Here is a 56,733-nt window from a genome sequence, read left to right as displayed (position 1 = left end):
TGTGGCGGCTGGCGGAGGACGAGGAGGCCCCCTGCTCGGCGATCGAGCTGGCGGTCACCAAGTCGACCACCACCCACCACTTCCGGGTGCTGCGCGAGGCCGGTGTGATCAACCAGGCCTACCGGGGCACGGCCAAGATGAACGCGCTGCGCCGGCGCGACCTCGACACGCTCTTCCCCGGGCTGCTCGGCGCCGTCCTGGCCGCCGACGCGGTCCAGTGCGAGCGCGACGGCTCATCTCCGGCGTGATCCGGGGGGCGGGCCCGGTGGTTCCGGCAGGGCGCGGAACGCGACGCCGGGCGGTTCCGGCGTGACCGATCGGATCGGGCGGGCCGGCAGGCCCCGGGACGGAGTACCGTCCTGTCATGTGCCGGAGTATCAAGACCCTTCGTGAGCCCTACGCCAGCGATGTGACCGACGACGACGTACGAGCCGCCGCGCTCCAGTACGTCCGCAAGGTGTCGGGCTTCCGCTCCCCGTCGACGCGCAACGCCGAGGCCTTCGAACGGGCCGTCGAGGCCGTGGCCGCCGCGACCCGGACCCTGCTCGACGATCTCGAGCTGAAGCACGTCTCCCGGGACTGACCGCGGGCCGTCAGGGGCGGCGGAAGACCACCGGAGACGGCCCGCGACGGCGACCGGGGGCGGCGGAGGGCGACCGGAGACGGCCCGCGACGGCGGCGGTCTCGCCGGGCGCCGGAACCGTCTCCGGCCGGGTGGGTCAGTCGCGCGTGTTCGAGGAGCGGAAGAGCCTGCTCACGAACATGACCACCACGCCCACCAGTCCGATGATCAGAGCCCACTTGAGGACCGTGAAGAGGAGGCCCAGAACCGAGCCCAGCAGCAGGAAGCCGATCACCACGGCCGCCACGATCAGAAGAATTCGTCCCATGCACCCCACGCTAGGCCCCCGCCGGGCGCGGCGGCAGGCCGGAGCCCCCATGTCAGGGACAAGCCAGGGTTCTCCCTCATGCCTCCCCTGCCGCCCGGGGGCCGGAGGGCCGTGGTTCTCCGTGGTCGCGCGAGATCCCCGAGATCATGACGAGTCCGCCCCGTTCGCCCCGGCCCGCCCTCGGCGGCCGGCCCGTGCGGGCCCCCGTCTCCCGGACGGTGTTCTGTCGGTCCCCGGTGCCAAGATCTTCCCCATCTGCCCGCCGAAGAGAATCGGACCCCCGTGAGCGACTACGACTGGATCGACGACGACGCGTTCTGCGTGACCTTCGTCCGCGGCCTCACCCCGCACGAGGCCCTCGCCCGTTTCCGCGTCGAGGTGTTCGACGGCGACGACGAGGAGGGGGACTACGAGGAGGGCCTCGTCTCCGCCCGTCCCGCCCAGGGCGGGACCATCCTCGGCGAGTCGCTCGGCTTCGCGGGGACGCTGCCGGAGGTCCTGTCCCGGCTCTCCTCGGGGACGGTGACGGCGAGCGTCTTCCGCAACGTCAACATGGTCGCGAGCTTCGTCCACTACGCCGACGGGAAGGAGGTCCTCAGCTTCGACTGGCTGTTCCCCGGCGACGACGATGACGCCTCCGGCCCGTACCTCGCCGAGCGGACCGAGCTCGGACTGGTGGGCGAGGACGCCGAGGGGGACCTCCCGGGCGCCCTGAGGCTGGCCGAGCGAATCACCGGCGTGCGGGCGGACGGTTCGAGCGAGACCGTGGCGGCCCACTGCGTGTACGAGCACTACTAGTCCCGCGAGACGCCTGGCGCCACGGCACGCGCCCCCGGCCCCGAGGAGGGCCGGGGGCGCGCTTTTTCGGAAAACCGCGTTCCCGGACGGGCCGGGAGCCTTGGGCGTCAGCGCAGGGCGGAGCGCCCGCCGACGAGCGGGAGGATGAGCGAGCTCGACTCCGGGTCGACCGAGACGCCGGTGCCCGCGGGCAGGCGCAGGGTGAAGTCGCGGTCGGTGGAGATGAGCACGACGCCGATCCGGTGGCCGGCCTTGACGACGTAGTCGCTCGGCTGGAGGTCGAAGTCGAAGTCGTAGAAGCGGCCCTCGCGCAGGAGCTCGGTCTTGGAGGCGGAGTGGCGGTTGCGGACGTCGAGCCAGCCCCTTGTGATGATCTTGTAGGGGGCGGTCTCCGTGACGTGCTCGGCCAGCCGGGCGCAGCCGGTGTCGCCGGGCACGCCCTGGCCGTAGCAGACCTGGGTGTTGTTGTAGACGACCTCGCCGTACGCGCGGGCGTCGGTGCCGTAGTCGACGAGCAGCGCCGTCAGGTACGGCGAGCGCCCCTTCTCGAACGCGGCGTTCACCGAGACCTCCGGGGTGCCCGACAGGCGCGCGTCGCGGGCCAGCGGGGCCGACAGGTAGGCCAGGCGGTTGGGGTCGGTGGCCTCGGCGTTCTCGGCGAGCTGCTCGGCGGTGCGGGCGCTCTGGTCGACGAAGGACTCGACGGTGTGGGGGCCCTTGGGGCGGTCGACGCCCAGGGTGCCGTTGCGGCCGTCCTTGCCGGCGTTCAGGCGCAGCCGCGTGTCCTGGGTGCCGGGCAGCGGCCAGGAGGCGTGCTGCGCCCACTGTCCCGGGCCCGACTCCACGTCGGCCTGCGGCTCGTCCATGATGCCGTTGCGCAGGCCGTACAGGTGGAAGTCGAACCAGCGGTGGAGCTGGCGCAGCCACTCGGCGTTGCGCCCGGCGAAGGAGAACGGGTTGAAGTGCGCGCCCTGGTGCAGCCAGATCTTGCGGGGCACGTCGCGCTCGGCGAGGGCGTCCCACCACTGGACGGCCTGCTTGGTCTTGACGTTCCAGTCGTTGAGGCCGTGCACCAGGAAGACGGCGGCGCGGACCTTGCGCACGTCGTTGAGGTAGTTGCGCTGGTCCCAGAACTTGGAGTAGTCGCCGGTGACCCGGTCCTGGTCCTGCTCTATCTGATCCATGAGCGCGCCGCAGGTCTGCTCGGCGTTCTCGCGGGTCAGGACGTAGCGGGCGAGCACGTCGGCGTCCTCGCCCTGGTAGCCGCCGGGCGCCAGCACGCCGCCGTTGGCGCGGTAGTAGTCGTACCAGGAGGAGATGGCGGCGATCGGCACGATCGCCTTGAGCCCCTCGACCCCGGTCGCGGCGACGGCGTTGGGCAGCGTGCCGTTGTAGGAGACGCCGATCATGCCGACGTTGCCGGTGGACCAGCCGGCCTTGATCTCGTTACCGGCCGCGTCGAACCCGCGGGCGCGGCCGTTGAGCCAGTCGATCGCGGCCTTGGGGCCCGCGGTCTCGTTGTCCAGGCCGGTCGTGGGACAGCCGGTCGCCCGTCCCGAGCCGAGGTTCTCCACCAGCGCGATCGCGTAGCCGCGCGGCACGAAGTAATTGTCGTAGTAGCCCCGGAAGGGGGGCGCGGCCGAGCGGTTCACGTCGAGGCCGTCGACGCCGAACATCTCGTCGCGCAGGTCGTTGAACTTGTTGCGCCGGTACTCCATGCCCGCCGGGTCGGAGCCGTCGAGGTCGACGACGTGGTTGGCCACGTCGTTGCCGCCCGCGTAGTAGGGGCTGGCCTCCATGATGACCGGGACCTTCAGCCCCGAGGCGGTCTCCTTGGGGCGCATGATGTCGACGGCGACCCGGTCGGGGCGGCCGTCGGCGTCGCTGTCGACCCCGGCGACCTCGACGAACACGGTCTCGGTGAGCGCGTCGGCGCGGGAGTGGACCGGCTGGGTCTCGCCGTTCTCGATCGGGGGGGCCGCGGATCGCGCGGCGGCCGCGGCGGGCAAGGCGCCGGCGGGCAGCACGCCGCCCGGCAGGGTGACCGCCAGCGCGACGATGACCGTCTTCCATCTGTTCATCGAGGAAAGCTCCCAGAGGGTCGCTGAAAAACTGACAACTCCGGTCAATCTCCGCGAAGCAATCTTGACCTGCAAGATCGAAGATATAACGAATAAGCGGCTATCTCGCGTTACGCGCGAGTTCCAGCGCGTATTCGGGGAACCAGTCGCCGGCGCGGGGCTCTCCCCGGTGGCACTCGCCGTCCGACTCGCCGGGCCGTTTGATCCACAGGAAGGCGTCGATCCGCTCGTCGCCGGTCTCGGTGGTCGGCTCCGTGCCGAGCGCGCGGCCCTTGGGGTTGCACCACGCGTCGTCGCCCTGGGCGTCGCGGACGGGGCCGTTGCCGTTGCGGGAGGTGTCGAGGACGTAGTGGGCCCCGTCGACCGCGTCCGAGAGCCGTTTCGCGACGGCGACGCTCTCCTCGACGGTGAAGAAGTTGCTGACGTTGAAGGCGAAGCCGTCGGCCTGGGGCACCCCGGCCCTGCGCATGGGCTCGGCCCACTCGCCCGGGTCCTTGATCCAGCCCGCGTTCCCCGCGTCGACGTAGACCTTGGCGGCGGGCTGCCTCTTCAGCGTCTCCACCGCGTCGCGCAGCAGGTCGAGGCGCTCGCCCGCCTGGCCGCCCTGGGTGCAGTTGTCCAGGATGTGGGCCAGCGCGTCGGGCTCGACGACGACCAGGGCGGGCCGGTCGCCGATGCCCTCGGCGAACCGGCCGATCCAGGAGCGGTACTCCCGCGCGTCGGCCGCGCCGCCCGCGGAGAACTGCCCGCAGTCGCGGTTGGGGATGTGGTACGCCACCAGGACCGGGGTCCGGCCCGCCTGCTTGGCCTTGGTGGTGATGGCGGCGACCCTGTCCTTCGGGTCCTGGTCGCCGATCCAGATCGCGTTGGGCCGGTCGGCGATCCTGCGGATCAGCCCGGCCTCCTCGGTCCTGCCCTCCCCTTCGAGCCTGCGGACCTCCTGGGCGGCGGCGCCGTCGGGGTCGACGTAGAAACCGCTCGCGTCCCCGGCCGCGGTCTTCCCGGAGGCGGCGCTCCCGGAGCCGGACGGCGGCGCGGGGTCGCCGGCGCAGGCCGCCGTCGCGAGAGCGAGAGCCAGCGCGGCTGCGAGGCCGTACCTGTTCATCGAATACCTCCGGCGTGGGGACCCCGGGCCTGGCCCTGGGGAGCAGAAGTGGGAGGGCTGGGGGTGGGACTGGAAGGGCGGCGTACGCCGCGAGAGGCCGAGGGGAGCGTGTCGGCCTCTCCTCGGATGTGGACCCAGCGGGCCGGGGACGGCGTTCCTCTCTCGGTGAGCCCGAACAGCATGTACCACCCCGGGGGCACCAGGGCCGGATTGGAGGGTATCTCCGCGATGATCCCGGTCTTCACCCGGGTGAAGTCCAGCCTGATCGAGCGCTGCTCCACGTCGGTGACGTGGGTGACGGCGCTCGGGCGCATCAGCCGCACCTGGTGGACGCGCGCGGCGTCGGGGGTCTGGAAACCGGCCCTGCGGCCCAGGAACACGCTCTCGCGCCCGCCGGTGAACACCGGCGCCTTCTCGCCGTTGTGCAGGTAGGTCGGCGTGTAGATCTCGATGCGCTGGTCGAAGGTGCCGGGAAGCGAGCCCGCCTTGTCGCCGAAGAGCGGGTCGGAGCCCATGCCGAGCACCCGGCCGTCGGGCAGCAGGAGGCCCTCGGCGTGGTAGTTGCGGCCGACGGCGGGCGCCGCGGCCTCGTGGAAGCTGTTGCTCTCCGGGCGGTAGACCTCCGCGCGCAGGACGTCGCTGGCGCCGCGTCCCCGGTAGTCGCCGGAGCCGTTGAAGGAGAACACGGTGTCGTCGGGCAGCAGCACGGCGTTCGGGTAGCGCACCGGGTCGGACAGGTCGGGGCCCCTGACGTAGCGCGGGCTGGCCTCGGTGAGGTCGACGATGGCGGTCCTGGCGGTGGCGTTGGGCAGGCCCGGCTGGCGCTCGCCGACCGGTCCGCCGCCCATCACCATGACCCGCTGGTCCTGCGCGGGCGGCAGCAGCACCGAGGCGCCGGTCTCGTTCAGCTCCGGCTCGGGCAGCCCGGGTACGGGGGTGAACGCCTCCATCTCGTCGGGCGCCACGCCGCCGACGCCGCCCGGGGTCCTCACCGGCCGGTCGGTGTCGCGGCGGTAGTCCCAGATGCCGGGAGGACGCAGCGCGAGCTGGCCGGGGCCGTACCCGGCGCTCATGCCGGAGAAGAAGAGGGTGCCGTCCTCCAGCAGGAACAGCGCGGGGTAGGTGGGGAAGAAGCGCTTGGGACCGGGCCGCCAGGTCTTGGTCCGAGGGTTGTAGATCTCGTTGTCCCTGGTGATCTGCCCCACGACGTCGAGACCGGAGACGGTCATCACACTGCCGTCGGGCAGGCCGGTCATGGTCGGGTACCAGCGTCCCTCGGCCATGTCCTGGACCTTCTCGTAGCGCTCGGTGACGGGGTCGAACTCGTAGGCGTCCCTGATGCCCTGGAAGTCCTGCTTGTCGAGCGTCATGCTGCCGCCCATGGCGTACAGGTCGCGCTTCTCCCGGCCCCTGAGCCCCTGGATCTCGTACTTGACGGAACCGGCCGGCGCGGTGAGCAGGCCCGCCGCGCCCTCGGTGACGGCCTCGGCGAACACCTTGGTCTGGCTGGGCCGGATCCGCACCTTGCCCGGCACGCCGGTCTCGGCCTTGCGCGCGGGGGGCACGCTGACATGGGCGAGGGTGCGGTAGACCTGCCCGCCGGGGGCGGTCAGCAGCGTGCCGGGGTGAAACTCCCTGGGCTTGGCGTCGGGGTCCTCGTTCTTGATGGTCAGGGCGCCCGCGGCCCGCTTGACCTTGGCCTTCAGCACCTCGAAGCGGCCCGTGCCGCCCGCGATGAGCAGCTTGCCGTCGGGCAGCATCACGTGCCCGGCGCAGAAGAAGTCGACGGGGGTGTCGATCAGCTTGAACTCGTCCGGCCCGCCCGGCCGCGCCGGGTCCCACAGCACGGTCTTGAAGGTGCCCTTGCCGAAGTTGGCGGCGTTGTTGCCGGAGCCCGCGACGATGAGCACCTTGCCGGTGTGCAGCAGCGCGGCGTGGATGGCGTTGACCTTGAACCTCTCGGGGACGTCGAGGAAGGTCCAGTGACCGTGGGTGGCCTTGTAGTCGTCGCCGTTGATGCGGTAGTCGTGCCACGTCTCGGTGGCGAAGCCCGCGACGGCGGGCAGGTTGATCGCGAGGATCGCGGTCACCACCGCCAGCCCGACCAGGTGCTTGCGCAGGCGGCTCACGACTCACCACCGGCCGCTCGCGGGGCCGCCTTGAGCGCCCGCAGGTTCCAGGCCCAGGTGGTGAGCGGTCCCAGGCAGATGACCAGGGCGAGGATCCCCCACAGGGTCATGACCAGGTGGACGTGCCCGGTCCACAGGACGGTGAGCAGCAGGCCCCCGCCGAAGATCGCCGCCCACCACAGGTGGATGCGGAACGTGGCGACCTGGTCGGGGCTGGCCGAGTCGCCCTTGGGGGTGACCACGAACTTGCTGGGCCTGCGCAGCGCGGCGCCGATCAGCGAGGTGACGTAGATGGGCGCCGACAGCGCCGACATGACCATCCCGGCCACCCCCGAGGAGCCCTCGGGCTCGTGCGGGCTGACGTTGTGCCGCCGGTTCCAGGTGTAGAGCATGACCTGCAGCAGCGCCGCGTCGCCGTACAGCATGAGCCACACGTCCATCGGCACGGTCACGCCGGAGCCGCCGACGGCCATGAACAGGGTGGCGCTGAGCCCGGCCAGCAGCCAGTTGAGCGCGGACATCGGGTAGAAGGTCACCATCAGGGTGTAGTTGAAGAACCGGCCGGGCGAGAGCTTCGGCGCGGCCCTCCAGAACTGGGTGAGCAGCGTCTCGTAGGTGCCCCGGCTCCAGCGCAGCTGCTGGGTGAAGAAGTCGGTCCACGACGACGGCCCCTCCCCCACGGCCAGCACGTCGGGGGTGTAGACCGACATCCAGCGCTGCCCGGTCTCGGGGTCGCGGGAGCGGTGGAACTCGATGCCGGTGGCCATGTCCTCGGTGATCGAGTCGTACAGGCCGCCGATCTGCTTGAGCGCGCGGATGCGCACGGCGTTGTTGGTGCCGACGAACATCGGCGCGCCGTACAGGTTGCCCGCGCGCTGGATCAGCGAGTGGAACAGGAACTGCTGGCTCTCGGCGGCCTTGGTGACCCCGGCGTCGTAGTTGCCGTACACCTGGGGGCCGACGACGAAGGCCACCCGCGGGTCGCGGAAGTAGCCGAGCATGCGCTCGCAGAACTCCGGGAGCGGTACGTGGTCGGTGTCGACCGAGACGAAGAAGTCGTAGTCGTCGCCGTGCGCGTCCAGCCAGCTGTTGTAGTTGCCGTGCTTGGTCTTGGCGCGGAAGCTGCCTTTCGGCCGGTTCCACTCGGGCACGCCCTTGCGGGTGAAGTGGCGGGCGCCCAGCCAGTCGCAGAGCTCGTGGATGTCGGGGTCGTCGCCCTCGTCCAGCAGCCAGACGTCGAGCACGCCGTCGTGGCGGATCTTCAGCGCGGCGGCCAGGGTCTCCCTGACCATCTCCAGCGGCTCCTTGCCGGGTACGCAGGTGGTGATGAAGGCCACCCGGGTGCCGGGCTCGGGCGCGACCGGGACCGGGTCCCTGGCCGCCAGCATGGCGTGCACGTTGGAGACCACGCTGACCAGCCGGAAGACCTCGATGAGGGCGATCGCGACGAGCATGATCCGGTCGGCCACCGGCAGGTACCACGGGATCGTGCCGTAGGGGTCGGGCCGGACGGTCCAGTGCTCGGGCAGCAGCAGCCAGGCCATCAGGGTGAACTCCACGAGAAGCGCCGCGACCATCAGCAGCACCGCCCGCACCCGGTGCGGCTCGGTGGCCAGCAGGGAGCGGTAGCTCACGCGGTAGGGCACCCCGGGGTCCGGCTCTGTCACCGGCCCGGCGAGCCTGCTGAACCTCTCGTAGTCGTAGGGAGCGGTCTTCGCGGCGTCGGCGGGGGCGCTCATCGTTCCGGCGACCTCGGAGCACGCGAAAACAAGCCCTGCACGGTGTTCCCCCCGATAGATCGCATAGGCCGCCCCTCGTCGAAGCGAGGTCACTGCAGCCCGCGTAGTGATAAATCGTCACACATCCTATTGGGATCGGTGAGCAAGATCTCCCCGACTCGGGGATGTGCGGAACATTTCACACAACTTGTTAGTTTAACTTTCAACAACAGAGGCGAGAGGACCACCAGGCATGAACGTCGACATCCGCAGGTCGGGCGAACGTCCGGGCACCAGGATCCAGTGGCTGGACTCCAAGCACTCCTTCTCCTTCGGCCGCCATCAGGACCCGGGCAACACCCACCACGGCGTGCTGCTCGTCAACAACGACGACATCGTCAAGCCCGGCACCGGTTTCGACACCCACCCCCACCAGGACATGGAGATCGTCACCTGGGTGCTGCGCGGATCCCTCGTCCACCAGGACTCCGAGGGCCACGCCGGGGTGATCTATCCGGGACTGGCCCAGCGGATGAGCGCGGGGACGGGCATCCTCCACTCGGAGAAGAACGACTCCTGGCGGCTCCAGGGTGAGCAGCACACCGATCCGGTGCACTTCGTCCAGATGTGGGTGGTGCCCGACGAGGGCGGGCTCGCCCCCGGCTACGAGCAGCTGGAGATCGACGCCGACCTGCTCGGCGGCGCCCTGGTCCCGGTCGCCTCGGGCATGGACAGGGACAGGGGCCGCAGCGCCATCCGGATCAACAACAGGTACGCCGCGCTGCACGTGGCCAGGCTCCAGCCGGGCCAGAGCGTGGAACTGCCCGAGGCGCCGTTCCTGCACCTGTTCGTCCCCCGGGGCTCCGTCGACCTGGAGGGTGCCGGGCACCTCTCCGAGGGCGACGCCGTCCGCTTCACCGCCACCGGCGGCCAGCGCGTGACTGCGATCGCCCCGGCCGAGATCCTGCTCTGGGAGATGCACGCCACCCTCGCCGCCTGACGCCCCCGTCCCCCGCGGCGCGCGAAAACCCGTACCCGCGCCGCGCACGGTCCTGGCAGGCTGGGCGGATGGAAGTACGGTACGTCCCGGACCACTCGATACTGTCGGTGGTGGTCGGTTCGCGGGCATACGGGCTGGAGACCGAGGGGTCGGACGTCGACCGGCGCGGGGTCTTCGTGGCGCCGACCCGGCTGTTCTGGCGGCTGGCCAAGCCGCCCACGCACGTCGACGGGCCGCTGCCCGAGCAGTTCTCGTGGGAGGTCGAGCGGTTCTGCGGCCTCGCGCTGGAGGCCAACCCGACGGTCCTGGAGTGCCTGTGGTCGCCGATCGTCGAGCACGCCACCGCGGCGGGCGAGGAACTGCTCGCCGTCCGGGACGCCTTCGTGTCCGAACGGGCCAACCAGACCTTCGCCGGATACGCCGACGCCCAGTTCCGCCGCCTGGACCCCGCGCGCCCCAAGTGGAAGCAGGCCATGCACATGATCCGCCTGCTGCTCAGCGGCCTGCACCTGGCCCGCCACGGCGAGCCCCTGGTCCGGATGGACGCCCACCGCGAACGGCTGCTCGCCGTACGGCGCGGCGAGCTCTCCTGGGACGAGGTCGACCGCTGGCGCTCCGAGCTGGTGGCGAGGTTCGGCGCCACGGGCGTGCTGCCCGCCGAGCCCGACCGGCGGCGCGTGGAGGAGTACCTGGCGCGCACCAGGGAGGCGGCGCTGTGACCGTCACCCTGCCCTCCTGGCTCGCCGAGATCCCCGCCGGGCAGGCGCACCCCGCCGCCTTCGCCACGGTCAGCGGGGCGCACCTGTACGGCTTCCCCTCGGCCGACTCCGACGTCGACCTGCGCGGCGCGCACCTGCTGCCGCTGGAGGAGGTGGTCGGCCTGCGGACGGGCGAGGAGACCCTCACCCGGTCCTGGGTCCGCGACGGCGTCGAGGTGGACCTGGTCACCCACGACCTGGCCAAGTTCTGCCGCCTGCTGCTGCGCCGCAACGGCTACGTGCTGGAGCAGCTGCTCTCCCCGCTGGTGGTGTCGACCTCGCCGGTCCACCGGGAGATGGTCGCCGTCGCCCCCGGCTGCCTCACCCGCCACCACGCCCACCACTATCTGGGCTTCGCCCGCACCCAGTGGCGGCTGTTCGAACGCTCCGGCGAGCTCAAGCCGCTGCTCTACACCTTCCGCGTGCTGCTCACCGGCATTCACCTGATGCGCACCGGGGAGCTGGAGGCCGACCTCACCCGGCTCTCCGGCGGCCCGCCGTATCTCGGTGAGCTGGTGGCCGCCAAGCGCTCCGCCGAGCACGGCCCGCCGCCGGCGGGCGCGCCGGGGCCGGAGCGGCTGGCGGGCGACGTCGCCCGGCTGACCGGGCTGCTGGAGGAGGCCCGGGACTCCTCCCGGCTTCCCGACACCGCGCCGTCGGCGGACGCGGTGCACGACCTCGTCGTCCGCGCCCGCCTGTCGACGAGGGCGGCCGGGACCTGAGACGCCGTACGGTCGTCGTGCGGTCGTCGTGCGGTCGTCGTGCGGTCAGAGCCTGGGGTCGGAGCCCAGGGGCGGGGAGGCGGGAACCGGTGCCGGAGGCCGCCGGGGCGAGAGGGACGCCTCGCCGCCGGGCAGCGTCTCCCACCAGCTCTCCAGCATGGGCACGTCGGCGGTGTCGACGCGCTCGCCCGGCCGGGGAACGGCGATGCGGACGTCGCGGGCCTTGGCCTCGCGCCACAGGCGGTCGACCGGCTCGGCCCACGGGTGGGTGGAGAGGGCGAAGGTCGCCCAGTGCACCGGGAGGAGCAGCCTGCCGCCCAGGTCGAGGTGGGCGTTGACCGCCTCCTCGGGGTCCATGTGGATGTCGGGCCAGGCCGCGTTGTAGGCGCCGATCGGCATGAGCGTGAGGTCGAACGGGCCGTGCGCGGCGCCGATCCCCGCGTAACCGTCGAAGTATCCGGAGTCGCCCGCGTAGAAGACCTTCTTCTCTCCGGCCGCGATCACCCAGGAGCCCCACAGGGTGACGTTCCGGTCGAAGGTGCGGCCGGAGAAGTGGCGGGCGGCGGTGGCGACGAACCGCAGGCCCGCGACGTCCGCCTCCTCGTCCCAGTCGAGCTCGATGATCCGCGAGGCGGGCACGCCCCACCGCTCCAGGTGGGCGCCGATGCCCAGCGGCACCAGGAACGGGGCGGCCTGCAGCGCGGTGAGCCCGCGGACCGTCGCGCGGTCGAGGTGGTCGTAGTGATCGTGCGAGATCACGATCGCGTCCAGCGGCGGAAGGCCCGCCAGCGGCCCCGGCACCGGGTGCAGCCGCCGGGGGCCGACCAGCTGGGAGGGCGAGGCGCGCCTGCTCCATATCGGGTCGACGAGCACGCGACGGCCCTCGATCTCCAGCAACGCGGTGGCGTGGCCGTACCAGATGACGCTCAGCCCCGCCGGGGACGGGCCGCCGGACGGTGAGGTCACCACGGGGATCGGCGCGGCCGGGCGGCGCTCCTCGCGGTTGTTGAGCATGTGCCAGGCGAGCTCCCGCGCGCTCTGCGGGGAGGGCACGAAGGCGCCGGGCGTGGAGTTGTGGAAGACGCCGTCCCGGAAGCGCGGCGAGCGGCGCATCCGCTCCAGCCGCTCCCCGCCGGCCTTGCCCCCGAGTTCCGCGGGGATGTCCTTCAACGCCCAACCGGCGGCGGCCAGCGCCAGCCCGCCCGCGAGGAGACGCCCGATCGACCTGCTGCCCGCCATGCGGCTCACGCTCCTGTTGTCGCCTGTGCCTGCAGAACGACCTCGTCCCCATCGGTGTTCCCGTTACGCTCTGGGCGAGACCGGTCACCCAGCGACGAGCCACTCGAAGACGACACACCGGGACACAGGACCTCCGGGTGAGAACGGTCCCTCACGACCGCGAAGGACCGGACACGGGACGCCGAGGAGCATCGAACAGGCACGCGCGGGCCGCGTGTCCGGTCGCGGGAGGCGCTACGGGGCGAGGTGCCGTTCGACGGTGGCGACCTTGGTCTCCAGACGGCCGCCCGCCCCCTCGCGGATGTCCGCCTTCAGGACGAGGCTGACCCGCCCGGCACGCGCCTCGACCGCCGCGACGGCGTCCTTGACGACGGTCATGACCTCGTCCCAGGTCTCGCCCTCGACCGTGGTGAACATGGCGTCGGTCCTGTTGGGCAGGCCGGAGGCGCGGACGACGCGCACGGCCTCGGAGACGAGCTCGCCGACGTCCTCCCCCGCTCCGATCGGGGTCACGCTGAACGCCACGAGCACCGACATGTCTCACCCTTTCCCCGGCTTGCGGCGCCTCCCGGCGCCTTCCCTCACGCACCATAGTTTCCGGCCGGACCGGCGGGCAATCCGGCCGGGGGGCAGTGGCGGGGTCGGCGGGGAGAGTGTCAGCGGGGGCCGGGGGTGGCGGTGGCGTGGTCTCCGAGACGGGCGGTGCCGGTGCGGGTGACCCGCATGATCACGCCGAACTTGTTCGCGTGCTCGCCGATCAGCCACTTCTGCAGCTCGGGCCAGCGCTCGCGTCCCTCGGGGTCCCAGCTGGGTACGACGCATCTGATGCAGGGGCCCGCGTGGGCTCCGGTGACGGTGAGTTCCACCTCGCCCGCGGTGACCGTGGTGCCGGGCGCCCAGCCCTCCTCGTCGAACGCGGGCGCGTCGGTCTCCAGGTGCAGGTTGGGCCGGAACCTGAGCAGGTCCACCGGCCTGCCGAGCTCGTCGCCCAGGGCAGCCAGGGAAGCCTCGAAGGTGACCAGCACGGTCGGGCCCCGGTCCTGCTGGCCGTCGGCGGCGCGCAGGCTCAGCGGCGTACCCAGCGACTCTGCCAGCGCGTCCGGCAGGCCGGGGTCGTGCCAGTCCCAGGTGGCGCCGTCCGGTCCGATCAGCGTCGGCGTCGATGTCGATGTCGATGTCAGCGTGTCGTGGTTCTCCCGCTCGTGGTCCTCCCGCTCACGGTTCTCCCGCGAGCCGTTCCCGGAGGAGCCTTCTTCGGGGAGACCGTAGGCGGCGCGCCAGTGCAGCATCTCCGCCCGCCGCCGTACGGTCAGCACCGTGCCCGCGTGGTTCTCCCGTTCGTCGAAGAGCGCGTAGGCCCGGTCGCCGGCCAGTCCCCGATCGTCGAAACGCGCCTCCCGGAGCTCCTCGCCCCGCAGCGACTTCACCGGCCACCGAAGAATCCGATGAACCGTACCGAAATATGACGTCATACTATAAAAGTAGCGATCATGGAGTCATGAAGGTACAAATGCCGCGCACTGTCACGGAGGCCGAGGCCGTCCAGGACGAGCTCAGAGCACTGCTCGACCTGACCGGTCCCGGACCCCGCCGTCCCTCCAGGATCGCGGGAGTGGACGTCGCCTACGACAGGGACCGGCTGGCAGCGGCGGTGACCGTCCTGGACGGGACGACGCTGGAGATCGTCGAAGAGGTCGCCGTGGCCGGGAGGGTGACCTTCGACTACGTTCCCGGGCTGCTCGCCTTCCGCGAGGTCCCCGCGCTGCTGGACGCCCTCGGGCGCCTGTCCGCGGCCCCCGACCTGGTCGTCTGCGACGGGTACGGCCTGGCGCACCCGCGCCGCTTCGGCCTGGCCTGCCACCTCGGCGTGCTCACGGGACTGCCCACGATCGGGGTCGGCAAGACGGCCTTCGTCGGCACCTACCCCGAGCCCGCGCCCGAGCGGGGCGCGTGGACCGACCTGACGCTGGACGGCGACGTCGTCGGCCGCGTGCTGCGCACTCAGGACGGGGTCAAACCCGTCTTCGTCTCCACCGGCCACCGCGTCGACCTCGACACCGCCTGTCACAACGTGCTGAACCTGACGCCCCGCTACCGCCTCCCCGAGACCACCCGCACCGCCGACCGCCTCTCGCGACGGTCCCTGGCCGAGAACTGTCGTACGGACCTGGTTGGATCCGCTCAGCACGACAAGATTGGATAGAAGTGGGCGAAGACGAGTGGGCCGAGGACGCCGACGCGTGGCGCGACACCAATCTGGCGCAGATCCGCCACCGGCTGGCGAACGGGTTCGACCCTGACCGGCGGCTGCCGTGGCTGCGCACGACCCCTCTGCACCAGGCCGCCCAGGAGGGCGCCACCCAGGTGATCGAGCTGCTGCTCGCCTCGGGCGCGGAGGTCGATCCCGTCGACGCCGACGGCGCCACCCCCCTGTGGGAGGCCGTCCGCCACGGCTGGGACGACGCCGTACGCACCCTGCTCGCCGCGGGCGCCGACCCCTGGCGTCCCTGCATCGCGGGCCGCTCCCCCGGCGCCCAGGCCCTCTTCACCGAGATGGCCGGCCTGTTCGCCCACCTGCCGGGAGCTCCCAGCGTGAGCCCCAGGTTCCGCGAGCTCCAGGAGACCGTCGACGCGATGATGTTCTCGTACGAGGACTACAGCGAGGAGCTGTGCGTGGCCTTCGTCGGCGACGTGGCCGAGGACGAGGTCATCCGCCGCCTGGGCGCCGCGCCGGAGGCGTGCCCGCCGATGGGGACCGGTGAGCTGTGGGGCGCGGAGCAGGCCTCCCCGGTGGAGGTGCTGCGCGTGGCCAGCCCGCCGGGGGGCGGGGTGGTGCTCTTCCAGTCCGGCGGCATCCTGCCGGTGCGCGACGGGGTCGGCAGGGCCGTCACCTCGGGCGGCGGGGTGCTGGCCGGGGCGTTCCCGTCCACCAGCCCGTCGGTCGACATCTGGCGGGACGGGCTCCCCGCGGGGCGGCCCTCGGTCCACGAGCAGCTCTCCGACGACAGCATGGTCGAGCTGTGGATGTGCCGCTTCGGCGACTGCGGCGCCCACCCCTCCACCGCGACCGAGCGCACCCTGGGCCTGATGACGCTGCTCACCTCCACCTACATCACCGAGGAGTGGCTGTGGAGCGCTCCGATGAGGCTGGTCCCGGTCATGCTGCCGTGACCGGGCCTGACCGGGCCTGACGGGGGCCGCGGAGTCCGTGTCAGATCCGCGGTGAGCCCGTCGCGGGTCCGGAGTGGGTAGAGTCGCACGACGATGAGAAAGCACACGATCACCGCCCTGTGGGAAGAGGTCCCGGACGACGCCGACGACCTCGTCGTGGTGCGCGGCGGGTTCAGGGTCTATCTGTGCGTGTGCGGCAGGCAGCTGCCCGACCGGGCGTCGGCGGAGCTGCACGCGTCGGAGACCAACCAGTGCACGACCTGCCTGGGCACCGCCGTCGAGGACATCGTGCCCGGCTTCTCCCAGCCCTGCACCGCCTGCGCCGGAACCGGCCGGCGCAGGGCCCAGCTGACCTGGCAGCTCGCCTACGTCGAGGCCGAGTCCGTGGTCACCGTCGAGATCGTCCGCGGGCTGATCGCGGGTCTCACCGAGCCGTTCCGGCTCTCGGAGGTGGCCGACCTGGTCCGCGAGACCCTCCACCTGCCGGTGGGCCGCCTGCCGGTCGGCCCGCGCGTCCGCGACATCCTGCGGAGCCTGGAGGCCCGGGGCGAGCTCGTGCTGATCTCCGCCCCCGACGAGCTGCTCCACGGCACCTCGGTCGTGCTCTACCGCGACCCCTACTGGGAACACGCCACCGGCTGAGCGTCCAGTTGGGGCGCTTGCCGGAGAGCTCGCGCGATGGCTCGCCTTCCGCTTCGAACCCCTGCTTGACGCTGCGTGATTGACTGAAATCCCTTCGTGACCATTTACGTTGGGAGCATGAGTGGACCGGCGGACGCGTCCGACGCGGCGGCAATCGACTACGAGGCTGTCCGGCGACGTTTTCCCTGGGTCGGCTGCTTCGAGAGCGGCGAAGACGATCTTTCTTCTCGCTACCGGGACATGATGGCCGAAGCGCTTCATGACAGAGAGATCGTTGAGGCGATCGACGCCGTCCGGCACCGTCCGTGAAGAAGCTCCTCTGCGATTCGGGCCCGTTGATCGCGACCAGCGATCGGAGCGACACACACCACAGCCGATGTGTTCGAATGCTCGTCTCCTGGCCGGGAAGCCTTGTGATCCCCGAACCGGTTCTCGGAGAGACCTGCGACTTCCTGCGAAACAACGTACGGCGTGGCGCCTTTCTCGAGGCGACGCTGCTCGAACAGCTGACCACCGGCGACTACGAGATCGTGAACCCCACCCCGGAGGATCGGCGGCGGGCCACCGATCTCGTCCGGCACATGGCCGCGGCACCTCTGGGGCTACGTCGACGCCAGGGTGATCGCGATGGCCGAGCGCCTTCACATCACGGATGTGGCGACAACCGACCTGAAATTCGTCGGCATGGCCCAGGGCATCACGAAGATCAGACCACTCGCCTGGCCCTTCCACGAGTTGCGCTGAGCGCTCAAGCACACTCGCCGAGGCCGGTCTCGCCTTTCGGCCGGAGAACGTCTGGGCCGAAGAACGGCCCCGCCTTCGTGTCCTGCCCGTAGCACGGCTTCCCGCGGAAGACCCGCGTCGCCCGCTCGGGGTGCCGGGCGGATCGGGCCGTCGTGGTCCCCGGGCGGGCGGGTTCGTACCGTACGGTCGGCGGCCGTCCGGCTGACCGGTGAAGGTTTCAGAAGGTGAACATGCTCACGATCGCCAGCAGGGGATGCTCCGCCCCGCTGCCGAAGCAGGTGGCGAGCGCGTAGCCGATGGCGGCCTCCTCGGGCTCCGGCGGGGCGACCCACTCGGCCCTGACCTCGCCGTCGGTGATGGTGGTGAAGTTTCCCAGGTGCCGCTCGCCGCGGAAGAGGGAGCTGGACTCCTCGGAGGTGGGTATCAGGGTGTAGACGACCCCCTCGCGGTCCACCTCGGCCCGGTAGGAGTGGCGTGTGACGCGACCGGGCCCGGGACGCAGCGGGACGGGGGTGCCGTCGAGGGTCATGGTCAGCTGGTCGGGGCCGCGGGTGCCGATGGGGACGTGCCGCTGCGCGACGGCCTCGGCGGATCGGCGCACGACGACGGTGGGGATCGCGTCGCCCTCGACTCGCACGGTGCCGCCGTCCCGATCCAGCGTGAGCGTCAGCTCTCCCACGATCTCGTCGGTGACGTGTGTCTCCATGCCCGTAAGTATGCAAGCCCTCCACGCGCCCTGCCATCGAAATGATCATCCGGATACCCCGTGCCGGGATCCCGTACGGGAGGGCCCGGCTGGAGATGGCGCCCGCCCGGAGCCTGTCCCGGCCCCCGCGCGGAACACGGTCCAGGCGGGCGCCGGTCTCAGGCCGCGTGGCCCGCGTGGCCCGCGTGGCCCGCGTACTCGTCGCGGCGCCGGAGCATGGCGGCCAGCATCAGCGGGAACATCGCCACGTGGGCGATCATCATGAGCGCCCCGCCGTCGATGAGGCCCAGCCAGAGCAGCGGGAAGAGCGGCACGACGGGGACGAACATGGCGGCGCACATCTCCAGGGTGGGAGCCCAGCCGTGTCCCCGGAAGCGCATCCAGACGACCATGCCGACGGACATGTCGAACGCCATCAGCAGGTAGGCGAGCTCGGGCTGCCGGTCGTGGGAGAAGCCGAGCCCGACGGCGGACCGGAGCATGCCGAGGACGAACATCCCGGCGAACATCGCGACGACCATCTCGGCGTAGTGCCAGGCGAAGCGGCCCCAGCGGCGGCCGGTCGGTGCTGTCTGTTTCATGGTCCAACCGTGTCGCCGTACCGGCCGCGCGCCAAGGAGAGCGGTCGCACAGGTCCGTAAATCTGGGACTCCTGTCCGTTCTGGCATAGGGTCCCCCCATGTCCGAACGCCGCGTCACCGTCATCGGGTACGACGCGGCGGAACTGCTCGACATCGCCTGCGTGACCACGACCCTGGAGAACGCGAACCTGCAGGGCGCCGGCTCCCGCCTACCGCGTGCGCCTCGGCTGTTCCTGGAACACCTCGGGCGGGCACCCGGACGGTTCGTGCGGCAGGCCCGTACCGAGGCCGCCGCGCACCTCCTGGTCTCGACCTCCCTGCCGATGACCGGCGTGGCGGCCCGCTGCGGCTTCGGGACGACCGAGACCCTGCGCCAGGCGTTCGTCGACCGGTACGGGGTCCCGCCCTCGCGGTACCGGTCGACGGCGACGTCCGCCACACGGCCTGACACGGCCCCAGCACGGCCCTGACGCGTTCCCGGCGCGGGTCTGACACGGGCCCCAAGACGGCCCTGACGCGTTCCCGGCGCGGGCCGCCGTTCCTCGCGTCGCGGCGGGGCGCGACGCTCCCGCGCAGGTCAGCGCGCAGGTCAGCGCGTTATAGAAGAGCGCGCACCGGCCCATACCACCGCGTTATGGAACTTTGCTAGGTACTCAGCGGCCCTTCTCGATGCCAACTTTATGGAGCCCGGACTTCTCAGGGCTCCTTGTATCCCTCCTACCCCCCAAGGGACATCGAGAGGAGTCACCCCGCGTGAATCCGAAGGTCAAGCTTGGCGCCGTGGCCGTACTGGCCGTCGCCGCCATGACCACCCCCACGGCGGTGAACGCCGCCACCCCGGCGGACAGCGCCGCCGCCCGTACCGTGTCCGCCGAGCCGCCGGTGTTCGCGCCGCCGGACGCGGAGGCGCGCAGCCGCGCGGTCACCACCGCCAACGCGACCCTCGCCGCCAGGTCGGAGGCCGTCCTCAAGGGACAGAACGAGAGGTTCACCCTCACCAGGAACATCTCCGGCGCGTACGGCCTGCAGTACCTGACCTACGCGCGCACCTACCGCGGGCTGCCGGTCTACGGCGGTGAGGTGGTCGTCTCCACCGACCGGGCCGGAGAGCTCGTCGGGTCCGTGACCTCGGGCCAGCAGGCCAGGATCACGATCGACGTCACGAGCAAGGTGGACGCCGAGGCCGCGGCCGCCACCGCCCGCGCGCAGCTGCCCGTCGTGGAGACCGTGGCCACGCCCAAGCTGCTCGTGCACGCCGCCACCACGACGCCGAAACTGGCCTGGGAGGTGGTCGTCACCGGCGCCACCGCCGAGGCTCCGAGCGTCCTGCACGTCTTCGTGGACGCCCTCGACGGATCGATCGTCGACTCCTACGACGACGTGCACGCCGGGACCGGCAACAGCTACTACAACGGCAACCCGGTGACCATCCAGACCTCGGGCTCGGGCAGCTCGTACTCGATGACCGACACCACCCGTCCCGGCCTGCGCTGCGGCGGCCAGAACGGCTCGGCCTACACCGGGACCGACAACTCGTGGGGCAACGGCTCGGGCACCAACCTGGAGACCGCCTGCGTCGACGCGTTGTACGCGGCCCAGACGGAATGGAACATGCTCAGCGCCTGGCTGGGCCGCAACGGGTTCAACGGCTCGGGCGGCGCCTTCCCTGCCCGGGTCGGCCTGAGCGCCGTCAACGCCTACTGGAACGGCAGCTACACCAGCTTCGGGCGCAACAGCGCGAACACCAGGCAGGCCACCCCGATGGATGTGGTCGGCCACGAGTACGGCCACGGCATCTTCCAGTACTCCGGCGGCAGCGGGGGCAGCGGCAACGAGGCCGGCGGTCTGAACGAGTCGACCGGCGACATCTTCGGCGCGCTGACCGAGCACTACGCCAACCAGCCCGCGTCCCTCGACCCGCCGGACTACCTGGTGGGCGAGGAGGTCAACCTGACCGGCGCGGGCGAGATCCGCAACATGTACAACCCCTCGGCCAAGGGGCACCCGAACTGCTACAGCTCGTCCATCCCCTCCACCGCGGTTCACGCGGCGGCCGGGCCGCAGAACCACTGGTTCTACCTGCTCGCCGAGGGCACCAACCCGGTGGGCAAGCCGGCCAGCTCCGTCTGCTCGGGGCCGACGAGCCTGACCGGCATCGGCATCCAGAAGGCCGGCCGGATCTTCCAGGCCGGTCTGAACACCAAGACCAACCCGTGGACGCACGCGAAGGCGCGCAGGGCCACCGTGGCCGCCGCCAAGTCGCTCTACCCGAGCGGCTGCACCGAGGTGAACGCGGTCAAGGCCGCCTGGAGCGCGGTGAACGTCCCGGCCACCAGCGGCGAGGTGTCCTGCCCGTAACAGGGGGCGGTCTCCCGCGCCGACGGTGACCCCACCGTCCGGGAGATCCACCGGCCGGAGGGCTCACCGGCCGAGGACGGCCATACCCGGACGGACCGGTGCGGCGGGCGGTGATGGGGCCGCCCGCCGCACTTCCTCACGCCGCACTTCCTCACGCGGCACGCGGCATGCGACATGCGACATGCGGCATGCGGCAACAAGGCACCCTCGCCCCGGGCGAGACGACTCCGGCCCTCGCGGGCACCTCCGCGGGGGCCGGACCGCTGCCCGGACCGCTGTCAGGACCGCTGCCCGGACCGCGCTCCGGGTCTCAGCTCGGATCGCTGTCCGGATCTCGGCCCGGATCTCGCCCCGAACGACGAATGGTGATTCGGAAGTCGGAAAAGGGTACATACGCGCTGCTGAAAACGTGGAGAGGTCGACCGGAGACGGGAACGAGGCGGTCATGACGATCCTCAGCCGACCACGGGCCGGGGCGCCGCTCCCCCGCCCGGCCGGATGAGCAACGGCCCGGACGAGGTGACGTCCGCCCGGGACCGGGAGGGGGCGGACCCCCGCCGCTGGAAGGCACTGACCGTCTGCCTCGTCGCCGGTTTCATGACCCTGCTGGACGTCAGCATCGTCAACGTCGCGCTGCCCGCCATCCGCACCGGCCTGGACGCCCCGCAGAGCGCCCTGCAGTGGGTGGTGTCGGGGTACGCGCTCACCTTCGGGCTGATACTGGTCCCCGCCGGGCGGTTCGGCGACATGTACGGCCGGCGCAACGCGTTCGTCTTCGGCGTCGTGCTGTTCACCCTGGCCAGCGCGGCGGCCGGGCTCGCCGAGAACCCGACCCTGCTGGTCGTCGCGAGGCTCGTGCAGGGGCTGGCGGGCGGGGTGATCAACCCGCAGGTCAGCGGGCTGATCCAACAGCTCTTCAGGGGGGCCGAGCGCGGCAGGGCGTTCGGGATGCTGGGCACCGTGATCGGTATCTCGACCGCGATCGGCCCGCTGCTCGGCGGGCTGTTGATCAACCTCGGCGGCGGCGTCAACGGGTGGCGCCTCGTCTTCTACGTCAACGTGCCGATCGGCGTCCTGGCCGTGGTCCTGGCGTACCGCTACATCCGGCCCACCGCGAAGGAGACGCGTCCGCGGGAGAGCATGGACCCCGTGGGCGTGCTGCTGCTCGCCGCCGGAGTCGTGCTGGTGCTCCTGCCGCTCGTCGAGGGGCACCAGTGGGAGGCCTCGGCGAGGTGGCCGTCCCTGATCGGCGGGCTCGCCGTGCTGGCCGTCTTCGCGGCCTGGGAGCGCCGGTACGGGCGGCGCCACCAGCCGGTGGTCGACCTGTCGCTGTTCCGCAGGCGCTCGTACGCGCTCGGCGTCCTGGTCGGGGCGCTCTACTTCGCGGGCTTCACCGCGGTCTTCTTCATCCTCACCCTGTACCTGCAGAACGGCCTGGGCTACTCGGCCCTGGAGGCGGGGCTGGCGACCACGCCGTTCGCGGGAGGGTCGGCCGTGGCCGCCCTGTTCGGCGGCCGGATCGTCACCCGGCTGGGCCGCCCCCTGGTGGTGGCCGGGCTGGTGACGGTCGCGGTCTCCCTGGTCGTCACCGCGCTCGCCGTGCAGCTGGTCCCCGGCACGCACGTGGCCTGGGCCACCGCGGTGCCGCTGCTCCTCGCCGGCCTGGGCAGCGGCCTGGTGATCTCCCCGAACCAGACGCTGACCCTGTCCGAGGTGCCGGTCGTCAGGGCGGGCTCCGCGGGGGGCGTGCTCCAGACGGGACAGCGCATCGGCACCGCCGTGGGCATCGCGGCGATCGGTTCGGTGTTCTTCTCCGAGGTCGCCTCCTCGCGCGGCGACTACGCGACGGCGTTCCGCCACTCGCTGCTGGTCACCGTCGCCTTCGTGCTGGTCGCGCTGGTCGTGGCCGTCACCGACGTGATCGCCTCCCGCCGCGCCGCCCGTCCCTGAGTGCTCGCCACGCCTTCTCCTGTCGCCGGGGACTCACAGTTCCTCAAGCAGGGCGCGAACCCCCTCGTTCCCCGGGTGGTCGGCGCCGTGGAACTCGATCAGGTCGTCGAGAAGCCCGGCGAACGTCCGCCTGGCGGAGGTGACGTCACCGCAGCGGCGCTGAAGCATGCCGATCTGACGCCGGAGTTCCAGCGTGCGCGGATCCTCGGCCCCGAAGATCCGTAGTTCGTCCTGGAGCAGCCCCTCAAGCCGCTTCAGCGCCGTCACCGGGTCGTCGGCCTGAGCGTGGCAGGTGGCCTCCCTCAGCCTGCAGTGCAGCACGCGCTCGTCATCGGCACCGTACAGCCGGGCGAGATCATGCGTGAGGTTCGCGTAGTCCTCGGCGGCGTCCTCGTACCCGTGCCCGTCGTAGCGTGCTCCGGCGAGTTGCAATCGCATGCCGATCACTTCGGGGTTGTCGGGGCCGAGGATCGCGTTCGCCGGTTCCACCAGCTCGGCCAGGATGTCGGCGGCCTGGCCGAACATGGACTCCCGGATCAGGGACTCGGCCTCCCGCCTGGCCATTCCCAGGTCCGACTCGCCGAATTCCTCCGGCTCCGCCTCCGCCGGATGCGTCCTCGGCGCGAGCACCCGGCTGACCACACCGGCGTACATCCGCACGGGGCTCTGACCGGTACGGACGAAGTCCCCCAGCGGTCCCAGCCCGGTCACGAAAGGCAGCAGGCTCTCGTACACCTCACCGGCCGAACCCGGCCGATCCTGGGGGCGCTTCTCCAGCAGCCCGAGCACCAGGCTCTCCAGGGCGCCGGGGATACCGCGGCGGAACCGGGTCACCGGTGCGGGAGCGTCCTGGACCTGCCGGGTCATCACGGCGAACGCGTTGTCCCCGGTGAACGGCCTGCGACCGGTCAGCAGTTCGTGCAGGACGCAGCCCAGCGAATACAGATCACTGCGAGCGTCGATCGGATAGTGCTGCACCTGTTCGGGTGACATGTACTCGGCCGTGCCCATGAACTGCCCCGTCGCCGTCAGCCGGGTGTATCCCGGCTCCAGGAGCAACGCGAGCCCGAAGTCGATCACCTTGACGGTCCCGTCGACGCAGAACAGCAGGTTGGTCGGCTTCAGGTCGCGGTGGAAGACGGACAGCTCGTGGGCGGCGGCGAGCACGGCGCACACCTGGGCCGCGATGGCCGTGGCCCAGCCGATGGGCAGCGGATGGTACTCACCGGCCAGGATGTCGACGTTCTGTCCCTCGACGAACTCCATCACCATGAACAGCCGGGGCTGGGCGGTCGCCGGATCCTCGAAGGTGCCCGCGTCGTAGACGGTCGGCGTCCCCGGGTGGGAGAGGCGGGCCAGCACCTTCGACTCGGTGAGGAACCTGCGCCTCAGCTCGTCGTCGTACTTGCCGTCGGGGAAACGGATGAGCTTGACCGCCACCCTCCGGTCCAGCCGGCGGTCGTGACCGCCCCAGACCTCGCCCATGCCGCCCGCGCCGAGAGGCAGCGGATCCAGCGCGTAACGGTCGCCGATGACCCTGATCATGAGGAAAAGCTACGGACGTAACGCGCCTTCGACAAGTCCGTCGAACCCGAGCCGGACGACGCTCTGGGCCAGGGCGCTCGCCTCGCGGGCGGCGTCCTCGAAGTCGATCAGCCTTTTGAACGCCTCACCGTAGACGCGTTGGTCGTCGACGGGCAGCCGGGGGATCTGCACCCGCCGGGCGTCGATCCTGCTGGAGGCCGCCGACGCGCGGGCCGCGCCGGAACCGCCCGCGACACGCAGAAAGCCGGCCAGGAAGTAGGGGTCGATCCGGTCGGGGTCGGCGCGGAAGAGCAGCAACTGCGGGCCGAGTGCCACTCCGGCGCCGGTCATCACGCGTGCGGCCGGACCGCTCGGTGTCAGCGGGATCACGACATCACCTGCCTGGACGATGACCGTGCCGAGCTCGGAGACCGTGGTTCCCGTCGGCCCCCTCCCCTTCACGACGTCTCGCACCGTGAGCACGGGCAGGTCCCCGTGATCGGTCGTCATCCTGAGCGGCGCCTGGTGGATGGTGACCACCCCGGCCTTGATCAGCTCTCCGACGGTGGTCATCGGCAGGTCCCGGCGATCCGGCGGCACCGTCAGGTCGGGGATCGCACCGGCCAGCGCCGTGACGGCCGAGGCCAGCCGATCCCTCACCGCAGGGAAACCCGGTGTGACCTCGCCCGGTGCGACGAGGTGACGAGGTGTGGACAGGTCCACCTCGTCGTCGAGCAGGTCGATGATCCGGACGGTACGGCTGACGCCCGGCAGCACGGCGTCCGGATCGGCGTCGAAGCGGCGCCAGGCCCGCTCCACCGTCGAGAGGTCGTCCGTGGCGTCCACCATGAGCACGCTGGAGGGCAGTTCCCGCCCCGGCGACGGCCTGCGAAGCACCCAGAGGTCCGGGGCCGAGCCGGACCCCGGTGTCGCCCCCGCCGGAAGGGTGACGATCGCCCGCAGCGCCCCGGAGCGGAGCAAGTTCCCGCGGATCCGGCGGCCGGAGCGGCGTCCGGCCGCGCTGGGAGGCATCATGATGACGACCACTCCCCCGGGCCTGACGTGGGCCAGGCAGTGCTGCACCCACGCCAGCTCGGACTCACCTCGCGGCGGCAGGCCGTACTCCCAGCGGTGGTCGCTGACGAGCTCCTCGTATCCCCAGTTCCTGTCGCTGAACGGCGGGTTGCAGAGCACCGCGTCGACCTGTTCCCAGGAAAAGGCGTCGGCACGGAGCGAGTCTCCGGCCCGGATGGTTCTCTGCTTCCCGGCGAACCCGAGGCGGGCGTCGCTCAGCCGGGCCGACGCAGCGTCGAGGTCCTGGCCCAGGACGTGCGTCGCGGTCGAGGCCAGCAGCAGCGTTCCGATGCCGCAGGCAGGGTCGAGGACGGTGTCGCCGTCCACCAGGCTCGCCATCAGCCGGGCCACGGCCGCGGGGGTGTCGAGCAGGCGGCGCGAGTGCGCCTCGGTGTAGCGCTCGCACAGGAAATCGAACGCCTCCGCCTCGCCGACCCGGTCCGACCACCCGGCGATGTCCCCGAGCAGGTCCGCGTCGATCTCCCAGGTGAGTTCGGCGTCCATCCCGAGCCGGCGGGCCAGCAGAAACGTACCGGCCTCGCTGACCAGCTCGATCAGGTGCAGATCGTCGCCGACGCCGCGCAGCCGTTGCCAGATCCGGTCGCCGGGAGAGGCGGTGAAGCCCTTGTCGTGCCGCCCGGCCCAGGCCTCCACCTCGCGCAGCGAGAACAGCGGGCTGGAGGCGGTCCCGCCGACCGGCTGGGGAAAGTCGTCGAAGCGTTTGCGCCAGTTGCTCACCGCGGCCCTGCCGACATCGGCCAGGCGGGCGATGTCACCCGCGTTGACCGTCGTGTCACCGCTCATACGGCACCGTCCGGAAGCCACAGGTCGAGCCCTGCACGCTTGAGACGCTCGCGCCGGACCTCGTAACCGGGCATCGCCAGGGCGACGACCTTCCAGAAGGCCGGACCGTGATCGCGGTGCCGGATGTGCGCCAGCTCGTGCAGGAGAACGTAGTCGATCAGGTCGGGCGGCAGCTGCATGGTCGCCCAGTGGATGTTGACCCGGCCGTCCACCGAGCAGGACCCCCAGCGGTGGCCGAGCGGCATCACCCGCAGCCCCGAGAGCGTCACCCCGACGCGTTCGGCCCACGGCCGGATCCGCCGTCGCAACCAGGGTTCGCCGACCTTCTGGTACCAGCGGACGAGGTGCCGGGGCGCGTCCTCCAGGTCGGTCCTGGCGAGCTCCAACCGGCCGCGCACCAGCCGCACCGGCCCCTCGTCCACGAGCAGCAGCCGGTACGAGCGGCCGAGGTAGGGGAAGCCCTCGCCGGAGACGTACTCCCGCTCGGGTCTGGGCTCGCCGAGAGACCTGCGCTCGGCGATCTTGCCGTACAGCCAGCGGCGTCTGGACTCGATGATCTTCACCAGCGCGTCCCGGTCGACCTGTGGCGGGACCACGGCCGTCACCGAGGCGTCCCGTTCGACGGTGAGCCGGACCGAGCGCCGCCGGTCGGAGACCTCGACGGTGACGTCGAGGTCTCCGACGGTCAGCGAGTCGGGAAGTGCCATGGTCACAAGCATGCCAGCCCTCCGGATCACTCCCGGACGATGCCCTTCCGGTTGCTCTCGACGACGTCGAACAGCTTGTCGGCCAGTTCGGCGATCTGCTGGTAGCGGCAGACATCCATCAGTTCCCTGGCGATCTGGTGACGAAACGCCTCCTTGTCGGCGTCCTTGCGCCAGAAGTCACGCCGGGTGGTCACCTCGACGGCGAGCCCGTGGATCGTCCGCGCCACGTCGGCGAGCGCGGCCCCCGCGTCGTCGGGGAGCATCCCGTCGCGGTGGGTCTCGCTCAGCAGCACGCCGTACAGCGGGCCCTCGACCGGGCCGAGCCCGTGCGGGTACTCCGGGCGCTCGTCGCGGGCTTCGGCGATCAGCGCCGCGAAGGCGAGCACCTGCTGCTCGAAGTCCTCCTTGAACTCCTCCAGGATCCGCTCCAGCCGCTCGCTGAGCTTGCGGTAGCGCTCCGGGTCCTTGGCCAGGTGTACGTCGATGTGGTGGCGGAGGGCGTGCTCCATCTCGGATGCCTTGGCCCGGGATCCGCCCGCCATGGCCTCCACCTTGGTGTCGAAGTCGGGCGAGGTGAGCGCGACCGGCGGCAGCTTCTGTTCCACGCCGAGCGACTCCACGTGCTGGTCGATGAGCTCGCGGATCTTCGCGCCGTACAGGCTCGGGTCGAACTCGCCGTCCGGGAGGCGGTAGCGGCTACGGGTGTGCAGCTTGATGAGCGCGAACAGCTTCACGTCCGGCAGGTACGGCCTCGCCTCCGGGTTGGGCAGCACCGCGTCGACCGTGGTGAGGAAGCGCTTCAGCTCGACCTCGAACCTGTCCCTCAGCTCCGGGTCCCTCAGCAGCTCGACGCAGTCCTCGACGACGTCGTCCCTGCGCAGCGGATCGTCCGCGTCCGCCAGGGGGATCCCCCGGTCGGTGAAGAGCATCCGGACCCTGGCGCGCTGCGGCTCCAGCTTGAGGACCTCGTCGCCGATGTCCTTGAGCGCGCCCTGGATGTCCTCCGCCGCGTACGCCTTCAACGCCTCGTTGAGGTGGTTGGCGACCCCGAAGTAGTCGACGACGTAGCCGCATCTCTTCTGCGGCCCGGCGACGCGGTTGACCCGGGCGACCGCCTGGAGCAGCTCGGCCTCCTTGAGCGACCTGTCGATGTACATCACCTGCTCGATCGGCGCGTCGAACCCGGTGAGCAGCATCGACTTGACGATCAGGAACGCGATCGGGCGCTCCTCGTCGTCGGCGAACGGACGGGTGAACGCCTCGACCCGCTTGTCCTGCTCGGTCGAGTCGGTCCACGTGTGGTACTCGGCCGTGTCGTTGCCGTCGGCGGAGATCACCGGCACGAAGTCCATCCGCCGGATCAGGTCAAGACGTTTGGCCGCCGCGACCAGGAACGCCTTTCTGCCCCTGAGCTCCGTCGGGTCGATCTCCCGTACGTGGGCGGGCAGCTTCTCGATCTCCCTGACCAGCTCGTCCCTGGCCGCGATCAGCGCGACGCGGTAGCGCAGCGTGGCGAGCCTGCTGGTGGCCACCACCTGCGCCTTGTACCCGCCGGGCAGCACGGTCTCGACGTAGTGCCGCAGCATGCTCCTGGCCTTGGCCGCGATCAGCCTCTCGGCCTCCAGCACGTCGCCCTTGGTGGCGTAGCGCTTCTGGAGCACCTCGCGCTGCTCGTCGGTGAGGTCGAACATGTCCTCGAAGACCTCGTCGAGGTCCCGGCCGTCGCGCACCGCGCCCTTGACCGCGTACCCCTCGTAGAAGATCGGCACGATGACGCCGTCCTCCTCGGCCTCCTTGAGCCGGTACTGGTCGATGAAGTCGCCGAAGATCTCCATCGTGGTCTTCCTCGCCCGCCGCTCCGTGATGATCGGCGTGCCGGTGAACCCGATCCTGGCGCAGTTGGGCAGCGCCTCCAGGAGGTTGGCGTGCAGGGCGGAGCCGTGCGAGCGGTGCGCCTCGTCGATGAGCACCAGGACCGACTCGTCGATGTTGAGCTCCCCGAAGACCGAGCTCCGGTCACTGAGGCCGGCAGCCCGGTTGCGTACGTCCTGCTGCTTCTGGATCATCACGAAGACGACGCCGGGACCGCGCCTGGCGAGGTACGCCCTGGCCTCCTCGACGTTCCGGGCGACGTCGACCTTCTCCCCCGTCAGCCGCATCGTCTCGCTGAGCTGCTTCTGCAGCTGGGTCCTGTCGGTGACCAGGACCACCTTCATGTCGTCCAGCCCCGGTGTCATGCGGAGCTTGCGGACCAGGAAGGTCATGGTGAGGCTCTTGCCGGAGCCCTGGGTGTGCCAGATGATCCCGCCGCGCCGGTCCTGCTTGCCGTCGCGCTTCCTGGACGGCTCGGTGCGCAGGTTCCTGATCGACTTCTCCACCGCGCGATACTGCTGGTAGCGCGGCGCGGCCTTGACGATCACCCCGTCCTTGGTGGGCAGGAACGTCACGTAGTTGTGCGCGATGTCGAGCAGCCGCCTCGGGTGCAGCACGACCCCCGCCAGGATCTCCTGGTTCCTGACCGTGCCCACCTGGTCGGCCAGCTCCTCCCTAGACATCGGGAAGGGGTCGCGCCAGGGCACGTAGTGCTCGGCCTCGGCGGTGAAGGTGCCCAGCCGCGCGTCCTCCCCCGAGGCGGCGACGGTGAGCTGCACGGTGTTGAAGAGCTTCGGCACCCCCTGGCCGGGGCTGTACGGCGGGCACTCGGCGTAGCGCCTGATCTGCTTGACGGCCTTCGCCGTGGCACCGGTGCCGGGCCTCTTGCACTCGACCACCACGAGCGGGATCCCGTTCACGAACAGCACCAGGTCGAGCACGACGTGGTTCTTCGGCCCCTGCCTGCCGGGGATGTTCACCCGGAACTGGCTGACCACCGTGAACTCGTTCGCCGACGCCTTCTCCGGGTCCCACTCGATGTAGTGGATCAGCTGGTCGCGGCCCTGGTTCCAGCCGTCGAGGCCCGGTACGGCGAAGCCGTTGACCAGCAGCTCGGTGGCCTTCTGGTTCGCCTCCAGCAGGCTCGACACCCCGGGCCTGCGCAGCGCGTTGACCGCCTGGCTGATCCTGCGCTCGTCCAGCCAGGGCCTGCCGTCGGGCCCGAGGTTGATCCGGAGGATCGCGGCCCGGAGCCTGCTCTCCAGGAAGACCTCGTCGAAGGAGGTCCGCTGCGAGTTCTCGGGCTCCAGCACGGCGAGCGCGCCCGTCTCGGCCCCGGCGAAGTGGGTCCAGCCCATCTTCTTGAGCTGGTTGATCAGTGGCGCCTCGACCTCGCTGTACTCGCTCAACGGATTCCTCTTCCCTCGTCGTCATTCGCATCTGACCGTCGGCACGCCTGGTTCGCTGGGCGAACGGTGACGTGTCTGGAAAAATCCCCCGAGTGAACTTCTGGTGATCCGTTGTTTTCTAGATGGATCACCTTTTGGTGCGTTCTACAGCGTGTTCTCTATGTCCTTGACCCGCACGCGCCCTGTCAGCAGGTCGTCTATAAGGCCCCGCCTTAGTTCGGACAGCTTTTGGCGCATCCCCATCGAGTTGGTAAGGCGAGCATCATGAGCAGCGACTATCTTGACTATTCTATTTTGCTCATCGAGCAAAGGAAGGTCGATTCGAATATTTCGAACATCGGTTAATGTAACCTTTGGTCGCGTTATACCGCCAGTAATAGCACGAACTTGAGAGCGCACTATTCCATGATTTATTGCAAGCGCCAGCCAGTGCGGATTGACTATTCTCACGTTAGGTCTTAGGCGAACAATGTCCGCAGTGATAATTCCGTCCGCCATATCATCTGGATAAACGGCCGCCACACATGGCGGCAGCCCCATTTTCGTGAGGACCACGTCTTGAGCACGCACCTGATGCGCAGACAGCGCACGCGCCTTAGTCGAGTCTACGTAAACATTACTGACCCAACGAAAACCATCCGCATGTACATCTCGGACGAAAACCACAGGAATACCGCTGGGCCGATAATCTCCTGCCGTCAGATCACTCCCAAAAGGCCCGATGACAGTACTACCGCTTTCTTTCAATGCCAAATCGATCAGCGACACCGAAGAACCTGAAAGCTCGGAAATAAGCCGATCAAGGATACCTCTTCGAATTAGACCACCCTTATCGACCTGACGGTCAATAGAATTTATCTTCAAATCAACAGCATCAAGGATCTCCACAATCCGTCGCTGCTCACACATAGGGGGCAGAGGGAAACCCATCTTGGCAAAGCGATCAGCACCAAGGTGCGCTATGCTCGTCGTTTGTTTGGCAATCTTCCGAAACTCCCCACAGTCCATCCAGTGCTTGAACACAGCACGAGCAAAGCCAGGAATAGCACGATAAGATCGAAAGCGAATAAGCGTGTTCTGAAAACAGATCCCAGGAGGACCGTCATACAGAGCCGAGCGGCCGACAAGCTCTAAACTCTGCCCTTCATTAAGGAGAATGTCTCCAGGCTTCAAGGAATAAGCGTCGAACTCATTAGGACTAAAGTTCATTTCCAGAACATCTGAATAGTCAATTCGCCCATCAAAGACATTTGCCACCCTTAAGTATGGGCGCATATGAGGGCCAGACGCATGTTCAGGAGAACGCTGTCGGCCGAGTTTCACCTCTCCGACCTCGCTTACTCGGAGCAGGTCCCAGCCCGCAGGAACACTACGCATAGCCAAGCTCCTTCAGGAATCCGTCAAGGCGACGCGCTGCGGTGTCTCCGTCGGATTCCAGGGTGCGAAGCGTTACCGCGTACTTCTCCCCCCAGGCGCGGAAGCGAACGGCCAGACTATGGCGACGATTAGCGGTTTTGGCGCCGAGACGAGCGGAAAGATCTGTCTTGATTATGCCGAGGACCAAATCCATTGCTGTCTCCCCTACAGTGGGAATCAAAACGTCTGAGTCGACTTTCCCCTTCGAAAACTCCAGCGCTTCGGACATCATCAGGTCCAACTGGCCGATCACGATGCCATCTCCACTGCCGGTACCGCTTCCCAACAATTCCACAGCAGCGCGACGGCCAATCATAGGAGCGCATGCCGCACGAAGCCTAACGAGAAACTCTTGTTCCAAGTCCTTGAAAACTCTCCTAGCCGCAGCAAGGTCGGCTTTGAGTTTCTTCAGTTCGGCTGGACTCAGCGTTTCCTCAGGCTCCTCGGCTTCCTCGTCCTCACCCGGGGTCGCGGTGGCCGCCTTTACCTGGGCGTCCAGTTCCGCGCGCCGAGCCTCGGCCTTCTGAAGCTGATCCAGGTAGTCCGGAAGCAGGAGCGGGACCACGCGGTGTTCGCGGGCTTTGCGGCGTTGGGCGGCTACGCGAGCCTTGTCGCGGGCCTCTTCCAGGCCGTCCTCGGAGAAGGCGGCCTCGATCGTGGAGAGCCAGCCCCGGACGACGCCGCTGAACTCGTTGTAGGAGAGCGTCCGGATGTCGTACTGCGCCTCCCCCCACCAGGAGGCGATCACCCCGGCCAGCTCGAAGCGGTCGAGCAACCCAAGCGGTGACAGCTCGGCGACGAACGACGCCAGCAGCTCGGCCCGGACCTCCATGACCTTCTTGGTCGAGGGAAGCTCGATGAGCCGCTTGCTGTGCCGTCCCCACCACTCGTCAAACGCCTCGCGCAGCCGGTCCTCCGCCGCACGGGTCAGCGACGGGATCCGCTCGGCGGTGGCCTGCCAGCCCTCGGGGAGAAAGTCGTAGTAATCGGTGTCACGCTCGGCGAACAGCGCGTGCGGGTCGACGTCGAAGGCCGCGAACAGCGGCTCGAAGGCGCGGACCTCGGCCTTGGGGACCCCGCCGTGCAGGTGGGCGCGGACGTCCTGGGGCTCGGGCGGCGGGGTGTTGTCGACGTATCGGCGGATGTTGAGGTTGAAGTCGTTCTCGCGCAGTTCCTCGATGTCGACGACACGGGCGAAGCCGGGGATGTCGCTGTAGTCCTCAAAGGCGGAGACGATCTTCTCGGCGTGCTGAGGGTCGAGGTAGTTCTGCGCGCGGCCCGAGGTGTATTCGCGGTCGGCGTTGATGAACAGGATCTTGCCTCGATACTTCTCCTCACGCCGTGCCGTGCCGCGCAGGATCAGGATGCAGGCGGGGATGCCGGTGCCGTAGAAGAGGTTGGGCGCGAGGCCGATGACCGCTTCGAGGCGGTCGGCCTCGATGATGCCCTGGCGGATCTTCTTCTCGTCACCGCCCCGGAAGAGCACGCCGTGCGGCAGGACGATGGCGGCCAGGCCGGTGGGGGCGAGCACGGCCAGCACGTGCTGGGCGAACATCAGGTCGGCCTTCTTGCCCGAGGCCGGCGTGTAGCCGTACTGGAAACGCTCCTTGTGCTCCAGGCTCGCCGGGTCGTAGTTCTGCGAGAACGGCGGGTTGGTGAGCACCCGGTCGAAGCGCATCAGCTCGCCGCCCTCGACGTGCTGGGGCGAGGCCAGGGTGTCGTCGTTGCGGATGTCGGCGTTGGCGACGCCGTGCAGGATCATGTTCATCTTCGAGATGGACCAGGAACCGCCGTCGTTCTCCTGCCCGTAGAGGGACAGGTCACGGACGTCCTGGCCGTGCTCGGCGATGTATTCCTTAGCGTGGATGAGCATGCCGCCGGAGCCGGAGCACGGGTCGTAGATTCGCATGCCCTGCTGGGGCTTGACCAGGCGGTTCATCATCCGGACCACGCCGCGCGGAGTGTAGAACTGGCCGCCCTTCTTGCCGCCCTCGTCGGCGAACTCGCCGATCAGGTATTCGTAGGCGGCGCCGAGCAGGTCAGGGAACTCGAAGTCGTCGTTGCGCAGCCGGTAGCGGTCGAAGTGGTCGATGAACTGCTGGATCTTCTTGTCGGGGATCGTGGAGTTGCCGACCCGCCGGGTGAAGTCGATGTGCCCGAGGACGTCTTTGAGCGGGAGGTTCTCCTCCTCCAGCGCCTCCAGCGCCTTGTTGAGAAGATCGCCCGGCGCCTTCTTGCGGGACTCCGCCCTGATGTGGCTCCAGCGTGCCCGCTCGGGCACGAAGAAGGCGCCCTGGTAGAGGAACGGCAGCTCGGCGGTCTGCTCTGCCTGCTCCTGGGTCTTTCCATTGGCCTTCTGCTCCGCGATGACCTGCTCGCGCATCTCGTCGAACTGGTCGGAGCAGCGCTTGAGGAAGAGCATCCCGAAGATGTAACGGCCGTACTCGGCGGCGTCCATCTTGCCGCGAAGGATGTCGGCCGCACCGAACAGGTGCAGTTCCAACTGCGGCAGGGTCAGCTTCGCCACTGGCGGCCTTTCTCGCGGGGGTTCCCGAAGGACTCAGGCTAGCCAGACCGGGACACCTGAGCGGCAGGTTTCCCGGCCGACCGCAACCCTACAGCGATCAGCACCAGTTGACTACATCAATTCGTGTGTGAACTTCAGTCACATCAAAATCGCTCTCGCGGGACTCACTTTCCTCTGCCCAGGCTCACCGGCGTCGCGCCTCCCGAACGGTTCGCTTCCATGAACGACAACTTCAAGATCGCCCCCGGTCAGGCGGCCAGCTCGCTGTTCAGGTGATCACGGAACTCGCGAACCATCACGCTGTCCTTGTACGGCTCAAGCTGTCCGGCGAACTGGCGGGCAAGCTCCACCGTACGAGCGGAAGTCAGTGTTTTGGTCGCCGGAATCGCGGCTCGGGCCGAGTCGAGAGCCTGTTCCAGCTCCCCCATACCGAGATATGCCTCGGCGGCATGCAACTGGTTGAACTGAGCGGAGCGAGGAAGGCGTGCACTGAACTCGGCCACGACCTCCTCCGCACAGGCCGCCGCCCGCTGGTGATCACCCAGTAGGCTCCAGCAGCGCCCAGCCTGGGCCGTCAACTCCACCGCTTCGAACCTGTCGACCCATGCCGGATCGCGGTCGGTGACTCCTTGAGCGTGAGCGCGCTCGGCCTCGGCAAGCAGGCGCTCGATCTGCCCGGCACTGTGCCGATCCTGGGTCTCGACCGGTCTGGCCTGCAAGGCCATCGCCCTGGCCTCCCCGGCCAGCACCAACGCCATGACCCGTGGAGGTGCCTCAGCCCGGCGGGCCGTGTCGACGGCGGCTCGGGCCAGCCACACGGCCCAGGCCCCCTGCTCCAGGTGGATCGCCTGGCGGGTCAGCGTCGCCAGCACCCAGGCGCCGGTCAGCGGGTCGTCGCCGCTCTTGGCCAGTCGCAGCGCCTGGCCGAAGTGCTGCTGGGCCTGCCCGTGCCGGTTGAGGTCGAAGGCCGTCCAGCCCGCCAGCCAGGTCATCCCGGCCGCGGCCGTCATCAGCGCGGAGCCCACCCGGTCGTCGTAGCGGCCCCGCAGCAGCGGCGTCACGCTCTCGTTCAGGTATTTGACCACCACCGGGCGCACCAGCCCGGCCCCGAACCGCTGGTCTATCTGACCGAACGCCTTCTGCGCCTCGACGATTCGCGCCACGTCGGCGAGACCCACCACGCGCCCAGCCCCTTGCCGGGCAGCCGACGCGACCGGGGTGCCGTAGTTCCAGGAGACCAGCCACTCCCCCAGGGCTCCGGGCACGAACAGCAACGAGGCCAGCAGGTGACGCCGGGACGGATCCATCTCCAACCTCCACAGAAGCGCGGCCGACCTCACGGTAGCCGCCGGTGAGCCGTCGCCACAGTCCGCGATCGGCCACGATGAAGTCTCCCCGTAGGACCAGCCGTCTATCCACCGCTCGACCTCGACGGCCTCCACCCCGAACACGGCGGCGATCTGCGGCCGGTAACAAGCACGCACCCCCTGCTCGCCGCGCTCCCACCGCGCCCAGGTCGTCGGCGTCACCCCGAGCGCCTCCGCCGCCGCCTCCTGGCTCATCCCCCGCCGCACCCGCGCCCTCACCAGCTCGGGACGCTCCTTACGACTCCGTTGCCCGCCCATGACACCCTCCACCGGTAGCCGAACGACGACTCATTGTGATCACGGAGAGGCATCCGACACCACCCCGCCCCGGGAAACGACCAGGAATCGACCACCGGGGACGACGTTAACCGGCCAGGAGCTTGCCGACCGCCTGGTGGGAGACCCCGAGGAGCAGGCCGATGTCGCGATGCGGAAGGCCTTGCTCGTGCAGGTGCCGCGCGGTCTGGCGTGAACGGCTGACCGCGTCGTCGCGCAACCTGTCGGCCTCCTGCCGGACCTCCCTGGTCCGTGCGACCTCCGTCGCGAGTTCGTCCCCCAGCACGGGAACGACCGTGATCCGCCAGGTGGTCGCAAGCCGGCTGTCCGCCTCGGTGTCGAAGCGGAGCGCCAGCAGGTCGCGGACCGTCTCCTCTGCCTGGTCAAGGCGCCGCACCTGGGTGTGCGCGGGACGCCGCAATCCCGGCCCTTCGACCTCCAGCGCCCACCAGCCGCCGGACCGCTGAGCCGTGACCCGGAACTCACTCATCGCCTTCCCCCTCCTCGTCCTTCTCCATGTCCCGCAGAGCCTCGGCGAGCAGGGCCTCCCACTCCTTGAGAATGCCTTTGGCCGTCAGCTCGTTGATCTCAACGTGACGTGGCACGATCACCGCGTCTCCCCGGACGTACCACTTGTCGTGACCACCACCGTGCACATCAGGCTTCCTGGAGAACTCGAAGCCGTACCGCCTGGCCAGGCGCGCCATTCGAGCGAGCAGATCACTCCGTTTCATTCAGCGTAGTCAACGCGGTTGCCAGCATCAAGGCAACGAACTTGCCTGTACATCCGCATGGATTCCGCTTGCACCGTTTTTAGTCTCACATGCCCGTTCGAACTGGGGAAACGACCAGAGACCGGCCACACCGGACACACTGTTCCCGGAGCCTCGGCGAACGAGCAGAGACCGGCGTTCAGCCCGCCCCGCCCATCGCGTTTCCTGCTGTCCACGGTCACCGACAGCGAACGGAGCGTGCTCATGCGGCCATCCGGCGGCATCCCCCACGGTGCTCACGACCATCCCGGCGAGGATCTGACCTTCCCCTCGGATCACGACCGAAGAGGCACCGGCCTGACGGGGCAGAACGCCGGCCTGATGGGAGGCGGTGACGTTCGCGCGTTGGTCGAGGTCCTTCAACCGGGATCGGCCTCGCGCCGCGCTCGCGCCGTGGTCCGGGAGGTGCTCCGGGCGGCCGGTCTGGACGACGACGCCATCGCCGACGCGGAGACCATCGTGGCGGAGCTGGCCGCCAACGCCGAGAGGCACGCCTGTCCTCCGTACGAGCTGCGCGTCCTCAGCCTGGACGGCGTCCCCGCCTGGTGCGAGATCGTCGACGGCGACCCCGACCTCCACGAGGTCCGCATCATTCTCGATCTTCTCCACTCGGTGGAGGAGATCGGCCTGCCCCTGCTCGCCGAGAACGGCCGCGGCCTGCTCCTGGCCCACCGGCTCTCCCAAGGGCGGTGCCACGTCCACCCCACCACGACTCACACCACCGGCACCCCCGGCAAAGCAGTCACCTTTGCCTTACCCACACGCTCGGGCGCCTGTCCGCCCTTCCCACCCCTCCGCACCGGGGACGACCTCGACACCGGGACGAACACGATCCGCGCCACCGATCGTCCTCTGTGATGGTCGGGGGTTTCGCTTCCTCGCACGGGTCGACCCATCAGAACGGGCCTCACCTCGCCCGCGAAGCGAACGAAGCCCCGCGCATACCGTCGGGTGTGGTCGGCTTCAGAGTCTGCCGACCACACCCGACGGACCACTCGTCTACTCCGAGAAGCCCTTGCTTCTCAGCCGGTCGACCAGTTCGCTCATGCTCTTCGGCTCCAGCCACGGTGACTGCCCGGCGGCTTCCAGCGGTTCCTTGCCACCGACGAGCGCGGACCGGCCCGACTTCTGCTGGGCCAGGAGAGGGTCTTCGAAGACCAGGCCCTGTGGCGGAACGCTCATCAGGCGCGCACGCGCCGGAAGCCGTTCTCCCTCGTCAAGAACCTTCTGCTCATGCGCCGGCCGCTCTGTCGGGAAGATCATGACCTTCGTCCCGGCCGGAATCGATGTCGCGAAGTCCTGGACCGACCTTTCAGGCTTCCACTCCTCGGGCGGGAGGGAGTCGTCCCGGATGACGGGCCCCTGGCCGAGCTCGACGAAGGCCAGGTTCGCGGGCATGGACGTTCGCCCCTTCACGCCTTTGAGCGCGTCGGTCACCCTGACCTTCAGCACCACACGGTAATCGAGAGGGCCGCCCTCGTAGGTTTCCAGTATGGGGCCCTGCTGCCAGCCTTCCACCACCCCGGCCGCCACAATTGGGCGCCTTCCGGCCAGGGCCTCCGGCGAGGGCGCGAAATCGTAGTCTGCTTCGGCCCCGCGGAGAACGGACACGTCCAGGGATCCCCGGGTCGATTTTCCGGCGTCGCCCTCGTGACCGTTACCGGGCGGCGCCTCGGCTATTTTTCCTTCGTTCTCGTGAACCGCACACCCGGTGAGCAGCAGAGCGGCTGCCAATAGGGCGGTAACGCCGGAACGCTTTCTCATTGCTACCTTCCCTTCAGTCTAGAACCAGGCGTTGATGTGGTCTTTGTGGTGCTGATTGTATTGCCATGTCCATGACCCGGACGCTCCAGGAAGTTTTGTACTTGTCACGGATCCACTCGCCTGGCAGTCATGGGGCTGACCTGCCGCACCCGGGACATCCGGAGGATTGAGGTTCGGATTGTAGTGTGCAAGTCCGACCGAGTGCCCGAGCTCGTGGCAGACCGTCTTGATGTACTGGTGGTGAGGATCGGCCGAGGCGTCGATCGTCTCGTGGTTGATCCTGACATGCCACTGATCACACCATCCCGGCTGGGATGCCGTCCTCACCATGCACTCCACCTGGCCGTACGAGTCATCCACCCAGACCTGGAACCAGGCGGCGTCCGTCGCCGGATCCCCTCCGGGACCGTTGGAGTTTTGAATATCGCAGGGAGACTCCAGATACGTACCCTCGACATCGGTATTGTTCGCCAGATAGTTCATGGCACCAGGAATGTATGACTTGAGACCACTCCCCACTGACGTTGTGTAGCAGTAAGTGTGCACAGTCTTGTCTGGGGGAATCCCTTCCACCCACGGCCACAGATCCGCCGAAGCGGGTGCGATCGATGCCACCAGAGCGGCTACCAGTGAAACAACAAGGACAGACAGGCGACGTCCGACGGTCATGCATTTCCCTTCTGACGAGTCGGATGGACTTCACACGAGCGCTGTCACGAAAACCACCAAGCCTGTCAAAGGCTAATAAGCCGGAAAAAGGCATACAAGTCTTGATCTTCGATCTCCCCGATGTTAACCGCAGGGGATTCAACCGCTACCCGCCCAGGTCACGACTCCAAGAAACTTAAATCCCACTAAAACGATTAACCTTCCGACAGAGAGTGACGATTACCGGCAGCGTGGCATGGTGACACATGGTCGGCGACTTGGGCATCGCCTTGTCGTGGCGAGCCTGTCGTTCGACCCGCGAGCCGTCCACCGAAAACCAGGCCCCGAACCGACGCGCGAAAGCCACCCCGAGCCGCAAGACGAGTAGATGGGGCGGACACACCGGACTCTCCGGTCGCCGTCAGCCCGCCCAGCAGGCCGAGTGAGCCATGAACGCAACTTCAGCCAACTCAGTTGTGAACAAGAGTCACAGGTGATTCACTGATCTCATCGAACGGCGATTCGATCGCCCTACATCGTTTTGGCAGGAGATCACTGTGTCCTCTTCCCCGGCACACGCAACGCTCCACGACATCGTCCAGACTCGGCTGGCCGCCTCCGGCCTCCCGGCCGAGGCCAGAGGTCTGGTGCTCTCAGCCCTTGGTGAGCCGCCACCGGCGGAATCCGGGTCCCCGACCGGGATCTACCTGAGGGCGATCACCGTCGCGGGTTTCCGGGGCATCGGGCGACCTGCCCGGCTCCAGCTTCCCCAGGGCAACGGGCTCGTCGTCGTCACCGGGCGCAACGGCTCGGGCAAGTCCAGCTTCGCCGAGGCCGTCGAGATGGCCCTGACCGGGCAGAACTCGCGCTGGAACGCCAGGTCGCAGGTGTGGACGAGCAGCTTCAAGAACCTGCACAGCCAGACGAACCCGGAGATCCAGGTGGAGTTGCTGGTGTCGGGTGAGTCCCGGCCCACCGTGGTCCGCAGGGAGTGGACCGGCGCCAGGGTCGAGGACTCGTCGGCCGCGGTGCGACGCCCCGAGCAGGGCTCCGAGCAGCCGCTGAGCGCTTTGAACCTGGCCCACGCGCTGACGGCCCACCGCCCCTTCCTGCCGTACGCGGAGCTGGGCGGCGCTCTGGACAAGCCGTCCGACCTGTACGACAGGGTCTCGGGCATCCTCGGGCTCGGTCCTCTCGCCGATGCGTGCAAGGCGCTTCGTGACCGGAAGAACGCTCTCGGCAAGAAGGTGACGGCCTCACGCCAGGCTCTCCTCCCTTTGCTCAGCGCGCTGTCCCCCGTCGACGACCCCAGGGCGCGTGCCGCCTACGCCGAGCTGAGCGGGAACCGTCCCGACCTCTCGGCCGTCGAGGCGCTCGCCGTCGGCGACGGAGCACAGGCCGAGCTGCGGGCCCTCCGCCGGGTGGCGGAGCTGGCCGGCCCCGACGCGCGGGCCGTACGGGAGGCCGCCGAACGGGTGCGTACCGCCTCACGCGCCCTGGAGGCGATCCGGCACGGTTCGGCGGAGGACGCACGCGAGCGTGCCGAACTGCTCGACCGGGCGCTCGCGTACCACCGGGGACATCAGGATGACGGAGCCTGCCCGGTCTGCGAGGCCCCGGACCGTCTCGATGAGGACTGGGCCGTACGCGCACGGACCGAGGTGACGCGGTTGCGTGAGGAGGCCGCCTCCGCCGAAACCGTTCGGGCCGAGTCCCGGTCCGCCTGGGCGGCGGCGCGGCGACTCATCGATGAACAGCCCGCGGGGATGCCGGAATCTCTCACGGTGTCGTGGCGGGAGTGGCAGGCCTGCCGTGAGGGGGAGGACATCGGGCGGTTCGCCGAGGTCGGCACGCGGCTGGCGGAGGAGTGCCGGCTGGTCAGGGAGGAGGCCGCCAAGCGCCTCGCCGACCAGGACAACCGTTGGAACGACCTGGTCGGAGCCGTGGCGGCGTGGTGCCGGGAGGCGCGCGAGGTCGCGGAGATCAGGGCCCGGCTTCCGCTGGTCAAGCTCGCCGACGAGTGGCTGCACGAGGTTCACGACGACCTTCGGGCGTCCCGCATGTCCGCGCAGGGGCAGGATGCACGGATGTACTGGGCGATCATGCGCCAGCAGAGCAACGTGAGCCTGGGGGAGATCCGGCTGGCGGGCAACCGTACCCAGCGCAAGGTCGAACTCGACGTGACGGTGGACGAGGTGCCGGGCGCGGCCCTCGGCGTGATGAGCCAGGGTGAGCTGCACGCGCTGGCGCTCTCGCTGTTCCTGCCCCGGGCCCTCGCCGACGAGAGCCCCTTCCGGTTCCTGGTCATCGACGACCCGGTGCAGTCGATGGACCCCGCCAAGGTCGACGGCCTGGCCCAGGTACTGGAGACGGTGGCGGAGTTCCGGCAGGTGGTGGTGTTCACCCACGACACCCGCCTGACCGAGGCGATCCGCCGCCTGCGCATCCGGGCGACGATCCTGGAGGTGACGCGCAAGGAGCGCTCCGAGGTGAATATCGAGGTCTCCGACGACCCGGTCGAGCGTGCGCTCAAGGACGCCCGGTCCGTCATCGGTGACCCTCGGCTCCCCGACGGGGTGGCCGCCGCCGTCCTTCCCGGTCTCTGCCGGGTGGCCCTGGAGAGCGCCTTCGTCGAGGTCGCACGGCGACGGCTGCTGACCGCCGACGCCGACCACGACGCGGTCGAGCGACGGATCGCCGAGGCACGCAGGTCCTCGGACATCGCCGCCCTCGCCCTCGGCGTCGAGCCCGGCGAGGTGGTCGGCCGGCTCAACCACACCATCGGCGCGTGGGCGGGAGAGGTGTTCCGCGCCTGCAACAGGGGCGCGCACGACCAGGAGGGCTTCGAAGCCGCCTTCCGCGGCACCGGCAAGGACCCGATCGAGTACGTGACCAAGCTGGCCAGGCGTCTGCGAGAGGCGAACTGACATGACGACCTACACGCACCTGCTCGACAACGCCGACACGGTCCTGCGATCCGGTGGGCGCGGACCGTGGCCTCGGACCACCGCCTTCCTGCTCCGGAAGGCTCTGGAGGCGTGTATGTGCGACTTCTGGCACCGCGCCCAGCCGGGTATGGAGCGGTGCCGCATGCGAACGCAGATGCTCTGCCTGACGCAGTACGCCGACGAGAGCACCGCCCGGCGTGTCGCCGGAGCGTGGGCCGCCCTCAGCGCCGCTTGTCACTACCACGGCTACGAGCTCAACCCGACGGCCGGTGAATTGCGCGCCCTCCACGAAGAGGTGCGTCTCGTCACCGAACGCCTCGGCTCAGTCCCGCCGTCGCTCTGACCCGGGCCACCCGGCGTCAGGCGGGCGCGTACGTGAGGCAGTCGATGTCGTTCTGCGCGTAACCGACGGTGATGCCGGAGGCCTGGCACGAGTACTGGACGTTGTGCTGGCAGTTGGCCATCTTGCAGGCGCCGACGTGGCCGGTGGAGGCCGGGTCGCCGCCCTTCGACGCGACCTTGAAGAAGGTCTCGCACTCCGCGTGGCTGCTGTTGCCGACCGTGATGGCCAGGGCGTGGCAGGAGTGCGCCGTGTTGTAGGCGCACGCCTCGACCTGACACTCGTTGACCGCGGGCATTTCCATGGCTGAACTCTCCTAGGGCTCGGGCCGGTCCCGGGCTCGACGAGCCATCGCCGGGGCCTGTCGCCCAGTGGTTTGTCGGTGTCACCCGGTGGCGACGCCGGCGCTTCCCGGTTGGTGCCCGGGGCGTCGGCCCGCCTCGCGCCGCGCCATGTCACGGTCGCCGACACTCGCGACCGGACGTGACGCGGCCCGTGCCCGCGTACGGGCGCCGGGACTACTCCGTCTCCTACCGCGCCCGGATCGTCTTCACGCTCATGCCGGTCCCAAGGCTTCTCCAAGAGAGCCGGGGCGTTCGTCGTTTCGGGGACGGGGGCGGGGACGGGACCGGCCGACGATGCCCGAGGCCAGCAGGTACTGGCCCGCGATGTAGGTGGCCATGACGAGGAAGCCGTGCGCCGGAAGGCGGGGAAGGTCCGCCAGCTCGAACGCGATCAGCGTGTCGGACAGCAGGAACAGGGCGCCGCCCGCCCCGATCCACCGGCCGTGACCCGCGGCGGTCACGGCGGTGGCGGTGAGCAGCAGCGAGTAGGCGGCCACCGGCAGGCGCAGGTCGCCGAGACCGGGCCACAGGACGACGATCAGGACCACCCACAGGACGGCGTAGACCACCGGGACCACCGGGCGGCGCCGCAGCGCGTCGAGCGCTCCCTCCCGGACGAAGTAAGTCACGTAGCAGACGTGCGCCGCGGCGAACAGGGCCATGCCCGGGAGGAAGAGGCCGTCGATCTCCAGGGCCACGTCACCGCCCCAGGACAGCAGGAGGGCCGCCACCAGCGGGCGTGGCCCGCGCCGTGCCAGCACCCAGGCCGCGAGCAGCGGCATGAGCAGCGCCTTGGTCACGGAGTCCAGCGGGGCCGCGCCGGCGATCCCCAGGACCAGGTGCACCGCGCAGCAGACCCAGAAGGCGGCCAGTACGGCGCGGGAGAGCCCTCCGGCTTTTAGAACATCGTTCTGCACAGCTGAATGGTAGGGCGTGCCGTCACGGCGAGCCACGGGACCTCGGTGGCGCGGGGCTCGGCGATCCACAGGCCCCGGTGGCCGAGAGCCCGGCGGTCACCGGCCGAGCAGGTGGGCGTGGCCGGGTTCCAGGCCCGCCCGCGCGGCGATCTCCGCCGTACGGGCCTCGAAGTCCTTCTCGCCGGTCGCCGTCACGTTGCCCTCCAGGGTGACGCCCTCCGGCGGGTCGTCCCAGCCCACGGGGTCGGCGTCCCAGACGTTGCCGCGGAGGACGACGTTCTCCAGGGGCGGCCAGACCTGCAACGTGGCGGTGTTGTCCGCGCGCTGGACGGCGTTGCCCTCGACGGTGACCCAGGCGGCGCCGTAGTCGGTGTAGAGCGCGAAGTTGTACGGGGTGAGCGTGTCGCGCACGACGTTGCCGCGGATCACCGCGCCGTTGTCGTGGGAGTCGCCCTGCGGGCCCGACAGATAGACGCCGCCGCCGTCGGCGAGCACCTTGAGGGTGTTGAAGGTGAGGTTGTTCAGGACCCGGGTGCTCCTGCCGGGGCCGAGCACGATGCCGCAGTGCGGGACGTCGTTCACCTGGTTGTGCGCGACCGTGGTGTCCTCGCTCGCGGTCACCGCGATGCCGGGCGAGCCGGAGTACTCCAGGCCGATGTCGTGGACCCGGTTGTTCTCGACCGTGACGGCGCGGCTCTCGCCGATCGAGATCCCGCCACCGCTGACGTCCTCGAACACGTTGCCCCGCACCAGGACCTCGACACTGCCTCCGGAGAGCCGCAGGGCCGTGGCGCCCAGCCTGGTGAAGCGGCAGCCTTCGATCGTGACCCGCCCGGCGCCCTCGAACACGACGTTCGCGGGGATCGTCAGCGACTCCCCGGGCACCGTCACCCACGCCCCCTCGCCGAACGACACCTTCTCGATGGGGCCGCCGTCGTAGTAGCCGGCGCCGTGGTAGTGCAGGAAGCCCTCGGGGCGGCTCGGCCGCGTCCAGGTGGCGTCGGCGAAGGTGATGCCCAGGAAGGCGACGTCGCGGGCGCCGGTGACCGTGACCAGCTCCTCCAGCACGGGCGCGACGACCTCCGTCCGCCCGGGGTCCTCGCCGGGGCGCGGCCGGTAGCGGAGGACGTGGTGGCCGGGACGGGACCTGTCGAGGACGAAGGTGCCCGGCTCGGTCAGGAAGCCCGTGCCGTTCTCCACCCGGGTCGGCAGGCCGGGGCCGTAGGACTCGCCACCGCCCTCCCACGGGACCACCGAGTTGTAGAGCTCGATCGCCCAGCCGAAGGCGGGCTGGGCCATGGTGATGGTGGTCGAGTGCCCGTCGCCCTCGACGGCGGCGACCCCGAGACGGGCCTCCGTCCACGGGTAGACGCCACGCAGGACGAACTCGACGTCGCCGGGGTTGCCCCAGCCCTGCGGGGCGGTGCTGTCGGTGACGTAACCCGTGTCGGTTCTGGTGGCGTTCCCGGGGACGGCGTCGATCGAGGCCCGCTCGGCCCTGCGGCCGTCGACGTAGAGCTGGCGGGTGTCGAGGTCGCCGACCTCGGCCAGCCAGACGCCGTCCCGCTCGCGCCAGCCGGTGATCCTCCGGCCCCCGCTGACGACGACCTCGCCCGCCGCGCCCGCCGCGCTCACGGCCCGGTAGGTCACGCCGGAGTCGGCGTCGGTGAGCCGGAGGGTCTCGGTGAGCCGGTGGGTGCCCGCCAGCAGGTTGACCACGGTTCTCGCGCCGCGAGCCAGGTCACGGGCGCGGGCGAGGGTGGCCAGGGGACGCTCCCGGGTGCCGGGCCAGGCGTCCTCGCCGGAAGGAGAGACGTAGAGCTCGTTCAAGGAGCACTCCTTGTTTATGATGTAAACACTGCTATACAGAATAAACAGATATTGAGGTCGAGTGTCAAGACGAAGGAGGACGGGTGGCCGCCGAGGAGGACCCGGATCGGTCGGTCGAACTGCTGTGGCGCGGGCCGCGGGAGACCGCGCCCAGGCAGGGGCTGAGCGTCGGCGCGATCGTGCGCGCCGCCATTGAGATCGCCGACGCCGACGGGATCGAGGCGGTGTCCATGCGCCGGATCGGCGAGCGGCTCGGTTTCACCGGCATGTCGCTCTACCGGCACATACCGGGCAAGGCGCAGCTCGTCGACCTGATGTGCGACGCGGTGATGGGCGACGTCGCGACGGACACGGACATGGGGGCGGGGACGGACGCCACGGCCGGGGCGGCGGACGTGGCGGGTGACAGGGCGGGTGACAGAGCGGGTAACAGGGCGCCGGACGTGGCGCCGGACGTGCCGGGTGACGATGCCGCGTCGAGGACACCGGCCGGGATCGCGACCGGGACGCCGGCCGGGACGCCGGCGAGCGCGCCGTACGGGTGGCGCGAGGCGCTTGAGGGGTGGGCGCGGCGCGGCTGGCTCCTGTGCCTCCGCCATCCCTGGCTGGCCGAGGTGCGCGGCACCCGGCAGGTCCCCGGCCCGAACTCCATGGCCCACTTCGAGTACGCGCTCGGCACCGTGGCGGGAATCGGCCTCAGACCCGCCGAGATGGTCGCCGTGGTCGGCCTCGTCGGCCGTTTCGTGGACAGCGAGGCGACCAGGGCCGCGGAGGTCGCCAGGGTCGAGCGCCGCACCGGGGTCTCGGAGGAGGAGTGGTGGGGCGCCAGGGACTCCCTGTACGCGAACTTCCACCTCTATCCCACGCTGACCCACATCTGGGAGGCGGGCGGATACGACGAGCCCGAGGACTCCTTCGAGTTCGGCCTGCGGCGCGTGCTGGACGGTGTCGAGGCGCTGGTCCGCGAGCGTGATGAAACACGTGACGAAAACGCCGTGTGCGCCATGTGCGGGACGAGCATGGACCGGGCGGAGACGGGCCGCCCCCGCGCCTACTGCTCGCGGGCCTGCCAGCAGCGCGCCTACCGCAGGCGCCACCGCTCCACCACGGCCGGGTGACCCTCCGGGCCAAGGGCGACCCCTACTTCCGCGAGTCGCTCAGCACCGTGAACGTGATGCCCGCCCGCCGGAGCCGGTCGATGAGCGCGTCGCCCATCGCCACGACGGTGGTGACCTGGCCCGAGACGTCGGGCAGGTCGTCGGTCGCCAGGCTGAGCGCCGACTCACCGAGCATCTTGGCGGTCTCGTCGTACCCGGGATCGCCGCCCGCGACCTCGGTGACGACGCGCGCCCCGCCCCCCTGGCCGAGGAAGGTGACCTTGAACCAGCTCCTGGCCCGCTGCTCGGCACCGGGACCGTCGCCGGGGGCGAAGCGCCGCAGCAGCAGGGAGCGCGCCGGGGGGATCTGGGCGAGCAGGCCGAGCGCCCCCGCACCCACGGCGAGACCGAGGGCGGCGGGTAGTGCCTTGACCGCGAAATGGTGGCGGTAGGTGAAGTCGGGGCCGTAGCACTCCAGCGCGCGGGCCGAACGGGCGACGACCTGCGGGTCGAGCGTGGGCAGCGGCAGGGCCCAGCCCCCGACGTAGCGGATCGATCCGGGCCCGCCGCGCGCCTTCCTGCTCCCGGAAACCGCCACGGCTCCCGGCGAGGTCGCGGAACCCGCCGGGGCCGCGGAATCGGCCAAAGCCGCGGGACCCGCCAAGGTCGCGGTCCGGGAGCCCGCCGTGGCCTCGGTCACGGACGACCCCGCCTCGCCCCCGGCACCGGCGGTCCCGGTCGCGGGCGCGGGACGCGCCCAGGGGCGTTCTTCGAGTTCGCGGCGGAGGCGCGCGGCCTCGGCCGACTGCCGGAAGCGGGAGATCGCCATCACGGCGGAGTGCATGGTGCCGCCCGACGGGGCACCGGAGGCCCGGACGAACCCGCTGACCTCCAGCGGCACCCCCTGGGGCAGGTGCTTGACGGTGAAATAGGCGCCGAGGTCGTGCGGGATCGAGTCGAAGCCGCACGAGTGCACGAGCTTGGCCCCGGTCCGCCTGGCCCGCTCGTGGTGGCGGATGAACATGCGGTCGACGAACTCGGGCTCGCCGGTGATGTCGGCGTAGTGGGTGCCCGCGTCGGCGCAGGCGGCCACGAGCGGCTCGCCGTAGGTGAGGAAGGGCCCCACGGTGCTCGCGACGACCCTGGTCTGCCTGACGATCTCCACCAGGGAGGCGGGGTCGGTCGCGTCGGCGTGGAGCAGTGGCAGCTCGGGCAGGCCGATCCGCTCCCTGACCGCTTCGAGCTTGGCCCGGTTGCGCCCGGCCAGGGCCCAGCGCAGGGAGGGACCGGCGTGGCGCGCGAGGTAGTCGGCGGTGAGCGCCCCGGTGAACCCGGTGGCGCCGAACAGCACGATGTCGTACGAGCGGTCGTCAGGCATGGGCCGAGAATCCTCCCTGTCAGGGCCGGACGCAAGCTGTCAAGGCCGGACGCGAGACCTACCCCGGGCGTGGCTCGATCATCCGGGACGAGCGCGGCGGCCGCGTTCGCCCTCGGACGAACGCGGGTCCCGCCGCGCTCCGCTCCCTCCTCCTGGTGAACGCGGGTTCCGCCACGTCCCCGCGCCCACCCCGGACGGACACGGGTTCCGTCACACCCCCGCGCTCACCTCTGCACGGGTGCGGCGGCGAGGCGGGGCAGGACGTTCTCGCCGAACCAGTACGACTCCTCCAGGTGGGGGTAGCCGGACAGGACGAACTCTTCGATGCCGAGGGAGGCGTACTCCTCGATCCGCTCGGCGACCTGAGAGTGGCTGCCGACCAGGGCGGTTCCGGCGCCGCCCCTGACGAGGCCGACCCCGGCCCAGAGGTTCGGGTGGATCTCCAGGTCGCGGGCGGTGCCGCCGGCGAAGCCCTCGTGCAGTTCCAGCATGCGTTTCTGGCCGACCGACTCGCTGCGGCCCAGCAGCTTCCTGGCCGAGACGATGTCGGCCGGGTCGATGGCGGCCAGCAGCCGCTCCGCCTCCGCCCAGGCGTCGCGTTCGGTGTCGCGGGTGATCACGTGCAGCCGGATGCCGAAGCGGAGCTTGCGGCCCTGCTCCTCGGCCAGCTCGCGGACCCACTCGATCTTCTTCGCCACCTGCTCGGGAGGTTCGCCCCAGGTGAGGTAGACGTCCACGTGCCTGGCCGCGACCGGCCCCGCCGCACGCGAGGAACCGCCGAAGTAGACCTCCGGGACGGGGTCGGGCGTCTCGGAGACCATCGCGCCCTCGACGCGGTAGTGCGTGCCCTCGAAGTCGTACGGGGTCCCGCTCCAGGCGCCGCGCACGACCGACAGGAACTCGTCGGTGCGCTCGTAGCGTTCGTCCTTGGACAGGTGGTCGCCGAACCTGGCCTGCTCGACGGTCTCCCCGCCGGTCACCACGTTGAGCAGGAGCCTGCCGCGCGAGAGCCGCTGGTAGGTGGCGGCCATCTGCGCGGCCAGCGTCGGGGACATGAAGCCCGGCCGGAACGCGACGAGAAACTTCAGCCGTTCGGTCTCGCGGGTCAGCGCGGCGGTGACCAGCCAGGCGTCCTCGCACCAGGTGCCGGTCGGGGTGAGGACGGCCTCGAAGCCGAGCTGCTCGGCGGAGCGGGCGACCTGCGCCAGATACTCGATGTCCGGTGCGCGGAACGCCGCCGCCTCCGAGCGGCCGTGCCCCCTGGCGAGGCCGTGGCCGCCCCCGGTGAGCACCCGGCTGTCGCCGGCGGTGGGCAGGAACCAGTGGAACTTCATCGGGTGCCTCCAGTCCCCGGCAGGGGCGTCACGAGGGGTTCTCCAGCGTGGCGTCGAACCGGGTGTCGACGACGTCGGCGAACTTGACGGGTACCGGGATGAGCTTGGCCTCGCTGAAGGCGTCGGCCACCAGCTGCTCGCGCTCGACGACGTCCCCGGCGAGCTTGAGGTCCTTGAACGAGCTGCGCTTGATCGCCGTGCCGACGATCCCCGGATCGAGGCCGGTGAGCTCGGAGTAGACCTTGGTCCACTCGTCCTGGTGGTCGTTGGCCCACTGGTGCGCCTTGCGGATCCGGCTCACCCAGTCGCCCAGCGCCGCCGTGCGGGCCGGGTCGGCGAGGGTGTCCTTGCCGGTGATCTGGAACTCGAAGCCGTTGGCGTAGCCCTCGCCGTCGACCAGGATGCGCGCCTTGGTCTGGGTCTCGGCCTGGGCGGTGTAGGGGTCCCAGATGGCCCAGGCGTCGATCTTGCCGGAGGAGAGCGCGGCGAGGGCGTCCGGCGGCTGGAGGTACTGGGGCTGGATGTCCTCGAAGCCCAGGCCCTCCTTCTTCAGCACGGCCAGCAGGTGGAAGTTCGCGGAGCTGCCCTTGGCCACGGCGACGCGCTTGCCGCGCAGGTCGGCCGGGGCCTTGATGGGCGAGTCGGCCGGGACGACGACGGCCTGGCCGCCGACCCCCTTCTCCGCGACCGCGACGACGGCGATCTTCGACCCGGCCGCGGCGGCGAAGACCGGCGGGGCGTTGCCCACCGCGCCGAAGTCCAGGGAACCGGCGTTGATGGCCTCCAGGATCGGCGGCCCCGAGGTGAACTGGGACCAGGTCACCTTGTACTTGACGTCGTCGAGCTGGCCGGCCGCGGTCAGCAGCGCCTGCAGGCCGGTGCCCTTCTGGTCGCCGATGCGCAGCGTCACCTGGGACAGGTCGACCGAGCCGTCGGCGCGGACGGCCTGCTCCTCCCCCGCCCCGCAGGCGGCGGTGACGGTCAGGAGCAGTGCCGCGGCGAACAGGGCGGTGATGCGACGTTTCATGCGGTTCCCTCCGGGATGACGCCCAGCCGGTCGAGCAGGATGGAGCGCAGTGCGACGAGATCGGGGTGGTCACGGTGACGGGGCCGGGGCAGCTCGACCCTGGACTCGTGGGCGATGACGCCGTGGTCGAGCACCAGGACACGGTCGGCCAGCAGCATGGCCTCGTCCACGTCGTGGGTGACGAGCAGGATGCCGGGCCGGTGCCTCGCCCACAGGTCGAGCACGAGCCGGTGGATGGTGATGCGGGTCAGCGCGTCCAGGGCGCTGAACGGCTCGTCCAGCAGGAGCAGGTCCGGCTCGCGGACCAGCGCCCTGGCCAGGGAGGCCCGCTGGGCCTCGCCGCCCGACAGGGTGAGCGGCCAGGCGCCGCGCAGCTCGCCGAGGCCGACCTCCTCCAGCGCGGCCAGCGCGGCGGCGCCCGGGTCGGGGGCGCGCAGGCCGAGGGCGACGTTGGCCAGGACCCGCCTCCACGGCACGAGCCGGGGTTCCTGGAAGGCCACGGCGACCGTGCCGCCGACCTCGACCCCGCCCTCGGCACCGGGGTCGAGGTCCGCGAGCACCCGCAGGAGGGTGGACTTGCCCGAGCCGCTCCGGCCGAGCAGGGCGACGAACTCGCCCTGGCCGATCTCCAGGTCGATCCCGTCGAGGACCCGCCGCTCCCCGAACGCGCGGGTGAGCCCCCTGACCGCCGCCGCCGGAGCCACCGTACGGGACGGAGCCGCGGAGGGCGGGGCCTTCGCGGACGCCTTCGTGGAGGCGTTCGCGGAGGGCCGGGTCCTCGTGGCGGACCGGGGCTCGGTGCGGGCGGGGGTCTCGGGGTGGGACGAGGTCAGCGTGACAGGAAGTTCAGCCGCCATGACAGGGCCCTCCTCTCCAGCAGGCGCACCACGGCGTCCGTCAGCAGGCCGAGGATCGCGTAGACGATCAGGCCGACGACGACCACGTCGGTGCGCAGGAACTCCCGGGCATTGTTGATCATGTATCCCAGCCCGGCGTCCGCGTTGATCTGCTCGGCCACGATCAGCGCCAGCCAGGCCACGCCCAGGCTCTGCCGCAGGCCGACGAGGGTCTGGGCCAGCGCGCCCGGCAGGACGATCTGGGTGACCGTCTCCGTACGGCTCAGCCGCAGCACCCGGGCCACCTCGGCGAGCTTGCCGTCGACGCCGCGGATCCCGGAGAAGGTGTTGAGGTAGAGCGGGAAGAGCACGCCGAGGGCGACCAGGGCCACCTTGGGGATCTCCCCGATGCCGAACCAGAGGATGAACAGCGGGATCAGGCCGAACAGCGGCAGCGCCCGCAGCATCTGCAGCGGCGGGTCGACGGCGTTCTCGCCCACGCGGCTGAGCCCGGCGATCAGGGCCAGGCCGATTCCGGCGACCGCGCCCAGGGTGAAGCCGATCGCGGCCCGCTGGAGCGAGACGGCGATCGCCTCGGGCAGGACGCCCTCCTGGACGAGGCCGGCGGCGGTGGTGAGGATCTTGAGGGGGGAGGCGAGAAGCCGTTCCGGGAGGAGCCCGGTGGCGCTGGCGATCTGCCAGACGACGACGATGACCAGGGGGCTGACGAGGCGCTGCCAGGCGGCGGCGGAGGACAGTGGGACGCGTGACGGCGGTGGCACGGCCCGCTGTCGCATCCCCGCGTCGACGGCGGGAGCGGACACGGAAGACCTCATTCACGGCGGGAGGCTGGGTTCCCGTTCATGGTCCGACAAATAACCCACAAAGTCAATCGGAAATACATGATTTAGCCGATAACGCGCCACAGTCCCGCGATTGGTAGGTTTTCCGTAAAGGACGAAGGCATACGCACGCGGAGGAGCTGGCACGGTGGAGGTCGAGCAGACGGCACTGCCCGGTATAGGACTGCGACACGAGTTCACGACGCGGTCGGGCCGGCGCATCGGGATCGTCTCTCACCGCACCGGCCGTCGCGACCTGGTGATATACGACCCCGACGATCCCGACCGCGCGTGCGAGACCATCAAGATGAACGACGAGGAGGCCGACGCGCTCGCCGAGCTGCTCGGCGCCCCGCGCATCGTGCAGCGCCTCAACGACCTGCACCGCGAGGTCGAGGGCCTGGTCAGCCTGCAGCTGCCGATCGTTCCCGGCTCCCCCTACGCCGGCCGCCCGATGGGTGACGCGCGCGTCCGCACCCGCACCGGCGCCTCGATCGTGGCCGTGGTGCGCGACGGCCAGGTCTTCGCCAGCCCCGCCCCCGACTTCGGGCTGGCCGAGGGCGACGTGGTGGTCGTGGTGGGCAGCCCCGAGAGCACGTCCGCCGTCTCCGACATCCTCTCCGGCGGGTAGGGCACCGGGTGCACACTGCGATTCTCTTCCTTGAGCTCGGTGCTGTCCTTCTCGGGCTCGGCATACTTGGAGCACTCGCCCTGAAGGTGGGCATCTCGCCCATCCCTCTCTACCTCATCGCCGGCCTGGCCTTCGGCACCGGCGGCATCCTGCCCCTGGCCACCAGCGAGGAGTTCATCTCGGTCGGCGCCGAGCTCGGCGTCATCCTGCTGTTGCTCACCCTCGGCCTGGAGTACAACGCCGACGAGCTCGTGACGAGCCTCAAGAGCAACGCGCGCGCGGGCGTCGTCGACCTGGTGCTCAACGCCGCACCGGGCGCGATCGCCGCGCTGCTGCTGGGCTGGGGTCCGGTGGCCGCCATCGCCATGGCCGGTGTCACGTACGCGACCTCCTCGGGCATCACCGCGAAGGTCCTGTCCGACCTGGGGTGGATCGGTAACCGCGAGACGCCGGTGGTGCTGTCGCTGCTGGTCTTCGAGGACCTCACGATGGCGATCTACCTGCCGGTCCTCACCGCGGTGCTGGCCGGGCTGAGCCTCGCCGGCGGCGCGGTCACCGTGGCGATCGCGCTGGCCGCGGTCAGCGTCGTGCTGCTGGTCGCGCTCCGCTTCGGCAAGGTCATCGAGGCGTTCGTCTCCAGCCCCAACTCCGAGGTGCTGCTGCTGAAGGTCATCGGGCTCGCGCTGCTGGTCGCCGGGGTGGCCCAGCAGCTGCAGGTCTCGGCCGCGGTCGGCGCCTTCCTGGTCGGCATCGCGCTCTCCGGCGAGCTGGCCGAGGACGCCCAGGCGCTGCTCACCCCGATCCGCGACCTGTTCGCCGCGGTGTTCTTCGTCTTCTTCGGCCTGCAGACCGACCCGACCAAGATCCTGCCGGTCGCCGGGCTGGCCGCGCTGCTCGCCCTGATCAGCATGATCACGAAGCTGCTCACCGGCGCCTACGCCGCCCGCCGGGCGGGCATCGCCAAGGCCGGTCAGGCGCGAGCCGGTATCGCGCTCATCCCCCGGGGCGAGTTCAACATCGTGATCGCCGGGCTCGCGGTGGCCGCCGGGGTCCATCCCGACCTGGGGCCGCTGGCCGCCGCGTACGTTCTCATCCTCGCCGCGTTCGGCCCGCTGGCCGCGCGGCTCGTCCAGCCCTTCATCACCGCCATCGCCAAGCGCGCCTGAGATCCCTGTCCGGCCCGCCGGGACGGCGGGCCGGACAGGGATCCGTCACGGGCCGGTCATCCGTCCTGGAGTACGGACAGGACGTTGCCCGCCGGGTCCTTGAACCACGCGATGGGCGGGCCCTCCTCCCGCATGACACCCCTGTCGTCCTGCGGGAAGCCGTCGTACCGCTCGAAGACCACCCCGCGCCCGACCAGCCCGTCGACGGCGGCGTCGATGTCGTCCACCGGGAAGTTGAGGACGGTGTACGAGGCCGGGACGTGGCCGGGCCTGGGGTAGACCAGCACGTTTCCGCCCCCGGCGAGGTGCAGGGTCAGCATGCCGTTCTTCTCGGACACCTCCAGTCCCAGGGTCTCCGCGTAGAACCTCCTCGCCGTCTCGACGTCGTCCACCGCGAACCCGCTGAACGCCCTGGTCTGCCGGAACATGGGTCTCTCCTTCTCTTCTCGTCGTCCGTCGGACAGGTCATCGCCGCGCGGCGGCGAGATACTCCTGGCTGAGCTCGATGATCTGGAGGTAGTTGCCGTCCGGGTCGACCAGCGTGCCGAACAGGCCGGCCTCCCGCCGCTCGACCTCGACCAGCCAGGTCACCCCCAGGCCGTCGAGGTGCGCGGCCGTGGCGCGGGCGTCCTCCACGTGGAAATTGAAGATCACCCGTCCGGGCTCGGCGGTCGCCGGGGCGACGTCGTCGCGGGCCTCGAAGAGGACCCGGAGACCGCCGAAGTCGATGAAGCCGTCTCCGGAGTGCTCGGGTTCCAGCGCGGCGAGGTACCAGGCGTGCAGCCTGGCCGGGTCGGCGCTGCCGAACAGGATGCTGCCGAGGGCAGAGGTTTTCACGGCGTCGTCCTTTCCCGCCCCCGAGGGGAACGGTTCTTCCCGTCTTCCGGTCTCCCGACCCCGTTCCACTGACGGATTCCCTTCCGGTCAGGTATGCCTTCCGGTCGGGGATTCTCCGGTGACGGATCGCGGGCGCCCCCCTGCGGGGCGCCTCACCGGGGACGTCGGAGCCCGCGACGCGTTCTCGACGTCTCGCACCGGATTCCCGGAAAAAAATCCGGCACCCGGCGGTGACCGCCGGGTGCCGGAAAAGGTGTGGGTGAAGCGGGCTCAGTTCGTGACGACGCCTCCTTCCCATTCCGCGGCGAGCAGTTCGTAGGAGCGGACCCGGTCGGCGTGGTCGTGGGTGATGGTGGTGACGAGCAGCTCGTCGGCGCCGGTGACGTCGCGCAGCACGCGCAGCCTCTCCGCGACGGTCCGCGGGGAGCCGACGAACTGGGTGGCGAGCCGGTCGGCGACCAGCGCGCGGTCCTCCTCCGTCCACTCGTGGGCCGCCGCCTCGGCCGGTGTCGGGAACGGGATCGCCCCGGCGCCGGTGCGGATGCTGCGGACCCAGAGCCCGTAGGGGGAGGCGAGCTCCCTGGCCGTCTCGTCGTCCTCCGCGACGACGACGTCGGCCGAGACGACGAGGTAGGGCTCGGTGAGGACCTCCGAGGGCTTGAACGCCTCCCGGTACGCCTCCGCGGCCTCCAGCACCCCGGACGGGCTGACGTGGTAGTTCGCCGCGAACGGCAGTCCCCGCTCCCCCGCCACCTGCGCGCTCTGCCCGCCGCTGCTGCCCAGGATCCACAGCGCCACCTCCGCGCCCTCGCCCGGCGTGGCGTGCGCGGCCACCCCGTCGGAGGAACGGTAGGTACCGGCCAGCAGCGCCGCGATGTCGTCGACCTGGTCGGCGAAGTCGGGGCTCTCCGCGCCCGGCTGCTGCAGCAGCGCGCCGTACAGGGAGAACAGCGGCGACCTGGCGAGCGCGGCGAAGGAGAAGGGCTCGGGGATGAGCAGCCCGTCCACGACCCTGGCGGGCTTCGGCGGGGGCGGGGCCTTCTTGGCCGGCTCCGCGAACTCGGCCTCGCGCCGGCCGGAGCGGCCCAGGCCGAGATCGATGCGGCCCGGGTGGAGGGCGTCGACGAGACCGAACTGCTCGACCACCGACAGCGCGGTCTGGTGGCCGAGCTGGACGGCTCCCGAGCCGACCCTGATCGTGCCGGTCGCGGCGGCCACCAGGGCGATGAGCACGGCGGGGGCGGCGCTGGCGACGCCGGGCGCGAGGTGGTGCTCGGCCAGCCAGTAGCGGCGGTAGCCGAACCCCTCGGCCCGCCGGGCCAGGTCCAGGGTGTTGCGCAGCGCGTCGCCCGGGGTGCCGCCGGAGGGGATGGGGGCGAGGTCGAGGATCGACAGGGGGATCGACAGGGGGGAGGTCACGGCCGCCCCCCGTCCCGCGCGTCCTCGTTCCGTGCGCCGTCCGGGCCCGGGGTCCCGTTCTCGGGGTCCTCGTGCCGCGACCCTTCGGGGCTCTGGCTCTCAGGTTGCTCGGAGTCCTCGTGCCGGGGGAACGGCCTGCTGGGGATCTCCGCGCGCAGCACGGGGGCGATGTCGCTCTGGAAGAGTTCCAGGGCCGCCCGGTGCTGCTTGTCGGTGAGGCCGTCCGCGTCGGCGTGCAGGTGCATGACCTCGTGCCCGAGCCGCTCGTGGTAGCGGTGGACCTTGTCGATGATCTGCTGCGGGCTGCCGACCAGGATCGAGCCGCGTTCGATCGCGTCCTCCAGGGTGTGGAAGACCGGTTGCGCCCCGACCTTCTTGAACAGCTCCAGCCGGGCGTTGAAGATCGGCCGGTAGGTCTCGATCGCGTCCTGGGAGTTCTTCGTCGCGTAGTAGCCCGCGGTGCCCGCGCCCACCAGGGCGTCGGCGGGGTCGTGGCCGTGGAACTCCCAGCGTTCCCGGTAGTGGCGGACCAGTTCCTCGTACGGCTCGACCGGGTTGCTGACGTTGGCGGAGAAGAGGGGGTCGCCGTACAGGGCGGCGAGCTCCACCGACTCCTTGCTGGTGGCGCTGCCGTGCCAGACGCGGATGGGCCTCTGCAGCGGGCGCGGCCAGGTCTCCGCGTCGGTCAGGGGCGGCCGGAACGTGCCCGACCAAGTCACCTTGTCCTCCCGCCACAGGCGGCGGAACAGCTCGTAGCCCTCCCGGTTGCGCTCCCACTGGTCCTCGCCGGTCACGTGGAACAACTGGGCCTGCGCGGCGCCGTTGCCCTTGCCGATGATGAGTTCCAGGCGGCCGCCGGAGAGGTGGTCGAGGGTGGCGTAGTCCTCGTAGGCCCGCACGGGGTCCAGCAGGCTCAGCGTGGTGACCGCGGTGAACAGCCTGATCGCCGACGTCCTGGCCGCGATGTGGCTGAGCACGACCGGCGGGGAGGAGGAGATGAACGGGCGCTCGTGCCGCTCCCCGACGCCGAAGCC

At 70.1% G+C, this 56,733-nt stretch carries 51 protein-coding genes and 1 pseudogene (2 of these 52 running past the window's edge); 19 read left to right on the top strand and 33 right to left on the bottom strand.

The window, feature by feature from the left end:
• Nucleotides 1-248, top strand: the 3' portion of a protein-coding gene (locus AC5L38_RS27730) for an ArsR/SmtB family transcription factor (RefSeq protein WP_495245749.1). Its footprint begins 169 nt before the window's first position; 248 of the gene's 417 nt are visible here — the last part of the coding sequence; its start codon lies beyond the left edge, outside the window; its stop codon occupies nt 246-248.
• A gap of 116 nt (nt 249-364) precedes the next feature.
• Complete coding sequence (locus AC5L38_RS27725) at nt 365-583, top strand: DUF2277 domain-containing protein (RefSeq protein ID WP_495245748.1); 219 nt, start codon at nt 365-367, stop codon at nt 581-583.
• A 136-nt stretch (nt 584-719) separates the two neighbouring features.
• Here AC5L38_RS27725 and AC5L38_RS27720 read toward each other — a convergent pair whose 3' ends face one another.
• Nucleotides 720-890 (bottom strand): hypothetical protein, encoded by a 171-nt coding sequence (locus AC5L38_RS27720; protein ID WP_495245747.1) that lies wholly within the window; start codon nt 888-890, stop codon nt 720-722.
• 282 nt (nt 891-1,172) lie between these two features.
• Between AC5L38_RS27720 and AC5L38_RS27715 the strand changes: the two genes are divergently transcribed.
• Nucleotides 1,173-1,688 carry a DUF6461 domain-containing protein gene (locus AC5L38_RS27715; protein ID WP_495245746.1) on the top strand — a complete coding sequence of 172 codons (516 nt, stop codon included), beginning with the start codon at nt 1,173-1,175 and terminating at the stop codon, nt 1,686-1,688.
• Nucleotides 1,689-1,795: 107 nt separating this feature from the next.
• Here AC5L38_RS27715 and AC5L38_RS27710 read toward each other — a convergent pair whose 3' ends face one another.
• The 4 genes from AC5L38_RS27710 to AC5L38_RS27695 all read right to left on the bottom strand — a co-directional run bounded on the left by AC5L38_RS27710 (nt 1,796) and on the right by AC5L38_RS27695 (nt 8,742).
• Entirely contained in the window at nt 1,796-3,769 is a 1,974-nt protein-coding gene (locus AC5L38_RS27710) for a Xaa-Pro dipeptidyl-peptidase (protein WP_495245745.1), read from the bottom strand.
• 100 nt (nt 3,770-3,869) lie between these two features.
• The gene (locus AC5L38_RS27705; protein ID WP_495245744.1) at nt 3,870-4,874 is read right to left on the bottom strand and encodes a glycoside hydrolase family 6 protein; all 1,005 of its coding nucleotides are present in this window, start codon (nt 4,872-4,874) and stop codon (nt 3,870-3,872) included.
• The gene (gene glxA, locus AC5L38_RS27700) at nt 4,871-7,003 is read right to left on the bottom strand and encodes a radical copper oxidase GlxA (RefSeq protein ID WP_495245743.1); all 2,133 of its coding nucleotides are present in this window, start codon (nt 7,001-7,003) and stop codon (nt 4,871-4,873) included. The genes AC5L38_RS27705 and glxA overlap by 4 nt, the downstream gene beginning before the upstream one ends.
• Nucleotides 7,000-8,742 carry a glycosyltransferase family 2 protein gene (locus AC5L38_RS27695; RefSeq protein ID WP_495245742.1) on the bottom strand — a complete coding sequence of 581 codons (1,743 nt, stop codon included), beginning with the start codon at nt 8,740-8,742 and terminating at the stop codon, nt 7,000-7,002. The genes glxA and AC5L38_RS27695 overlap by 4 nt, the downstream gene beginning before the upstream one ends.
• Nucleotides 8,743-8,974: 232 nt before the next feature.
• Between AC5L38_RS27695 and AC5L38_RS27690 the strand changes: the two genes are divergently transcribed.
• The 3 genes from AC5L38_RS27690 (at nt 8,975) to AC5L38_RS27680 (ending at nt 11,201) form a co-directional block, all read left to right on the top strand.
• Nucleotides 8,975-9,721: a pirin family protein gene (locus AC5L38_RS27690; protein ID WP_495245741.1), complete on the top strand. Its 747-nt coding sequence runs from the start codon at nt 8,975-8,977 to the stop codon at nt 9,719-9,721.
• Nucleotides 9,722-9,789: 68 nt separating this feature from the next.
• Nucleotides 9,790-10,440: a nucleotidyltransferase domain-containing protein gene (locus AC5L38_RS27685; protein WP_495245740.1), complete on the top strand. Its 651-nt coding sequence runs from the start codon at nt 9,790-9,792 to the stop codon at nt 10,438-10,440.
• Nucleotides 10,437-11,201 (top strand): nucleotidyltransferase domain-containing protein, encoded by a 765-nt coding sequence (locus tag AC5L38_RS27680; protein WP_495245739.1) that lies wholly within the window; start codon nt 10,437-10,439, stop codon nt 11,199-11,201. Before AC5L38_RS27685 ends, AC5L38_RS27680 begins: the two co-directional genes overlap by 4 nt.
• A gap of 45 nt (nt 11,202-11,246) precedes the next feature.
• Here AC5L38_RS27680 and AC5L38_RS27675 read toward each other — a convergent pair whose 3' ends face one another.
• The 3 genes from AC5L38_RS27675 to AC5L38_RS27665 form a co-directional block, all read right to left on the bottom strand.
• On the bottom strand, nt 11,247-12,440 hold the full coding sequence (locus tag AC5L38_RS27675; protein ID WP_495245776.1) for an MBL fold metallo-hydrolase: 1,194 nt from the start codon (nt 12,438-12,440) through the stop codon (nt 11,247-11,249).
• Between the two features lie 234 nt (nt 12,441-12,674).
• Entirely contained in the window at nt 12,675-12,977 is a 303-nt protein-coding gene (locus tag AC5L38_RS27670; RefSeq protein WP_495245738.1) for a thiamine-binding protein, read from the bottom strand.
• 119 nt (nt 12,978-13,096) lie between these two features.
• On the bottom strand, nt 13,097-13,867 hold the full coding sequence (locus tag AC5L38_RS27665) for an MOSC domain-containing protein (protein ID WP_495245737.1): 771 nt from the start codon (nt 13,865-13,867) through the stop codon (nt 13,097-13,099).
• 83 nt (nt 13,868-13,950) lie between these two features.
• On the opposite strand from AC5L38_RS27665, the gene AC5L38_RS27660 reads away from it, so the two are divergent.
• From AC5L38_RS27660 to AC5L38_RS27645, 4 genes are all read left to right on the top strand, one after another.
• Nucleotides 13,951-14,643, top strand: a complete 693-nt coding sequence (locus AC5L38_RS27660) for an endonuclease V (RefSeq protein ID WP_495245736.1) — start codon at nt 13,951-13,953, stop codon at nt 14,641-14,643.
• 2 nt (nt 14,644-14,645) lie between these two features.
• Nucleotides 14,646-15,611: an ankyrin repeat domain-containing protein gene (locus tag AC5L38_RS27655; RefSeq protein ID WP_495245735.1), complete on the top strand. Its 966-nt coding sequence runs from the start codon at nt 14,646-14,648 to the stop codon at nt 15,609-15,611.
• A 93-nt stretch (nt 15,612-15,704) separates the two neighbouring features.
• Nucleotides 15,705-16,253: a hypothetical protein gene (locus AC5L38_RS27650; RefSeq protein ID WP_495245734.1), complete on the top strand. Its 549-nt coding sequence runs from the start codon at nt 15,705-15,707 to the stop codon at nt 16,251-16,253.
• A gap of 117 nt (nt 16,254-16,370) precedes the next feature.
• Nucleotides 16,371-16,562: a hypothetical protein gene (locus tag AC5L38_RS27645; RefSeq protein ID WP_495245733.1), complete on the top strand. Its 192-nt coding sequence runs from the start codon at nt 16,371-16,373 to the stop codon at nt 16,560-16,562.
• A 652-nt stretch (nt 16,563-17,214) separates the two neighbouring features.
• On the opposite strand, the gene AC5L38_RS27640 is transcribed toward AC5L38_RS27645, so the two are convergent.
• Nucleotides 17,215-17,703, bottom strand: a complete 489-nt coding sequence (locus tag AC5L38_RS27640; RefSeq protein ID WP_495245732.1) for a hypothetical protein — start codon at nt 17,701-17,703, stop codon at nt 17,215-17,217.
• 158 nt (nt 17,704-17,861) lie between these two features.
• On the bottom strand, nt 17,862-18,284 hold the full coding sequence (locus AC5L38_RS27635; RefSeq protein WP_495245731.1) for a hypothetical protein: 423 nt from the start codon (nt 18,282-18,284) through the stop codon (nt 17,862-17,864).
• 221 nt (nt 18,285-18,505) lie between these two features.
• Here AC5L38_RS27635 and AC5L38_RS27630 point away from each other — a divergent pair.
• The 3 genes and pseudogenes from AC5L38_RS27630 to AC5L38_RS27620 form a co-directional block, all read left to right on the top strand.
• Nucleotides 18,506-18,754 (top strand): annotated as a pseudogene (locus AC5L38_RS27630) (helix-turn-helix domain-containing protein); the annotation flags it as partial.
• A 283-nt stretch (nt 18,755-19,037) separates the two neighbouring features.
• Entirely contained in the window at nt 19,038-20,642 is a 1,605-nt protein-coding gene (locus tag AC5L38_RS27625) for a M4 family metallopeptidase (protein WP_495245730.1), read from the top strand.
• A 498-nt stretch (nt 20,643-21,140) separates the two neighbouring features.
• Complete coding sequence (locus AC5L38_RS27620; RefSeq protein WP_495245729.1) at nt 21,141-22,592, top strand: MFS transporter; 1,452 nt, start codon at nt 21,141-21,143, stop codon at nt 22,590-22,592.
• A gap of 33 nt (nt 22,593-22,625) precedes the next feature.
• On the opposite strand, the gene AC5L38_RS27615 is transcribed toward AC5L38_RS27620, so the two are convergent.
• The 9 genes from AC5L38_RS27615 to AC5L38_RS27575 form a co-directional block, all read right to left on the bottom strand.
• Entirely contained in the window at nt 22,626-24,137 is a 1,512-nt protein-coding gene (locus AC5L38_RS27615; RefSeq protein WP_495245728.1) for a serine/threonine-protein kinase, read from the bottom strand.
• Between the two features lie 9 nt (nt 24,138-24,146).
• Complete coding sequence (locus tag AC5L38_RS27610) at nt 24,147-25,994, bottom strand: HsdM family class I SAM-dependent methyltransferase (RefSeq protein WP_495245727.1); 1,848 nt, start codon at nt 25,992-25,994, stop codon at nt 24,147-24,149.
• Entirely contained in the window at nt 25,991-26,701 is a 711-nt protein-coding gene (locus AC5L38_RS27605; RefSeq protein WP_495245726.1) for a M48 family metallopeptidase, read from the bottom strand. Before AC5L38_RS27605 ends, AC5L38_RS27610 begins: the two co-directional genes overlap by 4 nt.
• Before the next feature lie 26 nt (nt 26,702-26,727).
• Entirely contained in the window at nt 26,728-29,982 is a 3,255-nt protein-coding gene (locus AC5L38_RS27600) for a type I restriction endonuclease subunit R (protein ID WP_495245725.1), read from the bottom strand.
• Nucleotides 29,983-30,126: 144 nt separating this feature from the next.
• On the bottom strand, nt 30,127-31,359 hold the full coding sequence (locus AC5L38_RS27595) for a restriction endonuclease subunit S (RefSeq protein ID WP_495245724.1): 1,233 nt from the start codon (nt 31,357-31,359) through the stop codon (nt 30,127-30,129).
• On the bottom strand, nt 31,352-33,925 hold the full coding sequence (locus AC5L38_RS27590) for a type I restriction-modification system subunit M (protein ID WP_495245723.1): 2,574 nt from the start codon (nt 33,923-33,925) through the stop codon (nt 31,352-31,354). The genes AC5L38_RS27595 and AC5L38_RS27590 overlap by 8 nt, the downstream gene beginning before the upstream one ends.
• Nucleotides 33,926-34,173: 248 nt before the next feature.
• On the bottom strand, nt 34,174-35,550 hold the full coding sequence (locus tag AC5L38_RS27585) for a helix-turn-helix transcriptional regulator (RefSeq protein WP_495245722.1): 1,377 nt from the start codon (nt 35,548-35,550) through the stop codon (nt 34,174-34,176).
• A gap of 106 nt (nt 35,551-35,656) precedes the next feature.
• Nucleotides 35,657-36,058, bottom strand: coding sequence for a hypothetical protein (locus AC5L38_RS27580; RefSeq protein WP_495245721.1), 402 nt, complete (start codon nt 36,056-36,058; stop codon nt 35,657-35,659).
• Nucleotides 36,051-36,302 (bottom strand): hypothetical protein, encoded by a 252-nt coding sequence (locus AC5L38_RS27575; protein WP_495245720.1) that lies wholly within the window; start codon nt 36,300-36,302, stop codon nt 36,051-36,053. Before AC5L38_RS27575 ends, AC5L38_RS27580 begins: the two co-directional genes overlap by 8 nt.
• Before the next feature lie 243 nt (nt 36,303-36,545).
• Between AC5L38_RS27575 and AC5L38_RS27570 the strand changes: the two genes are divergently transcribed.
• Nucleotides 36,546-37,199, top strand: a complete 654-nt coding sequence (locus tag AC5L38_RS27570; RefSeq protein ID WP_495245719.1) for an ATP-binding protein — start codon at nt 36,546-36,548, stop codon at nt 37,197-37,199.
• 141 nt (nt 37,200-37,340) lie between these two features.
• Here the strand turns inward: AC5L38_RS27570 and AC5L38_RS27565 are convergent, their stop codons facing one another.
• Together AC5L38_RS27565 and AC5L38_RS27560 are read right to left on the bottom strand one after the other, a co-directional pair.
• Complete coding sequence (locus AC5L38_RS27565; protein ID WP_495245718.1) at nt 37,341-38,105, bottom strand: hypothetical protein; 765 nt, start codon at nt 38,103-38,105, stop codon at nt 37,341-37,343.
• An 18-nt stretch (nt 38,106-38,123) separates the two neighbouring features.
• Nucleotides 38,124-38,588: a hypothetical protein gene (locus tag AC5L38_RS27560; RefSeq protein ID WP_495245717.1), complete on the bottom strand. Its 465-nt coding sequence runs from the start codon at nt 38,586-38,588 to the stop codon at nt 38,124-38,126.
• A gap of 722 nt (nt 38,589-39,310) precedes the next feature.
• Here AC5L38_RS27560 and AC5L38_RS27555 point away from each other — a divergent pair.
• Nucleotides 39,311-41,680 (top strand): AAA family ATPase, encoded by a 2,370-nt coding sequence (locus AC5L38_RS27555; RefSeq protein WP_495245716.1) that lies wholly within the window; start codon nt 39,311-39,313, stop codon nt 41,678-41,680.
• A gap of 1 nt (nt 41,681) precedes the next feature.
• Nucleotides 41,682-42,044, top strand: coding sequence for a hypothetical protein (locus AC5L38_RS27550; protein WP_495245715.1), 363 nt, complete (start codon nt 41,682-41,684; stop codon nt 42,042-42,044).
• A 16-nt stretch (nt 42,045-42,060) separates the two neighbouring features.
• Here AC5L38_RS27550 and AC5L38_RS27545 read toward each other — a convergent pair whose 3' ends face one another.
• The 3 genes from AC5L38_RS27545 to AC5L38_RS27535 all read right to left on the bottom strand — a co-directional run bounded on the left by AC5L38_RS27545 (nt 42,061) and on the right by AC5L38_RS27535 (nt 45,132).
• Nucleotides 42,061-42,345, bottom strand: a complete 285-nt coding sequence (locus AC5L38_RS27545; protein WP_495245714.1) for a DUF1540 domain-containing protein — start codon at nt 42,343-42,345, stop codon at nt 42,061-42,063.
• 252 nt (nt 42,346-42,597) lie between these two features.
• Entirely contained in the window at nt 42,598-43,302 is a 705-nt protein-coding gene (locus tag AC5L38_RS27540) for a lysoplasmalogenase (RefSeq protein WP_495245713.1), read from the bottom strand.
• A gap of 96 nt (nt 43,303-43,398) precedes the next feature.
• Nucleotides 43,399-45,132: a right-handed parallel beta-helix repeat-containing protein gene (locus AC5L38_RS27535; RefSeq protein WP_495245712.1), complete on the bottom strand. Its 1,734-nt coding sequence runs from the start codon at nt 45,130-45,132 to the stop codon at nt 43,399-43,401.
• An 83-nt stretch (nt 45,133-45,215) separates the two neighbouring features.
• Here AC5L38_RS27535 and AC5L38_RS27530 point away from each other — a divergent pair, with 83 nt between their 5' ends.
• On the top strand, nt 45,216-46,250 hold the full coding sequence (locus tag AC5L38_RS27530; RefSeq protein ID WP_495245711.1) for a TetR/AcrR family transcriptional regulator: 1,035 nt from the start codon (nt 45,216-45,218) through the stop codon (nt 46,248-46,250).
• Nucleotides 46,251-46,272: 22 nt separating this feature from the next.
• Here AC5L38_RS27530 and AC5L38_RS27525 read toward each other — a convergent pair whose 3' ends face one another.
• The 5 genes from AC5L38_RS27525 to AC5L38_RS27505 all read right to left on the bottom strand — a co-directional run bounded on the left by AC5L38_RS27525 (nt 46,273) and on the right by AC5L38_RS27505 (nt 51,628).
• Nucleotides 46,273-47,607, bottom strand: coding sequence for a saccharopine dehydrogenase family protein (locus AC5L38_RS27525; protein WP_495245710.1), 1,335 nt, complete (start codon nt 47,605-47,607; stop codon nt 46,273-46,275).
• A gap of 224 nt (nt 47,608-47,831) precedes the next feature.
• On the bottom strand, nt 47,832-48,941 hold the full coding sequence (locus AC5L38_RS27520; protein ID WP_495245709.1) for an LLM class flavin-dependent oxidoreductase: 1,110 nt from the start codon (nt 48,939-48,941) through the stop codon (nt 47,832-47,834).
• A gap of 28 nt (nt 48,942-48,969) precedes the next feature.
• Nucleotides 48,970-49,968, bottom strand: coding sequence for an ABC transporter substrate-binding protein (locus AC5L38_RS27515; RefSeq protein ID WP_495245708.1), 999 nt, complete (start codon nt 49,966-49,968; stop codon nt 48,970-48,972).
• Entirely contained in the window at nt 49,965-50,825 is an 861-nt protein-coding gene (locus AC5L38_RS27510) for an ABC transporter ATP-binding protein (protein ID WP_495245707.1), read from the bottom strand. The genes AC5L38_RS27515 and AC5L38_RS27510 overlap by 4 nt, the downstream gene beginning before the upstream one ends.
• Nucleotides 50,798-51,628, bottom strand: a complete 831-nt coding sequence (locus AC5L38_RS27505; RefSeq protein ID WP_495245706.1) for an ABC transporter permease — start codon at nt 51,626-51,628, stop codon at nt 50,798-50,800. The genes AC5L38_RS27510 and AC5L38_RS27505 overlap by 28 nt, the downstream gene beginning before the upstream one ends.
• 166 nt (nt 51,629-51,794) lie before the next feature.
• Between AC5L38_RS27505 and AC5L38_RS27500 the strand changes: the two genes are divergently transcribed.
• Both AC5L38_RS27500 and AC5L38_RS27495 read left to right on the top strand, forming a co-directional pair.
• Nucleotides 51,795-52,277, top strand: a complete 483-nt coding sequence (locus AC5L38_RS27500) for a cation:proton antiporter regulatory subunit (RefSeq protein ID WP_495245705.1) — start codon at nt 51,795-51,797, stop codon at nt 52,275-52,277.
• An 8-nt stretch (nt 52,278-52,285) separates the two neighbouring features.
• Nucleotides 52,286-53,443, top strand: coding sequence for a cation:proton antiporter (locus tag AC5L38_RS27495; protein ID WP_495245704.1), 1,158 nt, complete (start codon nt 52,286-52,288; stop codon nt 53,441-53,443).
• Nucleotides 53,444-53,499: 56 nt separating this feature from the next.
• Here AC5L38_RS27495 and AC5L38_RS27490 read toward each other — a convergent pair whose 3' ends face one another.
• The 4 genes from AC5L38_RS27490 to AC5L38_RS27475 form a co-directional block, all read right to left on the bottom strand.
• The gene (locus AC5L38_RS27490) at nt 53,500-53,871 is read right to left on the bottom strand and encodes a VOC family protein (RefSeq protein ID WP_495245703.1); all 372 of its coding nucleotides are present in this window, start codon (nt 53,869-53,871) and stop codon (nt 53,500-53,502) included.
• A gap of 37 nt (nt 53,872-53,908) precedes the next feature.
• Nucleotides 53,909-54,280 (bottom strand): VOC family protein, encoded by a 372-nt coding sequence (locus AC5L38_RS27485; RefSeq protein ID WP_495245702.1) that lies wholly within the window; start codon nt 54,278-54,280, stop codon nt 53,909-53,911.
• 270 nt (nt 54,281-54,550) lie between these two features.
• Nucleotides 54,551-55,699 (bottom strand): MsnO8 family LLM class oxidoreductase, encoded by a 1,149-nt coding sequence (locus tag AC5L38_RS27480; protein WP_495245701.1) that lies wholly within the window; start codon nt 55,697-55,699, stop codon nt 54,551-54,553.
• Nucleotides 55,696-56,733 carry the 3' portion of an LLM class flavin-dependent oxidoreductase gene (locus AC5L38_RS27475; RefSeq protein ID WP_495245700.1) on the bottom strand. Its footprint extends 129 nt past the window's final position, so the window shows 1,038 of its 1,167 coding nt (coding positions 130-1,167); its start codon lies beyond the right edge, outside the window; it ends in the stop codon at nt 55,696-55,698. Before AC5L38_RS27475 ends, AC5L38_RS27480 begins: the two co-directional genes overlap by 4 nt.

It is taken from the genome of Streptosporangium nanhuense, from assembly GCF_059358815.1.
This window is presented reverse-complemented; position numbering and strand designations above follow the sequence as displayed.

Coding starts and splice junctions, on each gene's coding strand:
- AC5L38_RS27725 (WP_495245748.1), top strand. CDS start 365: ATGTGCCGGAGTATCAAGACCCTTCGTGAGCCCTACGCCAGCGATGTG.
- AC5L38_RS27720 (WP_495245747.1), bottom strand. CDS start 890: ATGGGACGAATTCTTCTGATCGTGGCGGCCGTGGTGATCGGCTTCCTG.
- AC5L38_RS27710 (WP_495245745.1), bottom strand. CDS start 3,769: ATGAACAGATGGAAGACGGTCATCGTCGCGCTGGCGGTCACCCTGCCG.
- AC5L38_RS27705 (WP_495245744.1), bottom strand. CDS start 4,874: ATGAACAGGTACGGCCTCGCAGCCGCGCTGGCTCTCGCTCTCGCGACG.
- AC5L38_RS27695 (WP_495245742.1), bottom strand. CDS start 8,742: ATGAGCGCCCCCGCCGACGCCGCGAAGACCGCTCCCTACGACTACGAG.
- AC5L38_RS27690 (WP_495245741.1), top strand. CDS start 8,975: ATGAACGTCGACATCCGCAGGTCGGGCGAACGTCCGGGCACCAGGATC.
- AC5L38_RS27685 (WP_495245740.1), top strand. CDS start 9,790: ATGGAAGTACGGTACGTCCCGGACCACTCGATACTGTCGGTGGTGGTC.
- AC5L38_RS27675 (WP_495245776.1), bottom strand. CDS start 12,440: ATGGCGGGCAGCAGGTCGATCGGGCGTCTCCTCGCGGGCGGGCTGGCG.
- AC5L38_RS27670 (WP_495245738.1), bottom strand. CDS start 12,977: ATGTCGGTGCTCGTGGCGTTCAGCGTGACCCCGATCGGAGCGGGGGAG.
- AC5L38_RS27660 (WP_495245736.1), top strand. CDS start 13,951: ATGCCGCGCACTGTCACGGAGGCCGAGGCCGTCCAGGACGAGCTCAGA.
- AC5L38_RS27650 (WP_495245734.1), top strand. CDS start 15,705: ATGAGAAAGCACACGATCACCGCCCTGTGGGAAGAGGTCCCGGACGAC.
- AC5L38_RS27645 (WP_495245733.1), top strand. CDS start 16,371: ATGAGTGGACCGGCGGACGCGTCCGACGCGGCGGCAATCGACTACGAG.
- AC5L38_RS27640 (WP_495245732.1), bottom strand. CDS start 17,703: ATGGAGACACACGTCACCGACGAGATCGTGGGAGAGCTGACGCTCACG.
- AC5L38_RS27635 (WP_495245731.1), bottom strand. CDS start 18,284: ATGAAACAGACAGCACCGACCGGCCGCCGCTGGGGCCGCTTCGCCTGG.
- AC5L38_RS27620 (WP_495245729.1), top strand. CDS start 21,141: ATGAGCAACGGCCCGGACGAGGTGACGTCCGCCCGGGACCGGGAGGGG.
- AC5L38_RS27615 (WP_495245728.1), bottom strand. CDS start 24,137: ATGATCAGGGTCATCGGCGACCGTTACGCGCTGGATCCGCTGCCTCTC.
- AC5L38_RS27610 (WP_495245727.1), bottom strand. CDS start 25,994: ATGAGCGGTGACACGACGGTCAACGCGGGTGACATCGCCCGCCTGGCC.
- AC5L38_RS27605 (WP_495245726.1), bottom strand. CDS start 26,701: ATGGCACTTCCCGACTCGCTGACCGTCGGAGACCTCGACGTCACCGTC.
- AC5L38_RS27595 (WP_495245724.1), bottom strand. CDS start 31,359: ATGCGTAGTGTTCCTGCGGGCTGGGACCTGCTCCGAGTAAGCGAGGTC.
- AC5L38_RS27585 (WP_495245722.1), bottom strand. CDS start 35,550: ATGGGCGGGCAACGGAGTCGTAAGGAGCGTCCCGAGCTGGTGAGGGCG.
- AC5L38_RS27580 (WP_495245721.1), bottom strand. CDS start 36,058: ATGAGTGAGTTCCGGGTCACGGCTCAGCGGTCCGGCGGCTGGTGGGCG.
- AC5L38_RS27575 (WP_495245720.1), bottom strand. CDS start 36,302: ATGAAACGGAGTGATCTGCTCGCTCGAATGGCGCGCCTGGCCAGGCGG.
- AC5L38_RS27570 (WP_495245719.1), top strand. CDS start 36,546: ATGCGGCCATCCGGCGGCATCCCCCACGGTGCTCACGACCATCCCGGC.
- AC5L38_RS27565 (WP_495245718.1), bottom strand. CDS start 38,105: ATGAGAAAGCGTTCCGGCGTTACCGCCCTATTGGCAGCCGCTCTGCTG.
- AC5L38_RS27560 (WP_495245717.1), bottom strand. CDS start 38,588: ATGAACTATCTGGCGAACAATACCGATGTCGAGGGTACGTATCTGGAG.
- AC5L38_RS27550 (WP_495245715.1), top strand. CDS start 41,682: ATGACGACCTACACGCACCTGCTCGACAACGCCGACACGGTCCTGCGA.
- AC5L38_RS27545 (WP_495245714.1), bottom strand. CDS start 42,345: ATGGAAATGCCCGCGGTCAACGAGTGTCAGGTCGAGGCGTGCGCCTAC.
- AC5L38_RS27525 (WP_495245710.1), bottom strand. CDS start 47,607: ATGCCTGACGACCGCTCGTACGACATCGTGCTGTTCGGCGCCACCGGG.
- AC5L38_RS27520 (WP_495245709.1), bottom strand. CDS start 48,941: ATGAAGTTCCACTGGTTCCTGCCCACCGCCGGCGACAGCCGGGTGCTC.
- AC5L38_RS27515 (WP_495245708.1), bottom strand. CDS start 49,968: ATGAAACGTCGCATCACCGCCCTGTTCGCCGCGGCACTGCTCCTGACC.
- AC5L38_RS27510 (WP_495245707.1), bottom strand. CDS start 50,825: ATGGCGGCTGAACTTCCTGTCACGCTGACCTCGTCCCACCCCGAGACC.
- AC5L38_RS27490 (WP_495245703.1), bottom strand. CDS start 53,871: ATGTTCCGGCAGACCAGGGCGTTCAGCGGGTTCGCGGTGGACGACGTC.